Origin of the sequence: Marinobacter nauticus, assembly GCF_003634635.1 — a bacterium.
GTDB classification, from domain to species: domain Bacteria; phylum Pseudomonadota; class Gammaproteobacteria; order Pseudomonadales; family Oleiphilaceae; genus Marinobacter; species Marinobacter nauticus.
In genome coordinates, this window is record NZ_RBJB01000003.1 from 854,994 (window position 1) to 902,630 (window position 47,637).

A 47,637-nucleotide genomic window follows, 5' to 3' on the forward strand; every position below is an offset into this window, starting at 1 on the left:
CGCAACAACCGGTCCCCCTCGTCCCGGCCATAGGCCAGGTTATAATCTGCAAAATAGGTCAGCTGCAGCATGATCAGAACGCCAGGCGCCGACTTCTCTTCCGATTCCACTTCCACCTTCATGCGTTGGTCAAAGGCGCTGCGGCTCGCCAGCCCCGTCACCGGATCTTCATTGTTCACGCGCCGCAAGTGCTGGATAAGCTTGCCCTGCCCCTCAAACAACTGGCCCAGGTCATCCGCCATCTGGTTCATAGCCTCTGTCACCCGGTTCAGCTCCCGGGTGGAGCGAATACTCACTCGCTTCCGGAAATCCCGCTGGCCAAGGGCCCGGGCCTGGGCCTCGACCTCTTTCAGGGGCCTCAAAGTCCTCCGGAGTAACAGAAACAGCCCCAGCAAGCCGCCAGTGGCGATCACCAGGGCCGACAACAGCAGCCCCAGAGAAATATGCCAGAGGTCGTCGTAGGCCCTCCCGGGATGACTCACCACCCGTACCTTGCCCAACCGGCTCCAGCCTCTGACCACCTCCGCTTCCGCCACCGGCAAGGGCAGTGCCGCCAGGGAAACAAACCACTCTGGCGCGCGGTTAGCCTGCAGCGGCATGCGCCGACCGGCAATCATCTCGCCATCGTGCCCAAGATATTCAACAGCCAGGTAACGACCACTGTCGAATACCGCATCAATCAGTGACGCCGAGGCCACCGGATCAGAACCGTCAATGGCATTGGACAGCGAAAGCCCGGTAGCGGTGGCACCATCGCGGGCATGAGCGGACAGTTGATCGGCAACATAGCCCCGGAAATAGCCATAGCTGGTCACGAACGCAACCACCAGCGTGAGCGTCAGCAGAGTGCCGGCGAATAGCAACAGCAAGGTCTGCAAGGTAATTTCCCCTCGCTGCCTGCGGTTATAAAAGTTGTCGAGCATCCCTGCCATCACATCGGGGCTCCATCAGAGAAACGAGTATCAGGTTACCTGTGATCCGGGCCGCAGAGTTGACAAACATTTACATAGCGCAACCTACGCCCACAACATTAAACACTATAGACTCTACACAAGGACCATAAAGCCTCTGTATAACTCATAAATGGCAAAAATTCGCGCAGACGGATATCGCGATCAACAATTGGACAGACAGGCCGGAGCACCATGAACGACGAAAGCCAGAAAGAGAAACTCAGGCAGCATTTCGCCCGCCGTGTCACCACCCAGGCCCGGGTGGTGCTTGATACCTGGCAGAAAATCCGCGACGACCGCAGTCAGGCGCCAGCCCACCGGGACGATCTGACTGCCGCAGCCGACAAACTCGTTCGTTATGCCCGGCGTTTCGAGATGGACAGCCACGCGGCTGCCGGCGAGTTGATCCTGTCCCTGTTGACGGACTGGCATCAGGACACCCCCCTGGACGATGCCAAAGCCAAGGCACTGGAAGATGCCACCGAGAATCTGCGCCTGTCCACCCAGCGGCGCACCGACCAGGACACCTCCAGCGCCCCCCAGCAGTATCGTCGCACGCCAGTTTATATTGCCCTGTCGAACGAAGAGATGGCCTCACGACTGATCCGGCAACTGGAATTTTTCGGTTTTCGCGCTTCCGCCTTTAGTGCATCAGCAGACCTGATTGAGGCCTGTGCGCTCAGCAAACCGGAAACTATCCTGATGGATGTAAGCTTCGGCGGCAGAGATAATGACGGCATTGCGACCGTGGAACAGTTACAGGAGCAACACGACACTCCGATCCCCATCATTTTCGTCAGCGACGAGGACGGCAGCATCGAAACCCGGCTGCGCGCCTCGCGCTGCGGCGGGGAGGAGTTCTTCTACCCGGCGGTGGACCCCGGCCAACTGATAGAAAAGATCGAAACCTATACCCACGGCAACACTGTCGAGCCCTACAAGGTGCTGGTCCTGGACGATTCCCGGGCCCAGGCCAAATACATGGAAACGGTATTGAAAAAGGCGGGAATGACCGCTCACATCATCACCGACCCGATGCAAATCATTCATGCCCTGGAGGAGTTCTCGCCGGAAATCATCATCCTGGACATGTACATGCCCGGCTGCACCGGCATGGAGATTGCCCGTGTCATCCGCCAGCAGGATCGTTTCCACAGTGTTCCCATCATTTACCTGTCGGCGGAAGAGGACGTCAGCAAACAGCTGCACGCCATGAGCCTGGGTGGTGACGACTTCCTGACCAAGCCCATCGATCCCAAGCACCTGATTGCGACCCTGCACAACCGGGGTCGGCGAGCCCGCTCACTGCTGGCACTGATGATCCGCGACAGCCTGACCGGCCTGTTCAATCACACCCACACCCTGCATCTGCTGGAGCAGGAAATCGTGCGTGCGCGCCAGAAAGATCAGCCCATGTGCTTTGCCATGATCGATATCGACTTCTTCAAGAAGGTAAACGACACCTTTGGCCACCCGATTGGCGACCGGATTCTGCGCAGCCTGTCCATGTTCCTAAAGCAACGTCTGCGCAAGACCGATCATATTGGCCGCTACGGTGGAGAAGAGTTCGCCATCATCCTGCCGAACACCCGCCCGGGCGATGCCCGCAATGTCCTCAACGAAATTCGTGAGCGCTTCTCCGAGCTGACCCAGCAGGCCGGCGACCGGGAATTCAATGTCACCTTCAGTTGCGGTATTGCCGACTGGCAGGGTGAAACCGCCCAGGCCCTGTGCGAGCGTGCAGACCGCGCCCTGTATACGTCCAAGGAGCACGGCCGCAACTGCGTGACCCTGGCCGAGACCTGACCTTCCGGGCCGGGCAATCGCCCGGCCCATGAAACCAATGTCGAATACCGACATTCACCGCCATGATCAACAATGATTGTCATCAACGAAATGTCATCGCGTGACAGCAGGTTGCTGTGTAACCTTTTCAGAGCAATGGACAACCGGCAGGATTGTCAAAAAGTGTTGATCTGGGGATAACAAGCACGCACCATTGGGGTAACGTGCCGTCATCTTCGGCGATCCTGTTAAAAAACCATCAAGGCAGACAGAACCATGTCGACCATTCTTGTGCTCCACGGCCCGAACCTGAATATGCTCGGAACCCGAGAGCCCGAGGTCTATGGCCACGAGACCCTGGCCGATATAGACGACCGCTTGCGCAGCAAGGCGGCTGAGAAAGGCCATCATCTGTTACACCTGCAGTCAAACGCGGAATATGAATTGATAGAAAGAGTGCACGAAGCCAGGGCTGAAGGGGTGGATTTCATCATCATCAATCCCGCCGCCTTCACCCACACCAGCGTGGCCCTTCGGGATGCCATGCTGGCGTCGGGCATTCCCTTTATTGAAGTGCATCTTTCAAACGTGCATGCGCGGGAACCTTTCCGCCATCACTCTTATTTTTCAGATATCGCCGAAGGCGTTATCTGCGGGCTGGGCAGCCAGGGCTACGATCTCGCCCTGAAGGCGGCCCTGCAACGAATTCACCGATAGAACACAGAAACGGGACTGGAACAGTTATGGATATTCGCAAAATCAAGAAACTCATTGAGCTCCTTGAGGAATCAGACGTCGAAGAACTGGAGATCCAGGAAGGCGACGATTCGGTTCGCATTTCCCGCCGTCGCGAGCCCGCCGCCGGTGGACATTACGTCAGCCATTACGCGGCACCAGCCCCCCAGGCCGCTGCCCCGGCTCCGGCACCCGCGGCTGATGCCGCCCCGGCTGCGGAATCCTCGGCTCCGGCAGCCCCCTCTGGCCACGCCGTGAAATCCCCGATGGTTGGCACCTTCTACCGTGCGCCGTCCCCCACCGCCAGCTCCTTTGTTGAAGTGGGCCAGAAAGTAAACGTGGGTGACGTGATCTGTATCGTTGAAGCCATGAAGATGATGAACCAGATCGAAGCCGACAAGGCCGGTACCGTTACCGAAATCCTGGTCGAAAATGGCCAGCCGGTTGAGTTTGACCAGCCCCTGGTCGTCATTTCCTGAATTCGGTGATTGCTAACCATGGCCATGTTAGAAAAAGTTCTGATCGCAAACCGCGGTGAAATCGCCCTGCGTATTCTCCGCGCGTGCAAGGAGCTGGGCATCAAAACCGTTGCGGTACACTCCCAGGTAGACCGCGACCTGATGCACGTTCGCCTTGCCGACGAATCTGTCTGCATTGGCCCAAACAGTGCCACAGACAGCTACCTCAATATCCCGACCATCATCAGCGCCGCTGAAGTGACCGATTCGGTGGGTATCCACCCCGGTTACGGTTTCCTGGCCGAGAATGCCGACTTCGCTGAGCAGGTCGAGAAAAGCGGTTTCCGCTTTATCGGCCCCCGTGCAGAGACCATCCGCCTGATGGGTAACAAGGTGTCCGCCATCGAAGCCATGAAAAAGGCCGGCGTACCCACAGTTCCCGGCTCCGACGGCCCGCTGACGGACGACGACGAACGCACCCTCAAGCTGGCGAAGCAGATTGGCTACCCGGTGATGATCAAGGCGGCCTCTGGTGGTGGTGGCCGAGGCATGCAGGTGGTGCACTCTGAAGCCGCCCTGCTGAAAGCAGTACAGATCACCCAGAGCGAAGCCAAGAATGCCTTCGGCGATCCCACCGTGTATCTGGAGAAGTTCCTGGAAACCCCACGCCACGTGGAAGTCCAGGTTCTGGCCGACATGCACGGCAACGTCATCCATCTGGGTGACCGGGACTGCTCTATGCAGCGCCGCAACCAGAAGGTCATTGAAGAAGCGCCGGCGCCAAACATCAACCAGGAATCCCGCGAGCGAACGCTCAAGGCCTGCGTGGATGCCTGCAAGGAAATCGGCTACGTCGGCGCCGGCACCTTCGAATTCCTGTATCAGGACGGCGAGTTCTACTTCATTGAAATGAACACGCGGGTACAGGTTGAGCATCCGGTCTCTGAGATGGTCACTGGCGTGGACATTGTGCGCGAGCAGCTGCGTATTGCCAGCGGTCTGCCACTGCAATACAGCCAGGACCAGATCCACATTTCCGGCCATGCCATTGAATGCCGGATCAACGCCGAAGACCCGAAAACCTTCGTGCCCAGCCCTGGCAAGATCAGTCATTTCCACGCTCCTGGCGGCAACGGCATCCGCGTGGATTCCCACCTTTACAGCGGCTACACCGTACCGCCGTATTACGATTCCCTGGTGGCCAAACTGATTACCTGGGGCGACGACCGGGAGATCGCCCGCCGGCGCATGAAGAATGCGCTGGACGAAATGCTGGTCGAGGGCATCAAGACCAACCAACCCCTGCATCGAAAACTGGTACGCGATGGTGGCTTTAAACAGGTAGACTTCACCATCCACTACCTTGAGAAACTGATGCGGGATTAACCATGCCCTGGATACAACTCCAGATTCCAGCTGATCCGGACACTGCGGATCAGCTGGAAGATCTGTTAATGGAAATGGGCGCCGATGCCGTTTCCATGGAAGACGCCGCCGACCAGCCGCTGTACGAGCCCGACCCGGGCACCACCCCCCTCTGGAGCCAGACCACCGTCACTGGCCTGTTCCAGTCTGATCGCAATATCGAACAGTTACTGGCGGAGATTCGCGACGCCTGGCACCAGCAGACCCAACAGTCTTTGGCCGACATTGACGTTACCCTGGTGGAAGACAAGGACTGGGAGCGGGCCTGGATGGACGACTTCCACCCGCTGCAGTTCGGTGAACGCCTGTGGATTGTGCCCAGCTGGCACGAGGCGCCAGATCCGGACGCCGCCAACCTGTTGCTCGACCCCGGCCTGGCTTTCGGCACCGGCACCCACCCGACCACCGCGCTGTGCCTGGAATGGCTTGACGGCCAGGATGTCGCGGGCAAGCAAGTGACCGACTACGGTTGTGGCTCCGGCATTCTGGGCCTGGCCGCCCTGTTACTGGGGGCAGAACATGTCGTTGGCGTGGATACCGATCCCCAAGCCCTGGAAGCCAGCCGTGACAACGCCCGCCGGAATGGCGTTGAAGATAACCGCCTGGATTTGTACCTGCCCGGCAACGATCCGGACACCCGAGCCGATATCATGTTGGCCAATATCCTTGCCCAGCCGCTGATCGGCCTGGCACCGAGACTGGCCGAACTGACCAGGCCCGGCGGGGATCTGGTACTGTCCGGCATCCTGTTCAATCAGGCCCGTGACGTGATGGAAGCCTATGAGCCCTGGTTCATCATGGACGAACCGGAACAGAAGGAAGACTGGATACGCCTCACAGGACGGCGCAAGGACGGATGACGACACAGGCGTTTATGTCTAAACTGCCTCCATCGTAGTGATCGACCAGAGATCGAGCTTTCAGGAACGAAGCATGACCCAGAGCAGCCTGCAGACCCAATGCCCCAACTGTGAGACCCGTTTCCGGGTAACAGACGAACAGCTGAGCGTCGCCAGGGGCAAGGTACGCTGCGGGAACTGCATGAAGATTTTCAATGCGGTCGAACACCAGGTGGTCTCTGGCAAAGATAATGCCGGGGCCCGCCCGTCGCCCTCATCATCTGGCTCTGAAACCGGAGCACCCAGGCCCGGCCGGTTCGACGATGAAGAGGAACTGATCTTTGCGGACAACCCCGAGGAAGATGCCACCGAAGGCCGCTATGCCGGCAGCAAACTGACGTTCTCAGATGATGAGCTCAGCGACAGCTTCCGCAATTTCGACGAGCCCGAGGAATCCGGCTTCAGCGACGACGGCCTGACGCCGGAAAACCAGAATATCGACGAGAGCTGGGCCGAAGCCATGCTCAACGACGACGAGCCCGCGAAGCCATCGGCTCAGCCAGAATCAGCGAAGCCTCAGCGCCCTGCCCCGGCGCAGCCCGAACCGGAACAGGCATCGCCTCAGACGTCCCCTGCTGCCGAAACACGGCCGGAGCCGCTTCGCCGTGAGGACAGCGAGTCCGATGAAACAACCCTACCCGCCAAGGAGACCTCTTCAGCGGAGCCGTCCACGGAACCGGATATCACGGACCTCAGCCTGGCGGATGACGATCGCGTGGGCGACCCGATTGTCAGCCGTACCCGCAAGCAAGCGGCGCCAGACACCCTCTACCATGACCTGCGACGGGATCCTGTATCCGTCGGTAACGGCGGAGGCCGGCTCAGAACCGTATTCTGGGCACTGGCGGTGCTGTCCCTGTTGGGCGTACTGATTGCCCAGGTTACCTGGTACCAGTTTGACCGGCTTTCTGCCATCCCCCAGCTCCGACCGTTCTACGAGAAGGGCTGCGAGATTGCCGGATGCGAACTCAAACCCCTGGTGAATGTCGAGGCTATCCAGAGCCGTAAACTGGTGGTGCGTACCGACCCGGAGAACCGGGATCAACTCATTGTCGATGCCGTGATTCTCAACCGCGCCGGCTTTGAGCAGCCGTTCCCGGCGATAGCTCTGACCTTCTCCAACCTCAATGGCGATGTGGTGGCCCAAAGCACCTTTACGCCAGAAGAGTACCTGGCCGGTGAGGCCGCAGAACTTGCCAGCATGCCGGTAGAGACGCCGGTGCGGATCGCCATCCGGATACGCGACCCCGGACGGGATGCCGTCAACTACAACCTGAGCTTTCGTCCCTGGGCGCCTTGATGCGAATCAATAGCCTTCGGGTCGACAGTTGACAGCGCAAAAGTCAACCAGAAAGCGCGAAAAATAATCAATTTTTTAACGCTTTCGCCCCTTCAATCAGCTTGCCCCCGGCGGTATCATTACCGCCCTTCGGAGACCGGAGCGGTCAGAAATTGAACAACCGCTCCAGCCGAATTTTGCTTAACCCGCTGTGACACGGACTCAGATCATGCTACCAACGGCAAAAATCGGGCCGTACACCCTGCCCAACCCGCTGATTGTTGCACCCATGGCCGGTGTAACCGATCGCCCTTTCCGGCTTTTATGCCGACGAATGGGGGCCGGGCTGGCGGTATCGGAAATGGTCATAGCGGACAGCAAGCTCTGGCATACGCGTAAATCCCGGACTCGCCTGAATCACGAAGGCGAACCGGAACCCAGATCGGTCCAGATCGCCGGCGGCGACCCCGAGATGCTGGCCGATGCAGCCCGGCAAAACGCTGAATTCGGTGCTCAGATCATCGACATCAACATGGGGTGTCCGGCCAAGAAAGTCTGCAACAAGGCCGCCGGTTCGGCCCTGATGAAAGACGAGAAGCTGGTGCGGGAAATTCTGGAAGCCGTGGTGAAGGCGGTGGATGTGCCGGTGACCCTGAAAATGCGAACCGGCTGGGACAGAGACAACCGCAATGCTCCAGTCATCGCCAGGATGGCGGAAGATGCCGGCATTCAGGCTCTGGCCGTACACGGCCGTACCCGCGCAGACAAGTACAACGGCGACGCGGAGTACGACACCATCGCAGAGGTCAAGGCCAGCGTTGGCATACCGGTGTTCGCCAACGGCGACATTACCACGCCGGAGAAGGCCCGGCAGGTACTCAGCCATACCGGTGCCGACGGCTTGCTGATTGGCCGGGGTGCCCAGGGCCGGCCCTGGATTTTCCGGGAGATTCTTCATTATCTGGAAACCGGAGAACACCTGCCCCAACCGCCCATGGATGAAGTAGAGCGCATTCTGGCCGGGCACCTGGAAGAACTGCACCGTTTCTACGGCGAATTGATGGGCGTGCGTATCGCCAGAAAACACGTGGGCTGGTATCTGCAGTCCCATGATGACAGCAAACAGTTCCGACAACGCTTCAACGCCATCGATGATGCGCTGGAGCAGAAAGACAGCATCGCACAGTATTTTGCAGGCTTACGAAATGGAGAGGTATTCGCAGCATGACCGCTGAGACTTTGGCAAATCAATCCCTAAGCACCCCGGCCAACGATGATCTGCATCAGTTGCACACGGTAAACCACAGCGGCAACAGCGTCACCTTGCGTGACAGCGTAGAAGTAGCCCTAAAGAACTACTTTGAGCAACTCGATGGCGCGCCGGTTACCGACGTGTACCAACTGGTACTGTCAGAAGTGGAAGCCCCGCTGCTGGAGCAGGTGATGAAATACACCCGCAACAACCAGACCAAGGCCTCCACCATGCTCGGGCTGAATCGCGGCACCCTGCGCAAGAAACTCAAGCAATACGGTCTGCTATAATCAGACCTGACCCCACAAGGGCCTCCCGGATGCGTTCGCGAGGCCCTTGTTATTTGCACCCAGGCTTACAATCCGGCTTATCTGACCAGCGAAGAAAGTGACCCATGGCAAACCAGGCAAACACCCCCGTCCGTCGCGCCCTGATCAGCGTGAGTGATAAAACCGGCATCGTCGATTTCGGCCGTGCCCTCACCGAACGCGGCGTCGAGCTGCTCTCCACCGGCGGAACCTTCCGCCTGCTCAAGGAAAACAACGTACCGGTCACCGAAGTGTCCGATTACACCGGTTTCCCGGAAATGATGGATGGCCGGGTCAAAACCCTGCACCCGAAAATCCACGGCGGCATTCTGGGCCGGCGTGGCACCGACGATGCCATCATGGCCGAGCACGGAATCAATCCCATCGACATGGTGGTGGTGAACCTGTACCCGTTCGAGGACACCGTGGCCAACCCGGACTGCGACCTGGCCACAGCCATTGAAAACATCGACATTGGCGGCCCCACCATGGTTCGTGCCGCCGCCAAGAACCACAACGATGTTGCCATTGTCGTGAACGCCTCCGACTACAACCGCGTTCTGAAAGAACTGGCGGACAACGACGGCGAGCTGACCTACAGCACCCGCTTCGACCTGGCCGTGAAGGCCTTCGAGCACACCGCCGGCTACGACGGTGCTATTGCCAACTATCTGGGCGGGCGTACCCCGGATAACGACAACGCCGACTTCCCCCGCACCTTCAATGCCCAGTTCGTGAAAGTTCAGGATATGCGCTATGGGGAAAACCCGCATCAGCGCGCTGCCTTCTACGCCGAGCGCCACCCGAAGGAAGCCTGTGTCGCCACCGCCAAACAGCTTCAGGGCAAGGAACTGAGCTACAACAACGTAGCCGACACCGATGCGGCGCTGGAGTGCGTCAAACCCTTCGCCGACCCGGCCTGCGTCATCGTCAAGCACGCCAATCCCTGTGGCGTGGCCATCGGTGCCGACATACTGCAGGCCTACGACCTGGCCTTTGCCACCGACCCGACGTCGGCCTTTGGCGGCATCATCGCCTTCAACCGTGAACTGGATGCGGCGACCGCCAAGGCCATTGTGGATCGCCAGTTCGTGGAAGTGATTATCGCCCCGAGCGTTGCGCCGGAAGCGGTCGAGATTGTTGCCGCCAAGAAGAACGTACGCCTGCTGGCCTGCGGCGAATTCGACGGTGAACGCGCCCAGACCATGGACTACAAGCGCGTCACCGGCGGCCTGCTGGTGCAGGATCGCGACCTGGGCATGGTGGCCATGGAAGACGTGAAAGTGGTTACCGAGCGCCAGCCCACCGAACAGGAACTGAACGACCTGCTGTTCGCCTGGGAAGTGGCCAAGTACGTTAAATCCAACGCTATTGTCTATGCCAAAGCCGGCCGCACCATCGGCGTCGGCGCCGGCCAGATGAGCCGCGTCTACAGCGCCAAGATTGCAGGCATCAAAGCCGCCGACGAAAACCTGGAAGTGAAGGGTTCCGTCATGGCGTCGGATGCATTCTTCCCGTTCCGTGACGGCATCGACGCCGCGGCCGAAGCCGGCATTACCGCCGTGATTCAGCCCGGCGGCTCCATGCGCGACCAGGAAGTGATCGATGCCGCCAACGAGCATGGCATTGCCATGGTCTTCACCGGCATGCGCCATTTCCGTCACTGATCGAAGAACTCAGGAGTAACACATGAACATTCTGGTTATTGGCAGTGGCGGACGTGAGCACGCCCTGGCGTGGAAAGCCGCCCAGTCACCGCATGCGGATAAAGTGTTTGTCGCACCGGGTAACGCCGGCACCGCCCGGGAACCGAATCTGGAAAACGTCGACCTGGACGTGATGGACCTGGACGGCCTGGCCAACTTCGCCGAGCAGAACAACGTCGGCCTGACCATCGTTGGCCCGGAAGCCCCGCTGGTGGCCGGCGTGGTGGACAAATTTGAAGCCCGCGGCCTGCGCATCTTCGGTCCCAGCGCTGGCGCCGCCCAGCTGGAAGGCTCCAAGGCCTTCACCAAGGACTTCCTGGCCCGCCAGAAGATTCCCACCGCCGACTACGCCAATTTCACCGATGTCGACGAGGCCCTCGCCTACGTGCGTGAAAAAGGCGCACCCATCGTGGTCAAAGCCGACGGCCTGGCCGCCGGTAAAGGTGTAATCGTCGCCATGACCCTGGCAGAAGCCGAAGATGCCATCCGCGACATGCTCGCAGGCAACGCCTTTGGCGATGCCGGCAGCCGCGTGGTGGTGGAAGAGTTTCTGGACGGCGAAGAAGCCTCCTTCATCGTGATGGTCGACGGCAAGAACGTACTGGCCATGGCCACGTCCCAGGACCACAAGCGCGTAGGCGACGGCGACACCGGCCCCAACACCGGTGGCATGGGAGCTTATTCTCCCGCCCCGGTGGTCACTGCCGATGTGCACCAGCGGATCATGGACGAGGTGATCTATCCCACGGTCAACGGCATGGCGGCGGAAGGCCATCCGTACAAGGGTTTCCTGTACGCCGGCCTGATGATCGATACCAGCGGTGCACCCAAGGTCATTGAGTTCAACTGCCGCTTTGGCGATCCGGAAACCCAGCCGATCATGCTGCGCATGAAGTCCGACCTGGTGGAACTGTGCCAGGCCGCCGTGGATGGCAAGCTGGACGCGTGCGATTCCGAGTGGGATGAACGCGCCTCTGTCGGCATCGTACTCGCTGCCGGTGGCTATCCCGCCAGCTACGACAAGGGCGATGTCATCTCCGGCCTGCCGGACGGTGAAACAGAAGGTGAGAAGGTCTTCCACGCCGGCACCAAACTCAACGGCGACGACGTAGTCACTGCCGGGGGCCGCGTGCTCTGCGCTACCGCTCTGGGTAACACCGTCACCGAAGCCCAGCAACGGGCCTATGAGCTGGCAAAGAAAATCAGCTGGAACGGCATGTTCTACCGCAACGACATTGCCTACCGGGCCATTGCCCGGGAGCAGAGCTGAGGCTCCGGCTCGTCGAGTAACAGCGTCAGCCCGGTCATTGACCGGGCTTTTTTATGGGTTAGTGTTGGCATTCAATAATAGTCATAACGAAAAGGAGTTCCCTGTGCGCCGTACTCACCTGAAGCTGTTCCTGCTGCTGATCGTTACCCTGCTGGTCAGCGCCTGCTCCCGCCAGAGCATCTACGAAAACGCCATAGACTGGGAACGCTCAAGCGCCGGCCTGAAGGCCGCACAGGTCACCGTTGGCGATCTGGACATTGCCTATCTTCGCAGTGAAGAACCGGTCGATGGCGACACTCTGGTTCTGATCCACGGCTTCGGCGCCAACAAGGATAACTGGACCCGTCTGGCCAAAGAGTTCCAGGGTGAGTTCAACATCTATGCCCTCGATCTGCCAGGCCATGGCGACAGCAGTAAACCCCTGGACATCGGCTACCGTTTTGAGGATCAGGTAGATTACGTCCACCAGATACTGAAGGAACTCGGGGTGGAACGCTTCCACATGATGGGCAACTCCATGGGCGGTGCCATCACTGCCCTCTACGCTGCCACCCATCCAGAACAGGTTCACACAGCCGTACTGTTCGACCCCGCCGGTATCTTCGAATATGAAAGTGAGCTGGTGGACCTGGTCATGGATGGCGACAACCCGCTCATCCCGAAACGGGAAGGCGATTTCGACCGCCTGCTGGACTTCGCTCTGGAAAAACGCCCTTTCGTGCCCTGGCCGATCTTTGACGTGATGGAAGAAAAGGCCATCGCCAACCGGGAAGTCAACGAAGTCATTTTCCGGGCCATCCGAGACACCGGCTTCGAGCCGGATTTCCGCAACGCCATCACCAACATCCAGGCGCCGGTTCTGGTGGTCTGGGGCAAACTCGACCGGGTAATTGACTATCGCAATGCCGATGTCTTTGTTGAGGCTATCCCGAACGCGCGCAAGGCCATTCTCGATGATATCGGCCACGCGCCGATGGTGGAGGCGCCGGAGGAATCGGCAGCCCTGTTCCGGGACTTTCTTGCCGACCGGCAGCCCTGAAACCAATCGCCACTACAGCTAGGCCCGAAAAAAAGGTAGGCTTCAGAGCTTTGGATTCCGTCGTCAGAAGATTCGCCCATGCCTGAAGCCATCTGGATAAGTTTTGCCTTTGTTATCGGCCTTCTCGTCAAGGGAATCGGTTTGCCTCCGCTGGTTGGCTATCTGGCCGCCGGCTTTGTGCTCAGCGGCCTCAGCGCAACTACCAGCATCACTGCAGAGCCCACCGATGTACTGGCCCACATTGCTCATCTTGGCGTTTTGCTGCTCTTGTTTACAGTCGGCCTGAAGCTGAAGCTACGCTCCATTGTCAGCCCGGAAGTCATCGGCGGCAGTCTGCTCCACTTTGCGATTACCTGTGTGGTTTTTGCCCCCGGCCTCTACCTGCTTTTTGACCTGGACTGGACAACGGCCCTGATGCTGGCGATCGCCCTGTCCTTTTCCAGCACCGTACTGGCCGCCAAGGTACTGGAAAGCAAACGGGAACTCAGAGCCTTCCACGGCCGGGTCGCTATTGGCATATTGATCATGCAGGATCTGATTGCACTGGTGGTGATGAGTCTCGCGGCCGGCAAAACACCCTCAGAATGGGCCGTCATTGTCTTCGGCCTTCCGTTGCTCCGGCCGCTGCTCTACAGGCTGCTGGATGCCAGCGGGCACGACGAACTGCTGGTACTGCTCGGGCTTCTGCTGGCCCTGGTGGTTGGTGGCCTTGGGTTTGAGGCCGTGGGTCTGAGTTCGGAATTGGGTGCATTGGTGTTCGGTGCCATGCTGGCCAACCATCCCCGTTCCCAGGAACTGGCCAAGTCCCTTTGGAGCGTGAAAGAAATCTTCCTGGTCGGTTTTTTCCTGCAGATCGGCATTGACGGCCTGCCAGACCAGCAGGCTCTGATCTTTGCGGCAGTAGCAGCCTTGCTCTTGCCACTCAAAGGCATCCTGTTCTACTTCCTGCTGCTGGCTTTCCGCCTGCGGGCTCGCAGTAGCTTCCTCACCTCGCTGTCACTCACAAACTACAGTGAATTCGGGCTCATTGTCGCCAGTGTTGCCCTGCCAGAATGGCTGGTTCCGCTGGCGATATCGGTTTCCCTGTCGTTTGTATTTTCGGCGCCGCTCAACCGGTTTTCCCACAGTATTTACGAGCATGTTGCCCACAAGCTGGTTCGTTTCGAGAGTCAGAAACGTCATCCTGATGAGCAACCTATCTCGCTGGGTACTACACGGGTTCTGGTGATGGGCATGGGGCGAACAGGCACTGCGGCTTACGATTGGCTTGCGCCCCATGAAACGCGAATCATGGGGATCGACTCAGACCCTGCCAAAACCGAGAAACACCAGAAAGATGGGCGCAATGTCGTCTTTGCAGACGCCGAAGACACCACCTTTTGGGAAGGTCTGCACATGCCGGAACTCAACTCGGTGGTACTGGCAATGAGTGACATCGAAGGCAAGCTTATCGCCGCGCGGATGCTGCGCAAGCTCGGCTTCGAGGGCTATATCGTGGCGCACACCATGTATGCCGATGAAGCCGTAAAAATTCGCGAAGCCGGCGCCAATGATGCCTACCTCACGATGAGTGAGACCGGCGTGGCCCTGGCAAGTCACCTTATGGACAAATCAGGAATTCAGGCGGCGCAGGTGCGGAACCCGGTGTAAACATCACTGCGAAACGGCAGATACGCCTGCCGGTAGGTGCCACGGATCAGGTTGGATGAGGTGGCACAGCTGCCGCCCTTGGTGACTTTGTGCGTGGCAAACTGCAGGGTCGACATGAACGGGTACATATCCACCTTGAAGCCGTCATAGGGCAGGAACTCGTTGCTGGTCCATTCCCACACCGAACCCACCATCTGCCGGCAGCCAAACAGGCTATCGCCGGCCGGGTAATCCGACACCGGGTTGCGAGCCATGGTCCGGGCATCCATATCCGCCCGCACAGCATCCGGTGACTCATTACCCCACGGAAAACGCCTGAACGGCTCACCGGGTTTATTGCCCAGCGCCGCCACTTCCCATTCATACTCGGTCGGCAACCGCCGCCCGGCCCAGGTACAGAAGGCTTCCGCCTCCCAGTAGCTGACATGGTTAACCGGGGCGTCTGGCTGCAACGGCAGCCAGCGATCAAACACCCGCTCCTGCCACTGTCGGTCATGCCAGCGCCAATACAGCGGATGCCGGGGCAACCGCATCATTGGCTCGTTTACCCCATGGTCCAGACTGACGTCCTGCTCGGTCTCCAGCCACTTGCGGCCGCCGAACGACCAGAGTTCGGGACGCCTGTAACCATTATCGTCTACAAACGCCTGGAATTCCCGGTTGCTCACCAGCGTGCGACTGATGGCAAACGCCGGCAGCTCGACCTCAAAACGGGGCTTCTCGGCATCAAAGGCAAAGTCTTCGGTCGCGTACTGTTGCGACTCACCGGGCATGCCAATAACCCAGCGACCGGCCGGGATCTGAGCATCACCGCTGATCGACTCGCCCGGAGCAGGCCGATCACCTTTGTAATCCAAAGGCGCCGGGTAGCCGACTGTCTGCCGACACCAGATGAGCGACTCGATGTGCATGTTCTGGTGGTAGATGGCGTAGCGGTACAGGTACAGCTCCCGGTCGGTGAGCCCCCGGGACTGAATCCGCTCCGCGACCCGGTCGTAGATGGTATTGAAATACTGAAGCGTGGCCTCCCGGCCGGGAAACAGATCACGGCGCCAGCGATCCTTGTGATCGACATGGAATGAATCCCAAAGGTCATCCATGGAGGGATCGCAGCTCGGTGTTCCGTCCAACAGGTTGAAGACAAAGACCTCGTAGAAAAACGCTGAGTGGCCCATTTCCCAGAGTGGCGGATTCACACCCGGATGATACGGGACCTCGAGTTTGTCTTCCGGTAACGACACAATCAGGCTCTCGGTGCGGACGCGAGCCTGTTCCAGTTCATCCAGAAGCTCTTTTTTGTTCATGGTTAGACCTTATCTCTCTCAGCCTGAAACCTCGGTGCAGGAGCAAGTTCCGAGAGGCTTTCCAAAAAGCGCTCCTGCCGGCACATCCATGTGTCGCTTATGTTCCGCCATCCATGGCTCCACAAATTTTTGGAAAGCCTCTCGGAACTTGTTCTTCATACGCCTTAGATAGACGAGAGTATCAAACAAAAAACCGCCGCCGGTAGTCACCGACGACGGTTATCTCTTTATTACGACGATAGCCTGCCCCGATTCAGCTCACTCGCAAGTGGCAAGCAGGGCGCAAAAACTGCGATCAGGCGGCTTTGCGTTTGCGCCGCCAGTCCGCCAGGTCTTCGATCAGCTTGTAGAACAAGGGCACGAAGAACAGGGCCAGGGTACTGGCCACCAGCATGCCGCCAACCACCACAGTACCGATTTCCTGCCGGCTCACGGCACCCGCGCCGGTACTGAATGCCAGCGGCAGGGAACCCACGATGAACGTCAGCGCGGTCATCATGATCGCCCGGAAGCGCTGGCGGGCTGCGGTGCTGGCGGCCTCGAACGAACTCATGCCCGTTTGCCGGTTCTGGGCGGCGAACTCAACGATCAGAATCGCGTTTTTCGCCGCCAGGCCAATCAGCACCAGCAACCCTACCTGGAAGTAGATGTCGTTGGGGAAGCCACGCAACAGCGAGGCCAGTGCCGCCCCGAATACCCCGAAGGGCACCGCGGTAGCCACTGCCACCGGCAGACCCCAGCGCTCGTATTGGGCGGCGAGGATCAGAAACACCAGTAGCAGCCCCATGCCAAAGGCGAGCGTGCCGGAGTCCGCAGAGTCCTGCAGCTGATAGGCTTCACCGGTCCAACCCAGCAACGTGTTTCGGTCAAACTGCTGATTGGCAACTTCCTGCAGCGCGGTCAGGGCTTCGCCCGTGGTGTGGCCCGGCGTCGGGTCCGCAAGCAGTTTGGCCGCGGGGTAGACGTTAAAGCGGTTCAGGATGTCCGGTCCGCTCACCCGCTCCAGCTCCACGAGTGAGCTCAGGGGAATCATCTCTCCGTAGGAGGAACGCACAAACACCTTGCGCAGGTCATCCGGGTGGCTTCGGAATTCGCCTTCAGACTGCAGTGTCACCTGCCAGTTTCGCCCCTGCAGGGTAAAGTCGTTTACATACAGGCCGCCAAACGTGCTCTGCATGGTGGTGAAAATCTGATCCACCGGCACACCTGCCGCCTGGGCCTTTTCCCGGTCAACAATCGCCTGATAGCGGGGAATACCGGTATCCAGGGTCACCCGGACGTTGGTCAGTTCCGGGCGCTGGTTGGCAGCCTGAGTGAACCGGTCCGCCATCGCCTTGATCTCGGCTGGTGTGCGGCCACCACGGGCCTGGATGTAACCTTCCACACCGCCGGTGGTCGACAGCCCCTGGATCGGTGGCGGGGTAAAGGCAATGACAAAGGCTTCGGGCATACCAAACCCGATACCCATAATCTTGTTGGCAATGTCGGCCGCGCCCTGGCCTTCGCCTTCTCGCTCAGCCCAGTCCTCCAGCGTTACGAACGCGACACCGCTGTTGGTGCGCAAGGCACTGGAAATAATGTCAAAACCGGCAAAGGCGACCACGTCTTTCACCTCAGGCAGCTGCAGCATGTTCTGCGCCAGCTCGTCCCGGGTGCCTTCGGTGCGGCTGAGGGAAGAGGTGGCCGGTAATGAATAAGCCGTCAGCACAAAGCCCTGGTCCTCCTGGGGGACCAGCCCGGACGGCATCTTGTTGAGCAGGAAAACGGTGCCACCGATCATGGCTGCGAACAGCAGTACGCCGATCACGGCGTGGCGCAGTAGCCAGTCCACAACCGCCGAAAAACCGTTGGTGACCTTGTCGAAACCGGCATCGAACCAGCGGAATACGGTGAGCTGTTTGCCTTCATGGCCGAGCAACAGGGCGCACATGGCAGGCGTCAGCGTCAGGGCGACGACACCGGAGATCACCACAGATACCGCAATGGTGATAGCAAACTGCCGATAGAGTTCACCACTGAGCCCACCTAGGAACGCAACCGGTGCAAACACCGCCACCAGCACCAGCGTGGACGCCACCACGGCCCCGGATACCTGGCTAACCGTCGTCACGGCGGCATTGTAAGGCGACATGCCCTCTTCCTTGATCAGCCGTTCTGCGTTTTCCATGATGATAATGGCGTTATCCACCACTACACCGATGGCCAGTATCAAGCCAAACAGGGTCAGCAGGTTGACCGAGAACCCCATGGCCTGCATGCCGGCAAAGGTGCCCACCAGGGACACCGGAATGGCGATCAACGGAATCAGCGTGGCGTTGAAATGCTGCAGGAACAGGAAGGTCACCACAACCACCAGCAGCACCGCCACGATGAAGGTGGAGATCACCTCCTGAATGGAGATATCAATGAAGCGGGTGGTGTCGTAGGGTACATTGTATTCGAGGCCTTCCGGGAAACGGTCGGCAATTTCCTTCATGGCTTCGTTCACCGCTTCCGCAGCATCCAGCGCATTGGCGCCCGGCTGCAGATACACACCCATCGGCACCGTGGCTCCGCCGTTATAGATGGCGGCGAAATCATAGTTCTGTGCGCCCAGCTCTATCCGTGCCACATCTTTCAGGCGCAACGACGCGCCCTGATCATCACTGCGAAGAATCACTTCGCCAAATTCTTCCGGGCTGGTGAGCCGGCCCGGAGCGGACACGCTGAAGGTGAACGCCTGGCCTTCCGGCGCCGGCTCTGCCCCGATCCGGCCAGCGGCAAACTGGGCATTCTGGGCCCGCAACGCTCCGGCCACATCCGCCGGTGTCAGCTCGAACTGGGCCAGTTTGTCCGGGCGCAGCCAGACACGCATGGAGTAATCCTGGGCGCCAAACAGCGAGGCGTCCCCGATGCCGGGCAGGCGCACCAGCTCATCCAGCACGTTCAGCAGTGCGTAGTTGGAAATCTCCACCACATCCATGGAGTTGTCCGGTGAGGACAGGGTAATCACCTGCAGGATTGAGGTGGAACGGGATTCCACCTTCAGACCCTGGTCCCGGACGGTCTGAGGCAACCGGGCCAAAGCCTGCTGCACACGGTTGTTGACGTTGATCGTAGCCTGGTCCGGATCGGTGCCGATTTCAAACGACACCGTCACTCGAAAACTGCCGGAGTCAGTGGCACTGGATTCCATGTAGATCATGTCGTCCACGCCGTTGATTTCCTGCTCAAGCGGCGCCACCACCGAATCGGAAATCACATCGGCACTGGCTCCCGGGAAGCGGCCGTCCACCACCACCTGAGGCGGCACCACGTTGGGGTACTGTTCTACCGGCAAACCCAGCAGGGCCAGCGCTCCACCAAGGGTAATGATGATCGAGATAACCGAGGCGAAGATCGGCCGGTCGATGAATGTTCGCAGCATCAGTTGGCCTCCTCCGGGCTATCCGGATTGGTGACGTTAACGGCGGCGCCATCACGGAGGTTCACCAGACCACTGACAATATAACGATCGCCCGCATCCAGGCCGCTCAGGAGGATCTGCCGGCCATCACTCACCGGCCCAAGCTCCACCTCCCGGATCCGGGCTTTGCTGTCGTCATCAACCACATAGACCACAGGGCCATTCTGCCCCTGGGTTACCGCCCTCTCAGGCACGGTTATCACATCGTCAAAACTCTGCAGTTCCACCCGCACCCGGACAAACTGCCCCGGTACAATCACTTGCTCCGGATTCGGGAACACAGCTCGGGCGGACACCGTGCCGGTGCGGGGGTCGAGGGTAGAAGCGGTAAAGTCGATGCGTCCATCCAGGTCGTATTCGCTGCCGTCCGCCAGAACCAGGCGCGCCGAGACATTCTGTTCCTGATCTGCCCGTACCATGCCCTCACGGGCAGCACGGCGAATGTTGGCGTCGTTTTCCGGAAGCGCAAAGCGAACGTGAACGGGGTCGAGCTGAACAATGGTGGTCAGCAGGGTGCCGGTATCGATCAGGCTACCCTCCGGAAAATCCTCCAGACTGGTCACGCCGCTGATTGGCGCCGTGACATCGGTGTAGCCGAGATCCAGTTCAGCCTGGGCCACGCCGGCATTGGCCACCGCCAGGTTGGCCCGGGCCAGTTCCAGTGCAGACTGGGCTGAATCCCGCTCCCGTTCACTGACGGCGTTACGCTCAAACAAGGAGGAAATACGTTTCCATTCCCGCTCCGCTTGCTGAACATCCGCCTCGGCAACATGGCGCTGGGCCCGGGCTCTCTGCAATGCCGCCGCTGCAGGCTTGCGATCTATGCGGAACAAGGCATCACCTTCCCGCACCATCTGCCCTTCTTCGTATAGCCGCTGTTCCAGAATGCCACTGATGCGAGCCCGGACTTCCACCTCCCGGGCACCCCGGGCACGGCCGGCGTAATCCTGCCTCACCGTGACATCGGCCAGCGTCGCCTGTTGCACCACAACCGCCGCCGGAGGCATGCCGCCCGCGCCGGCCTGCTGGCCCTCACCATCCTGACCGCTGCACCCCGTTAGCATCAGCAGTGTCGACAAACCAGCAAAAAGCAGTCCCTTGCGGGCGTTAGGGCGATGAGACATTTCAACGGGCATGGCGCGCTCTCCTGAACACCGAAACAGATCGTGTCATCAATTATGTAAATGTGTCCGGGCCAGCCAGCCCGGAGTGGCAATCGGTAAGATCAGGCAAGATACATTCATCCATGTATGTATGTAAACTGTCTTCAGGTATACTTACGTAGTTCCCACAAGCGGTTCATACCCTGACGGGCCGGGACAAAGCCGGCGCAACACACCACCGGAAGACTTCATCATGGCGAGAAAGACAAAAGCCGAGGCGGAAGCCACCCGCGAATCCCTGCTCGATGCCGCCGAGAGCATGTTCATGGAGAAAGGCGTTGCCCGGGCATCGCTGGAAGAAATTGCCCGTACCGCCGGTGTAACCCGGGGCGCGGTCTACTGGCACTTCCGCAACAAGCAGGACATCCTGGATGCCATGCTGGAGCGGGTTCGCGCGCCCCTCGGCGAAATGCTCGATGAAGCCGCCATCAGCCAGGACAGCCTGACCAACCTGAAGCATCTCTGCGTTATCGCTCTCAGCAAGCTGGCCGAAGACGAACAGTACTTCCGGGTGTACTACATCCTCTTCCACCGCAACGAATCTGATCAGGCGCTGAACAAACACCGGGAGCTTGCGGAAGAGGGAATTGCCTTTGTGACCGACATTTTCCGCAGTCCTGAAAACGCGAAAAAACTGCGTCCGGGCCTGAGCCCGGAACTGGCGGGCTATCTGGTGCATACCCAGATGCTGGGACTATTTTTCGACTGGCTGGCCAAACCTGAGCGCCTTCCGCTGGCCGAGGTTGCACCGATACTGGTGGAAACCGTTTTCAGTGGTCTGCTGGGTGAGCCGGAAGCCTGAGCTCCAGTCAGCCCCATACCCAGAGAATAACCGGCACCGCCGTGGCGGTGACCACCACAGACAGTGGCAACCCCAGGCGCCAATAATCGCCGAACCGGTAACCCGCGGGTTCCATGACCAGCGCATTGGATTGATGCCCTATCGGGGTCAGAAACGCGCAGGATGCGCCAATGGCGACGGCCATCAGCGTTGCGTCCGAAGACAGCCCCAATTGACCAGCAACGCCCAGGGCAATAGGTGCGACCAGAATGGCCGCCGCGGCATTGTTCACCACATTGGATAACAACATGGTGCCAATCAGAATAATCGACAGCACCAGCCAGGGCGCCTGTCCCTCACCGATGGCCAGAATCTGACGGGCGATAAGATCGGCGCCGCCGGTGGTCTCCAGGGCCTGCCCCACCGGAATCATCGCCGCCAGCAATACCACCACCGACCAGTCGATGGCCTTGTAGGCATCACTGGCTTCCAGCAGTCCGGCCAGCACCATGGCGACCGCACACGCCACCAGCGCAACGGGAGGCGTCACCCAGCCGGCGACAATAACGAGGATGGCAACGGCAAACAGCCCACCGGCCAGTCCGAGGCGTTTCTCCCGGCCAAACGCCAGCCCCCGCTCAGCCAGCGGCAGACAGCCCAGCGTCCTCAGATTAGCCGGAAGCGTCTCCTCGAAGCCCTGCACCAGCAGGATATCACCGGAACGAAAACGGATATCCGCCAGCCGCTGTTTGAGACGGTGGCCCTGCCGGGCGACGGCCACGACGTTGACACTGTAGCGCTCCCGAAGATTCAGACGGTTTGCGGTACGGCCGACCAGCTGTGAACCGGGAGTCACAACCGCCTCGATCAAGCGGGCATCGCCAGCAACCAGCTCATCCTCCGCCTGTTGCCGACGCCCTTTGCCTCCGGTGCCATCCTTCTCTACTTCCTCGTTCGGCGCGCCCGAAGCCAACGTCAGACCGGTGATCTCCAGAAACTCGCCCAGACTCTCAGTATCGGCTTCCACCAGCAGGACATCATTTTCACGCAGAATGGTAAAGGTTGAGGGTGCCGGCGTTGTTTTGTCATCGCGGATCAACGACAAGACCACCAGATTGTTCTGGCTGTCTCCGGCCGTCAGCAGGTTGTGCAGGGTGCTACCGGCATAGTCAGAACCTTCGGTCAGTTTCAGCTCCGTCAGGTAATCGCCCACGCTGAACAGTTTCTCGCCGGCGGCCGGGTCCTCCCGTTTCGGTGTCAGGCGCCAGCCGATCAATCCAATAAAGACGATACCCGCCAGGGTAATTGCCAGCCCCACGGGCGCAAAGTCAAATAGCCCGAAGGTGCCCGCCTCTCGATAGCTGGCGATGATGATGTTAGGCGGGGTACCGATCAGCGTAATGGTGCCGCCCAGTAGCGACCCGAACGCCAGAGGCATGAGCAACAGTGAAGGCGACCGCCCGGCTTCCCGGGACATCCAGATGGCGACCGGCATCAGAAGCGCCAGTGCCCCCACATTGTTGATAAATGCCGAACACACGGCCACCACGAGGGTCAGGGTCAGCACCTGAAGCACGGCATTGTTCCCTGCCCGGGCCAGCAGCCGCGCCACCTCGTCTACCACACCACCGTTAACCAGCCCCTGACTGATAACCAGCACCGCCGCCACCGTAATCACGGCCGGGTGCCCGAAACCGGCGAATACACTGTCAACCGGCACCAGTCCCGCAATGGCAACCGCCAGCAGCGCCAGCATGGCGACAACATCAAACCGCAACCGGTTCCAGATAAACGCTGCCAGGGTGACAAGCAGAACGGAAAATACAATCCATTGATCCGCTACCATGCCCCTCGACTCCCTCCATAACCGTCAATAAGTTTTACAGATCGAGCCCGCGCCAGCTCGGGAACCATTAGCAAGCATCTGTATTAACGGGATTACCCGATTCTGGTGCAAAACCTGCTATCGATCAGCTGAGACATTACCTGCATGGAAGCCCAGGCAGGTCACAGGGTCGTGGTCGACTATAGCAGTTCCCGCAGCAGTCCCCTCTCGTTTTCGAATACAGCGTTGTCGGTTGTTCAGTCCCTTTGCCGGAGCAAAGCTATGGAACAGAAACGACCGCTTGTCTGGTTGTCAGCGGCCCCTGATGCTGAAAACACACAGCTGCCCAACCTTCCTGGCTGGCAGATGACCGTCATCAATAGTCAGCATGCCCCCGTGCTCCCAATGCCCGACTACCTGGGCAAACCCGTTGGGGTCTGTGTTCTCGCCGACCAGCCCCCCCCCACCCTGGAAAACACCAAAGGTTGGCTGGAAATGCTACCGGTAACCACCTGGTTGGCGGTGGTCGGGCGACAGCAACTGAACAACGCAATGGTGTGCCGCCTGATCCGCGACTACTGCCAGGATTACCACACTCTTCCACTGGATCATCAACGACTGATCAATAACCTTGGCCATATGTGGGGCATGCACGCCCTGAGCGCGAACCTGACTGGCCCGGAACTGCTCAGTTACCAGGACTATGTACTGGATGGTCCGTCACCGGCTATTCGTCAGGCCCGCAGCCTGTTGCGACGCTTCGCCGCAACTCAGGAACCCGTCATCGTCTACGGGGAAAACGGCACCGGCAAGGAGGCAGCAGCCCGGTTTATCCATGAACACTCGCCGCGCCACCATGGCCCCATAGCGGTCATCAACTGCGCCGCGCTACCCGAGCCCCTGACCCAGAGCGAACTGTTCGGCCATGAGCGCGGTGCCTTCACGCACGCACTGAAATCCAGAAAAGGCCGTATCGAAGCCGCCAACGGCGGCTCCCTGGTGCTATTGGGTGCCGATGAGCTTGGCCTTATGCAGCAATCTGCCATCCTGCGCTTCCTGGAGGAAGGCACAATCGAACCCGTGGGCTCGAATCATGCCGTGCAAGTCGATGTGCGGGTGATCGCCACCTGTAATACCCAACTGGACCAGAAAGTCGCAGAGGGCAGCTTCAGAAGCGACGTGTTCTATCGGCTTGGCAACCTCACGGTAACCCTGCCACCGCTCAGAGAACGTCTGGAAGACCTGCCATATCTGGCCCAACGGGCCCTGGGCACATCGGAGGGAGAACACTACCGGCTTGGCAACGCCACCTTGCTGGCCACGGCCGCACATTCCTGGCCGGGTAATCTGCGGGAACTGCAGAACCGGCTTCGGCAAGCCGTCCTGCTTGCCCGGCAATTAAGCATCCAGCCCGAAGACCTGGGCTTGCCCCCGGTCAAATTACCCACACACATCGATCAGTTCAGCCTGGAGGCATACAGAGCCCGGGCGGACCAGGAGGCCATCGCGACCAGCCTCGCCCTGACGCATCACAACGTCTCGGCGGCCGCGAGGCTTCTGAATATTTCCCGAGTCTCGTTTTACCGACTGCTGGAAAAACACCAGCTGCAACCACCATCGAACCACGGCCTTTCCAAGAAACGCGATCATGGAGATCTGTCATGAAACGTCTGGCCCTGTTCAGCTTCAGCCTATGCCTCACCCCGCTCGCCCTGGCCGCCCCCCCTGCCCCGGATGAACGCACCACCGGCACCGCCGAGCAGCGGGAAGCAGCAGCCCAGGACAGCGCAACTACCATTGCCTCCATTACCGCAGACCGGGGTATCGTCACCCGGCCCGGGCGATTTACCATCGAGCCATCGTTTTCCCATGCCCATAGCAACGCCACCCGCGTGGCGGTTGAGGGGTACACAGTCATTCCAGCCCTGCTGGTGGGGTTGATCAACATCTCCGAGATCCAGCGCGATATCTTCGTCAGCGCATTATCCCTGAAATATGGTTTCACCAGCCGGCTGGAAGGCAGCCTGAGGGTGCCCTACCTGAGCATCCGGGAGGACCTTCGGGAACGGGAAGTGTTTCAGGGAACGCCGGTCGATACCGTCCGGGAATCGTCCGGTGATGGCATCGGTGATGCCGAGTTATCGATACGTTACCAGCTCAACGATGGCCTCGATGGCTGGCCCTACCTGATCGGTACTTTCCGGACCAGGGCACCCACCGGCGAAGGCCCCTACGATGTCGACCAGCGAATCATTACCGACAGCAGCGGCAACCCCATCGGGGTAGAGCTGGCCAACCGCCCCACCGGTTCAGGCTTCTGGGCAGTGGAACCGGGACTTTCCTTTATCTACCCTAGCGACCCGGCAGTTCTGTTCGGAAACCTGAGTTACGCCTGGACTATCAAGGAAGAGCAGGGCTTTGAAAACGGTGGCACCGTCGACCCCGGCGACGTGGTGAGATTCGGCTTCGGAATGGGCTTTGCGTTTAATGAACGCACTTCGTTCAGCCTGGGCTATGATCACTCGGTCATTCGCAAAACCACCTTTGAACATGGCAACGACCTGTTCTCGTCCAACTTCGACCGAATTCAGGTGGGTTCACTGTCTTTTGGGCTGTCGCACCGGCTATCGCCCTCAACCACCATGAGCCTCACAGTGGCGGTGGGTGTAACCGACAATGCTCCAAACAGCGAGATCACCCTCAAGCTGCCGATCAATCTCTGAGGCTGATCACGGCAGCATGGGCAGACTGAAATCCCGAGGCAACCGATAGGCGCCACCGAGGTTGTTCAGTTCAATATTCAATTGGCGGATGTTCTGGATGGTGGTTCCGTTCAGGCTGTTCTGGATAACCGTCATCCAGCCACCCGAGCCGGCCACTGCGGTATCAAGCGCCAGTTTTCCTGCTCCGCTCTCCCAAGCTCCCTGAATGGATGCCAACTGGGTGCTGAGTCTGTCTGCGGCCATGGGATCATTCAAATTCGGAATGGTCAGGCGGTTCACCACCAGAGTCTGACCGTTCACGGCCAGTACCTGCTCAAGGCCGATGGAGATCTCCAGATTGTTCATCACAAAGCCGCCCCGGAGCTGATCCAGCTCGGCATCCGCCAGGCTGGTGACCGGTAACCGCAGCTCAGCATGAACCGGCCCGGCTAGCAGACTCAGAGTAATCAGAACAGCCCATCCTTTAACCATGGTCTTACCACTCCTGTGTACTGGGCCAGTATGGCAGGGTATGTCCCAATGCCGGCGAGCCAAGCCCCTTGAATAGAGGTGCCCGGGCCAGGCCCGGCCAGTCGTCCCGATCCAGAAAACTGGCTCGCCCCATATCCAGATGGCTGCGTATCACGAAGGCGGAGCCATCCCAATGCTCCTGGAATTCTGCCCAACTGTAGGCTTTAAGTCCCCGGGCCGGATCGCCCACCAGCACTTCCTGATCACTGATGCCCTTGATCACCACAAAATGCCGATAACCTCCCAGCGTTACCAGAGCAATTACCGGAACGCGAACCTGATCCCGAAGGCCGGCTAGCGGCATGCGGAATCCATCTGCCAGATAACCTTCGGACTCCAGATAACGCTTCATATCCAACATGGAGAAGCCCTGCTGACGCACTTTGTCCTGATCCGCCAGAGTCCACATGCCTTGAAATACTTCCTGCTCACTGACCTCATCGCCGTAGTGAAAAGACAACAACGATGCCAGTGCCGCCGAGCCACAGCTGAAATCGTATTCCTGCTGGAACACAGCCGAAAATCGCTGATTCTGAAAACTGGTGACAGACACCGGAACATCCCCGGCAGGCCCGGGGACCAGCACGGTTCCGGCGTGACCCGCGGTTGACAACATTCCGGCCATCACACCGACCAGACAACACCTGAAAAGCGACCGGCGGGAAAGGCCGCCACGCCTGGGCGCTACGGGAGTTGCCGACCGCACCTGACGGCTGCGTTCCTGACGGTTCCCGATGCGATTGGTAGCCATGGCGGCCGCCCCTCCTCAATGGTTGATGAGAATATTGATTTGCGTGCTGTCCTGAATGACCACCTGGTTGCCGGTGTTCTGGATGACGGTGGCAATGCCGCTCATGTTGCCGAAAGCCTGATCACTGATACGGTTGTCTCCCGTCTTGACCGGGCCAGACAACACATTGCCAGAGACCAGAGCGTTCTGTTCTGACTCATTGAGTTGCCACTGGAGCGGAATTCCCTGTCGCCCGCTGGCAGCCTCCAACTGATCAGCACTCATTGGTTCCGCATCAGGCCAATCCCCGGCCCAGCTTGCGGACGCCACAGACACCAGCGCAGCCATCAGCATCCTGTTGATGAATCTGGCCATGACACATCTCCCGACAAAACCGGGCTGCCCTGGCCGGGCAGCCCGACCTGTCTCAGTTGCTGCCACCACCGGTACTCAGGTTGGACATTACGCTTACATTGGCCTGGGTTACGCTGCCAACGCCAGCATTCTGGGCAAATGCCCCGACGCCGGTGAAGTTGGCGGAGCCACCACTGATCTCGTTACCAGTGCGGGTATCCACATAGGAACCTTCACCGTTGGCGCTGCCATAAGTGACATTGGTGCCAGAGACCGAGCCGTTAAGCTCTGCATCGTTCATGAACACTTCCAACGACAGATTCAGCGTGGTGGCGCTGTTGTCTGAGTTGTCACTGCTATCGCTGTTGTAGGAATCGGTAGCGTTGGTGGAGTTGTCAGAACTGTCACTGTTGCCACTGTCCGCGATCTTGAACGAATCGTTCACGTTGGTGCTGTTGTCTGAATTATCGGAGTTGTCAGAGTTATCTGAGTTGTCCGAATTGTCGGAGTTATCCGAGTTATCCGATGCATCGGTGTTGCCACTATCGGCAATCTTGAAGGCATCGTTCACGTTGGTGCTGTTATCGGAATTGTCAGAGTTATCTGAGTTGTCCGAATTATCGGAGTTATCCGAGTTGTCTGACATGTCATTGCCACTATCAGCAACCTTGAACGAATCGCTGACGGTGGTGCTGTTGTCAGAGTTATCCGAGTTATCGGAGTTGTCAGACGCATCGGTATTGCCACTGTCGGCAATCTTGAAGGCATCGTTGACACTGGTGCTGTTGTCCGAATTATCGGAATTATCGGAGTTGTCAGACGCATCGGTATTGCCGCTGTCGGCAATCTTGAAGGCGTCATTCAGGTTGGTGCTGCTGTCCGAATTGTCTGAATTATCCGAGTTGTTCGAATTATCGGAGTTATTGGAGTTGTCCGAATTATTCGAGTTATCAGACATGTCGTTTCCACTGTCGGCGATCTTGAAAGAGTCCGCCACATCGGTACTGTTGTCTGAATTGTTGGAGTTATCGGAGCTGTCCGAGTTATCGGAGTTGTTGGTGGAGTTGTCGTTGCCAGAGTCCGCGTTACCGGAATAGTTGGTATTGGCAGCGGAGTTGTCGTTGGCATTGTTGTTGGGGTCACCGTCCCCACCCTGGTCAGCCAGTGCAAATCCGGAGATACCCATGCTCATGGCGATGGCAGCGGCTAGCAGATTCTTCTTGGTATTCATGATGTCATGTCCTTTTGATGGTATTGGCTTAAAGGGGTCCAACCCATCCCGCCAGCATTCGGGTAAGCCAAGGTCCAGACCCGCCGAAGACAAGAGCGATTCCCGTGCCAGAAGCCAAATAAATTACTCAGGACATTGAAAAATAAAGAGAAATAAAAATCTCAAGAACACCAGAAAACAACTGTGAACTGACGAACTGTTGCGCTGGTGAAACAGCAAACGGTGGCTACATATCAGCCATTTCGCTTTTGTCCCCCAATATCAGCAACCTGGAAAAATCCGCCAGTGTTAAAAAACAAAACCCCGCAGGGCGATAGCCATGCGGGGTTTCTGGTAGCTGGCAGGCACCTGCGGGTGCCTGCCGAACAACCTGAACCGGTCGATTAACCGAACTGGTTCATGGTGTTGTCTTTACCACCGGCTTTCAGAGCCGCTTCACCAGCGAAGAACTCTTTGTGGTCATCACCGATGTTGGAACCGGCCATGTCCTGGTGCTTCACGGTAGCGATGCCCTGACGGATTTCCTGACGCTGTACGCCAGCAACGTAGGCCAGCATGCCTTCGTCACCGAAGTAGCCTTTGGCCAGGTTGTCGGTAGACAGAGCCGCAGTGTGGTACGTCGGCAGAGTGATCAGGTGATGGAACACACCAGCTTCACGGGACGCATCACGCTGGAAGTTACGGCACCACTCGTCAGCCAGCTGACCCAGCTCAGTGTTGTCGTACTCGGCGCTCATCAGCTTGGCGCGGTCGTAGGCAGATACGTCTTTGCCTTCTTCCTGCATGGCATCGAATACCTGCTGACGGAAGTTCAGGGTCCAGTTGAAGGACGGGCTGTTGTTGTAAACCAGCTTGGCGTCGGGTACCACTTCCTTGATGCGGTTAACCATGCCAGCGATCTGGCCAACGTGCGGCTTCTCGGTTTCGATCCACAGCATGTCTGCGCCGTTCTGCAGGCTGGTGATACAGTCAAGAACAACACGGTCTTCGCCAGAACCCGGCTTGAAGCAGAACAGGCCAGAGGCCAGACGCTTCGGCTTCAGCAGCTTGCCGTTGGACTTGATCACAACGTCGCCGTTCTCGATCTGGGAAGCGTCTTCGATGTACTCGCCGTCCAGGAAGCTGTTGTACTGGTCGCCCAGGTCACCCGGTTCGTTGGTTACAGCGATCTGCTTGGTCAGGCCAGCACCCAGGGAGTCAGTACGGGCAACGATCACACCGTCGTCCACACCCAGTTCCAGGAACGCCAGACGAACCGCGTTGATCTTGGACAGGAAGTCGGCGTGGGGAACGGTTACTTTACCGTCCTGGTGGCCACACTGCTTCTCGTCAGAAACCTGGTTCTCGATCTGGATACAGCAAGCACCAGCTTCGATCATCTGCTTGGCCAGCAGGTAGGTGGCTTCAGCGTTACCGAAACCAGCGTCGATGTCCGCAATGATGGGCACAACGTGGGTTTCGTGGTTGTCGATCTGCTTGATCAGCTCTTCGGCCTTGGCAGTATCGCCAGCGTTTTCAGCTTCTTCCAGGGCGCGGAACAGGTGGTTCAGTTCCCAGGCATCGGCCTGACGCAGGAAGGTGTACAGTTCTTCGATCAGACCAGAAACAGCAGTCTTCTCGTGCATGGACTGGTCAGGCAGCGGGCCGAACTCGGAACGCAGGGCAGCAACCATCCAGCCAGACAGGTACAGGTAACGACGCTTGGTGGTACCGAAGTGCTTCTTGATGGAGATCATCTTCTGCTGGCCGATGAAACCGTGCCAGCAACCCAGAGACTGGGTGTACTTGGAAGAATCGGCATCGTAAGCAGCCATGTCTTCACGCATGATCTTGGCGGTGTACTTGGCGATGTCCAGACCAGTCTTGAACTTGTTCTGGGCGCGCATGCGGGCCGCGTGCTTCGGGTTGATGGCGTTCCAGGTCGGGTTCTGCTTCAGAATGGAAGCGATTTGGTCGACGTCTTGTGCGTAAGGCATGGTCTCTATCCTTTCTACGTTTGTGTTCAAAAGGTTCGGAACACTGCTGCCAGCAGCCTCCGGAGCCAGCCACCGGCCGGGACAACCGGGCTGGTGGTGACGTTGGGCGTAACTTTAGTGCTTTCGAATTTATAATTGAAATTTATATGGTGTATTTTCGGCATTTTTTAAATGAATACACATAATCCCTGCCGACAGGCTGAAGGCCTATTATTGAGGCGGGTCATTTCGGACAGACTACAGCGTGCTATGATTCAGGCACTTGACCCAGATCAGCAACCTCCCTCACCCACGGGCTACAGGGGCATTCTGTGTTCTACGTCCGCGCCTTCAATCATTCACTCCTGCACGCACTGAAGAACCTGCTTCCCATTGTGATCGTGGTGGCGTTCTTTCAGATCGCCATTCTCCAGCAGGTGCCAGAGAACCTGTTCAGCATGGTTGCCGGCCTGTTTGTGGTTGCCATCGGTGTTGCCCTGTTTCTGCAAGGGCTCGAGCTTAGCATCTTCCCGCTCGGAAAGAGCCTGTCGAATCAGTTTGCCCGGCGCGGTTCCCTGGTCATTCTCCTGGCCTTCGGCTTTGCCATGGGCTTCTCTGCGGTAATTGCCGAGCCAGCCCTGATTGCCGTGGCCGAGCAGGCACAAACCATCAGCGGGGGGCGAATCGACAGCCTGACACTCCGGGTACTGGTAGCACTATCCGTGGGTTGCGTGGTGGCCCTCGGCGTTTTCCGGACCATTTTCGGCTACCCGATACACTGGTTCATGATTGTCGGCTACATCATCGTGGTGATCGTCACCTGGTTTGCACCCGAAGAAATCGTCGGTCTGGCCTACGATTCCGGCGGTGTCACCACCAATGTTGTGACCGTGCCGCTGATTGCCGCGTTGGGCATAGGTCTGGCTGCGTCGATCCGAGGCCGGAACCCGCTGATTGACGGTTTCGGACTGGTCGCACTGGCGGTGATGGTACCGATGGTTACCGTGCAGGTTTACGGCATGTTGGTGTACTCAGGTTCTGCCGAAGCCGAGGGTGTCCCGCTCTCACCAGATGTCGGAGAAACCAAGCCTTCCGGCGTGGTCGGCGCACTGCTGGACCTCGTCACCATGATTCGGGATGTTCTGCCCATCATCATTACGGTGCTCTTCTTTCAGTATCTGGTACTGCGCCGCAAACTTCCCAATCCACGCAAGGTCATCTTTGGTTTTACCTTGGTGATTCTGGGGCTTTATGCCTTTGTGATCGGTCTCAAGATGGGGTTGTTTCCGATTGGTACCAGCATGGCCGAACAACTGACGGCCAGAGACAACTATCTTTACGTGTACCTCTTTGCACTGATGATAGGCTTTGCCACGACCATGGCGGAACCGGCGCTGATCGCCATCGGCAGACAGGCGGAAGAAGCCGCCGGGGGAACCCTGAACGGCAATGTCATTCGCATACTGGTGGCGGTCGGGGTAGCCGTCGGCATCACTATCGGCGTTCACCGGATCATCACCGGCGACTCCATTCACTACTACATCATGGGCGGCTATATTCTGGTCGTCGGCCTGACCCTGATTGCGCCCCGCTACATCATCGCGCTGGCCTATGATCTGGGCGGGGTCACCACGTCGGAAGTAACCGTCCCTCTGGTTACCGCCCTGGGCATTGGCCTGGCCAGCAGTATCGACGGACGCAGCATTCTCATCGACGGCTTCGGGCTGATTGCCTTTGCTTCAATCTTTCCTATCGTAACGGTGATGGCCTACGCCATCGTATCCCAGTATCTTGCAGAACCACGTAAGGAGACACCATGAAATTCTCGGCACTGGTGGCCATCGTTCCTGAAGACCTGGAGCAAGAGTGTATTGATTCTGCCCGGGATTGCGGTGCCGGAGGAATCACTGTGATGTCCGGCCGGGGCATCAGCAATACCGCGAAAAAAACGTTCTTCGGCCTCACCTATGACGGCAGCCAGAGCGTGTTACTGATGGTGCTGGAGAAAGGGTTGTCGCTGGACGTACTGAAAGCCATCCAGAAAGCCATCATGCCGGATGGCAAGGATTCCCAAGGCATGATCTTTACAGTACCACTGGAACATCTCGGCGGTATCGACATGGCCCAGGTGGAAAGATTTGAACAATACCTGAAAGACTCTCTGTAACCGGAGCACGATAATGAAACTGGTCAAAGACGTGATGGTGACGGACATCATACGAATCTCCGCCTTCGCCAAGATACGCGAAGCGTTGTCCCTGATGAAACGGCACAATGTTAAATCCCTGGTGGTCGACCGCCAGAGCGAGCACGATGCCTGGGGGCTGATTACCTATACCAATATTGTCAAAACCATCATCGCGGAGGACGGGGACATTGACCTGCTGAACGTATTTGATGCCTGTGCCAAACCGGTGATCAGCATTGGTGAAAGCCTGAACGCCAGGCACGCCGCCAGCCTCATGATTCGATACCGGGTCAAACGACTGTTGGTGGTAGAGAATAATGAACTGCGAGGTTTACTCGTCATGGATGACTTGATGACAGCGTTACTTGACAATATAGACTGAGAGCAGAATGCAGGCTGCTTTCAGGAGTTACACATTAACAACTGACAATCGACGTGGCGCGCAGACAAACTGACTACTCAAATCGCAGCATTGCGACAAGCGAACCCAAGGAGTCGAAGCGTGTTGGCGCGCTGCACAAAAAACAGCACCAGCATCGTATCAAAAACAGCGGTCTTGGCGACTCTCTGTTTTTTCCTGGCCGTTACGGGGCTTTTTTCGCTCTATTCCAGTGCCTCAAGCGGGCTCCACACCCGTATCGATTTTGAGGAAAACGAGAGGGCGTGGCATCGAATGGTGTCAGGCGATAATGCCGCAAAACTAAAGCGCTGGCATGGGGTGCTTGAACAGGTAAGATCGTTTGATAATCCTGAAAAGCTTAGACATATCAATTCCTTTGTCCACGATGCACTGTCTTACCAGCTGGACAGGGCACTCTGGGGAAAGGAAGACTATTGGGCAACCCCTCTTGAAACCCTGTCCAGGGGCCGCGGCGACTGCGAGGATTATGTCATCATTCAATATATAAGCCTGCTCAACGCCGGCGTAAGCGATGACAAGCTTCGCCTTATCTATGTCCGCGCCCGAATTGGCGGGCCCTCCAGCCCCATCACCCAGCCTCACATGGTGCTTGGTTACTATCCGGAGCCCGGCGCCGAACCGCTTTTGCTGGACAGTCTGGTTGAAGACATCCTGCCTGCCAGCGAACGAACCGACCTTACCCCGGTCTTCAGCTTCAACAGTAGCGAACTCTGGGCGGCTAGTGGAGCCTCCGCGGGCAGTGCTACCGCTCGCCTGTCCCCATGGCGCAATGTACTAGAGAGAATCAAGAGCGAAGGAGTGAGCTTCAATGTCCCTCGTTAAACAGTTATGGCTGGGCACCAGTTTGCTGATTCTGACAGCTTTCCTGGCAAGCCTGGCAGCGAGTCTGGTCTCCGCGCAAAGTTACTACCAAGAGCAGTTGATGCTGAAAAACATCGATAGCGCCAACTCACTGGCACTGACCATGTCGCACTCTGAAAAAGAGCAGGCATTGATGGCGTCCTTCCTCGATGCACAGTTTTCAACAGGGCATTATCAACGCATCGAGTTGTCGCAAACAGACGGCCAGTCACTGTCTTTCACTGCTTCGCCCGCTGATCATCAGGCGCCCAGCTGGTTTCGTGTGATGTTTCCCCTGGACATTCCGCCCGGTGTAGCCACGGTTTCCGATGGCTGGGTGAACTTTGGGACGCTGTATGTCGAGAGCGCCAGAACATACGCCCAGACATCGCTATGGGTGACAGCCCAGCGCCTGTTCATTTGGCTGTGCCTCGTAGCCGTGATTGCTGGACTGATTGGCAGCTGGCTGGTGCGACGCATCAGCAGCCCATTGAACGATGTGGTGAAACAGGCTGAAGCGATTGGAGAAAAACGCTTCATCGTGTCCGAGGAACCCAACACTACGGAGTTCCGGCGCGTTGTCAGCGCCATGAACAAGCTCTCGAGGCGTGTCGAAACGATTCTGGAGTCTGAGGCAAAAGCGCTGGCAGACATGCGTGAACGGGCGCTGAATGATCCGGTCACTGGCGTTGCCAATCGGGAGTTTTTCATCAGTCAGTTAAACAGTCTGATCGATGACCCGGAGTCTGACACCAGGCACACGCTGGTTCTTCTTCGGATACCCGGATTGGCAGAACTCAACGCGCAGCTCGGACGAGATCAGGTCAATGAAGCACTCCAGATTATGTGCGGTAATGTGCTGAAAGCGCTGAGCAATAGCGATCTCTTGTTTCAGGATGCCTTCATGGGCCGCCTGAATGGGTCTGACTTTGGGCTCTTGGTCACTGGATTCCAGGATGCATCACACATTCTTCCGACCCTTGAACAGATGCTTACCGGCCCAGTCATGCGCCGGGCGAGGCTGTCAGTCTCAACATTCGACTCGACAGCGACGCACGCAGCCGTACTGATGCATGCGGACCATCTGCTCGCAACCGCCGAGCAAACCAACCAGCGAGCCGTTGTTGATGAGGACAACCCTGAGGACATTCCATTCCGCAATGCCGCCGAATGGCGCACCGCACTCAATCAGGCGCTGGAGGAGCGAGCCATCGACGTCGCCTTCCACCCCTTGATTGATCGTTCTGGTAACATCATTCAGGTCGAGGCGAAGGTGCGGCTCAAACTACTGGATCAATGGCGCCCGGCTGGCTTTTTTCTTCCCTGGGGGCGGCGGCTTGGCCTTTTACCTCACGTTGACACAGCCATGGTCCAGTATCTTCTTGAAACGTTCACGGAGCAGGGCGAACTCCCGGTTGTCGTTCATATCGCCAGAGAAACCTTACTGGATGAGACTTTGCGGCGCACCATCGTCAATCTCCTGAGCCAGCGCCACGAGCCCAGACGATCCTTCCGGCTTGAGCTGCCCGAGGAGGTCCTCGCCGAGGGAGAGCTGCTGCTTGGCCGCTTCGTCGAAGAAATACAGACACAAGGTTGCCAGGTGGGAATCAGCGGAATTGGCAAAAACCTGGAAAGCATTGCCAAGGTCCACGAGCTGGGTCTCGACTACCTGAAAACAGATCCTGTTTATGCCCAGCGGCTTGAAGACGACCCAGCCACTCAGCAATATCTCCAGCGTTTGACCGGACTGGCTCACTCCATAGGGCTGAGTATCTACCTGGCGGGCGCAAAGACAGACGGATGCGTCCAGGCTGCCTGGAATGTGGGATTAGACGGGGTCACCGGGCCGGGCGTGAAGTCAGGCAATTAATCAAAATCGAACAGATCGTCTCCGCTGTTATCAATCAAATTGAGGTGATCGTCCTGCCCCCGCATGGACTTTCGTTCCATCAGCTTGGCTTGGGCTTCCGAGGGCAAATCGGTAAAGCGTATGACACCTTTCATCGCCAACAGGTCCACCAGGTCCTCAATGACCCGAATGAGGGAAGAATCCGACGCCCTGAAGCGGACGTCGGCATCGACGTCAGCGCGGCTGTAAAGAAAGGCTTCGACAGAGGGATCGTCGTCTGGAGCCTCAACGAAACCGGCTAAAGGCTCCTCACTGACAGCAACAACTCGGCCGGACTGGTTACGCCTGATGAACATTGTCTTGCTTCCTGTTGGCAAGCTGGCCATTCACATAAAGCATCAACTGCATACGGTCCTTAACGGCCAGCTTCTTGAATATGGCCCCCATATGTTCCTTGACAGTGCGTTCGGTAATGCCGAGGTCTGAGGCAATCTGCCGGTTACTCAACCCCTTGGACGCACTTAACGCAACTTCAGTTTCTCGGCTGGTCAGCGACTGCAAATCGCCTTTTGGCTCATGCCCCTGATCCGACTCGACGGCACGTGCAACCGACTGCAACAGTGAACTCAGGAGATTCTCCGGAAACCACAAACCGCCTGCCAGAATCGTCTTGGCGACCTGGCGGAAGACCTTATCGTTTGATAACGCTGGCAGATAAGCCCGCGCTCCGCACGCCAGACTTCGGTTCATTTCAGCGGCTTCGGGTAGCCGCGCGAGCACAGCCACACGAATACCAGCCTCGGAAAACATGCGCACACATTCTTGCCAGCCCGGCACATCGGAACTTATCCAGGCCACCGAGGCTTTCGGCATCGACACATGCTGCCCATCAACCATTTGCTGGGGCACCCCAGGCAATACCCGCTCCCAGTGGCCCAGAGGGCGAAAAGCACGACCATACAGCAGAATAGAGGACTCTGTTTTCATCGCTCGCTCAGTGCCAGAGAAGTAGCGCGCACCACGGGCTTGAGCAGGTACTCAAGCACTGTTTTCTGCCCGGTCAGGATGTCTACCTGTGCCGTCATTCCGGGGATAATGGCAAATTGCTCCGAAAATCCCTGAGTTTCAGTGCGCAGTCTTGTCAGATAATAGGTGTTGTTGTCTTCATCGGTGATCGTGTCTGCACTGATGTGCTCAACCGTTGCCCTCAGCCCGCCAAAAACCGCAAAATCATAGGCGGTAAACTTGACGATGGCTTCCTGGCCCTTCTGGATAAAAGCAATGTCTTTGGGCGACACTCTCGCCTCGACCAGCAATTCATCGTTCAGCGGGACGATTTCTACCACGTCCTGGCCTGGCGAGACCACACCACCCACCGTTTTCACAAACAAGCGCTGAACGGTGCCGTCAACCGGTGCAACAATTCGGGTTTTGCTGACGCGATCCTGTAATCCATCCAGTGTCTCGAGAGTCGCCGCCAGCTCGCTGACTGAGTCCGACAACTGCTCACGCCAGCGATTGGTCATAACCAGCCCGGTTTCCCGTATCTTCGATTCTGCTTCCAGAATAGCCGACCGCGAACGCGTGATCGCAGCCTCAGCCTGAGCAAGCTCACCCCGCGCATTCGAGATTTCTCTCTCCAGCTTGATCAAGTCGACTTCTGAAACCGCTCCCGAGGCCAGCAAGGGTCGCTTAAGTTCAAGTTCCCTGGACGCCAGTTTCAGCACTTCCTGGAATTGCCGGCGGGCCGACTGAGCCTCCTCAAGATCGGCCTGACGCTGTTGCAACTGTTGGCGATGAATCGCCTCCTGCTCCTGCATTTCGCGGCGACTGTTTTCAAACAAGGAGCGCTGGACCGTGACAAGTTGTGGAGAACGCTCAATAAACTCAGGCGGGAACGTGAGCTCCTTGCCCTGAACGAGAGCCTCTAGCCGGAATATATCGGCGGTCAAGGATAATTCCCTCGCTTTCTGCTCGGCAAAGTCAGAATCGAAGCGGGTCGATTCAATGCTAACCAGCAATTGCCCTTTCTTGACCAGTTCGCCTTCCTGCACAGACAGAACCTCAACGACGCCTCCATCCAGAGACTGCACCACCTGCAGTTGCGTCGAGGGAATCACCCGGCCATCCCCTCGAGCGACCTCATCAATCGGTGCCAAGCCGGCCCAGACCAGCAACGCAATCACAGTCAGAAAGATCATCCACAACAGCGCTCTCGGCCGGATCGGCTCCTGCTGAATGCGGGCCCACTCACTGTCTACTTCCCACCCACGCTGATCCGGGACGCGCAGCCAACGCCCTGCCAGCTTCTCAAGCCAACGTTCCGGACGCTTGCCAACACGCTCAGCGCCCTTGCCAATCCGGTGAAAGCTCTTCTCGGCCAATGACGAGGACGGCTCATTGTTCTCGCTCACGAGGCCCCCCTTATCTTACCCTGACGCAATGCCTCGACGACCGTTGCTTTTGGTCCATCCGCGACAATCCGGCCGCCATCCAGCACAATAATCCGGTCCGCCAGTTCCAGCAACGAGGTTCGATGCGTGACCATCAACAGCGTCTTGTTCTCCGCCGCTTTGGCCAGACTGCGCTTGAAGTGTTCTTCGCTACTGTGATCCAGAGAGCCCGTGGGCTCGTCCAGCAGCAGAATGGCGGGATCACCCACCATCGCCCGCGCGATGGCTAACGCCTGACGCTGCCCGCCAGACAGTCGCTGGCCACGCTCACCAACCTGCAGATCAAACCCATCTGGCTGTGCATCGACGAACGACTTCAAACCGCTGAGTTCTGTTACCCGAAGCAGTTCCTCATCGGACACCGGCCGGGAAAGCGTGATGTTGTCTCTGAGACTCCCGAAAAAGAGCTCTACATCTTGCGGCACATAGCCAATATTGTTTCGAAGTTCCGCCGGGTCTAACTGACGAACATCCACATTATCCAGCGACAAGGTACCTGCGGAGGGGTGGTGTAGTCCAAGCAACAGGCGTTGCAGCGTACTTTTGCCCGAGCCGTTTCGCCCCAGAACCGCCACCCGCTCACCTGGGTTCAGTTTCATTGAAACGCCGGTGAGCGCGGCCTGCCCGGCGTCCGGATAACTGAAATGCACATCCCGAAGTTCCACCCGACCACTCAAGCGAGGGCGCGAGACCCAGTCCTTTCCGGCTTCACGCTCCTGTGGCAAAGCCATGATATCGTCGAGGGTTCGGAGCGCTGTCGCTGCCTGGTGATACTGAGCCAGCAAACCGGCAGCCTGACTGACCGGCGCCATGGCACGCGAAGACAACAGATAAGCAGCGATCAGGCCACCCTGGGTCAACTCACCGTTGATGATCAGATATACCCCGAGGATGATGATTGAAACCGCAACCAGGTGCTGAACCCACTGCGCACCATTCTGAAGACTGGCAGAGATGAATTTCAGGCGAGCTCCAACGTTGCTGATATATAGCGATGTGCGCTCATAGGCTTCCTGTATCCGGCTTTCAACGCCGAAACTCTTGACCGATTCCAGGTTCGCGAGACCCTCTACCAGAGTCGCATTCCGCTGGGAACTCGCCGACATGCTCTCTTCGGACAAGTCCCGTAAACGGCGCTGCGCGATGGCGGCATAAATTACAAGGCCGAGCGCCCCCACCAGCACTGGAATGCCAAGGGGCCAACTGATTAGCACAATCACCACCAGGAACAGAAGCATAAACGGCAGGTCGACCAATCCCACCACGGTCATGGAACTGACAAACGAGCGTACAGATTCAAACGACTGAACATTTGCGGCAAATGCGCCCGCAGATTGTGGACGATGTGCCAGGCTGAGTCCCAACACCCGTTCCATAATCGTCGCGGACAGTTTCGCATCCGCGCGACTGGCGGCCAGATCAATGAACCATCCGCGCATCAGGCGAAGAACCAGATCTGCACAAAGGGCGATCAGAAGCCCCACCGCCAGGACCCACAACGTATGCGTGGCATGGTTGGGCACCACGCGGTCGTACACGTTCATGACAAACAAAGGCATGGCAACCGCGAAGACATTGATCAACAGCGCGGCGATACAGATATCACGATACAGCTTGCGATTCTCGCCAATGACACTCCAGAACCAGTGCCCGCCCTGCGCCGCCCGTGTTCTGGTTGCGCGCTGATCAAAGTGAAATCTCGGGCGACAATAGATCACTGTCCCTGAGTAGAGTTCGGATAACTGTGCAGAGGTAATCTCCGTTTCTGACTCGGGCAGCTCGGGAAAAACGACCGATGCCAAGCCTCCCTCCGCATCAAGCGAGTGAACGACACACGCACGTTCATTATTCAACAACAACACTGCAGGCAGCAGCGCGGTATTGATTGATGACAATGACTGTTGACAGACCTGGCTGCTAAAACCCAGTCGCCGAGCGCCTCGACCAAACAGCGAGGGCGTCAGTCGGCCCTGGTCAAGGGGTAATCCGGAAACAATGGATTCTCCGGACGCCTGGCGTCCATGTAATTTGCAAAGAACGCGCAGGCACGTTAGCAAGTCATCCTGCCGGTGATCTATTGCAGAAGTTTCCACGCCTCTCCTTATCTATGCCGAAATGGAGATATCAGTTTCCTGCAACCTCTTGCGCCTGCAGAACACGAATATCGACCCTGCGGTTGGCGCTCACTGCCGCCTCGGAAGGCTGGGAAAACCGGGGCTGATAAAATCCCTGACCTGTGAGCTTTAGTCGAGTTCTTTCAATAGCATAGTCGTTAACCAATGTCTCTGCGACCGCTTCCGCCCGGCGCATCGAGAGTTCCCGATTATAAACCGGCGCCCCCGTTCTGGAAGCATGGCCAACGATCTCCGCTTGCGCATCCGGATTAGACACGAGGTACTGTCCGAGATCCCTCAGGTAAGCCTCACTGGCAGACGAAATGTCGGCAGAATCATTGGCGAACTCAATCACCATTGTTTTTACCACCTCAGGGGGTTCGGCAATGGTACAGCCGCGAATATCCACCTTGCTGCCTGCCGGCGTTCCGGGACACTGATCTTTATAGTTCTTCACCCCATCACCATCGGAATCGAGCAACAACCGGACCGACTGGTCCACTTCAACGGCCGGGCACATGGCGTCTGTAAACGGGAGCGGAGAGGCGCCAAGGTCGTCCAGGGAGGGAAGACCGTTTCGAACCAGCCCCAGAGACACAACCAATTGCCCCATCTCGGCCTGAACGCGCGCCACTGCCAGTTTCTGATCGTAGATTGCATTCACATAGGCACGGCTGGCATCGAAGTATTCGTTCTCCGCATCCAACACATCCAGCAAGGTGCGTTCACCAATATCAAACTGATCTTTGTAAGCTGTCCGCACCCGCGCTGACGAGAGGCGGTGGTTGTTGAGAATCGGAATCTGGCTCTCCAGATTGCGCACATCGTTGAAGGCAATCTGAACTTCCTGGCGAATATCAACGCAGGCTTTGTCACGAAGATCCTTGGCTACATTGACCCTGTCGTAGGCACTGCGCACCCTGGCCCGGTCGGCGCCACCGCGATACAGATTCATACTCAACTCAAGACCAACCCGGCCATCGGTCTCGGAATCGTCGAAGCCCAGATCGTCATACGAGCGATGACCATAGCTGGCCACCAGGTCCAGCTTTGGATGAAAGCCTGAACGACTTTCCTCAACGCTGGCCTCTGCCGCCCGGATCTGCCGATGCGCGGCACGGAAGGACGGATTCGCTTCATAAGCAATACCCAGGGCCTCCTGTGCAGTCGCTGGTACAAGCTCAACCCCGATCATGACCTCATCCGGCTGACTGGGTGCTTTTTCTCCTATGATTCTGAGATAACGAGCCCGAACGTCGTGCAAATTACTGGCTACCGTGAACAGATTGGCTTCGGCCAGTGATAAACGTCCATTGATCTGCTCGAGGTCTGCTGCTCTCGCAACGCCCGCCTCGGCACTTGAGCTTACCTGTTCATACACATCCTGGTGTGTCTGCAGATTATTCCTGGCCAACTCCAGAAGCTCTTGCTGACGGCTGACGTCAAGATACGCTCGCAGGGCTTCAAGGCTGGTGTCTTCAATCTGGGCGAGCAGCTCAAAATAACTGACCAGTTGTTCCTCTTCAAAGCGCTGAACGGCACTTCGGGTCTGAAAGCCATCGTAGAGCATCTGGGTCAGGGTCAAACGACCGTCGTAGCCATCAAACTCACTGACTTCGCCATAATTGCGATGTTCCCAGCCATAACGGGCCGTCGCGTCCAGAGAGGGCTTATAATCCCCTTTTGCGGCCGATTTGTCGTGGCCGGCAACCAGAAACTGGTGCCAGCTCGCCTGAACTTCCGGATTGTGCTCAATAGCATTTCTGACCGCCTCCAGCACACTACCCTCTGCAACAGGTTGGCTGCCATAGGTCTGCGCAGCGGTGATCGCCGGCGCAGTCATACAAGCCAAGATCGCAAACGCAACAGCCCGGCACTCCAAGACCTTTCTTACCATTAAAAGCTCCAAAATCATCACACGAATCATGGCACCACGTTGTTCACTGCTGACCAACGCTCAAGTTACGAGGCTACCCGCATTATCGCCCACCCGGCCCGAAAAAACCGGCCGTCAATTGTACAGAAATCACGCAAAAAAAGATGAATTTTACAACTGTTTACAATCAAACACAGGGAATCTACCCAACCTGTACCTGAGTCCAGTAGGCGACGATTGGCAGACAGTCTACTGTAAACGACACTACGAAGTTTCTTAAATTCACTTGCTTGTTCGATTTTGCAATATAGAGGAACGCCATGAGCATCACGATCGCGATCGTTGTTAACGTTACCGGAAACGCTTGGGCAGAAGCTCCCGACGGGAGCCACCGCCTGCTGCAACCGGGCGACGCACTGATGCTTGGCGAGCGCCTGATTACAGCTGATGACGGGCGGGTCACGCTGGACTTTGGCTATAACAACGAAGCCACCGTCGATAGCGGTGTCTCCATACTGGCCAGCGCGGAATTAGCCAATAATTTTGTCCCGGCAGCGACCGACAATTCACTGGAAGACAGCAGCGTTGAACAGGCTCTGGCCGCCATCGAAGATGCTCTGGGCTCGAGCCTTGATGATATAGAAGCTCCCGCAGCCGGTATTGACGGTGGCAGTGCGGGCGGCAGCAGCTCTGTTCGCCTCGCAAGGATCGTCGAGAATATTAATGGCGCCGATATCAGCTTGAACCTGCAGTCCCTTGATAGCGAGACGCCCCTAATTAATGACGGTGGTGTTACGACCGGGTCCACCGCCGAGGCCCAACCATTGCCGGGCAGTATCGCCATTGACAACGTTTCTCCAGTGACTGGCGACAGCAATAACCTGATCGTAAACGGCAACAGCAGCAATCTGTTGGCCGGCAACAGCATCATCGTTACCGTGACTGATCAAAACGGGAATTCCGTTTCACAAACAGTCACGGCAGGGCCGGATGGCAAATTTACTTCGGTAATCTCCCAGTTTCCGAATATGGTCGACGGCCCGATTACCGTCGGGGTATCGGCGCAAGGATCGGATGGCAATCTGGTGTCTGCCACAACAGAAGGCTCCCTGGATCTGATCGCCGGCAGCGTATCTGTTACATCAACGATCACGGATCACAGTAGCCAGACCCTGGGCCTGGATGGCACGACCACGGATATTGCACCAGGCAGCGCCGTGACCATTGTGGTTACCGATAGCAATAACAACAGCCTTACAACCACAGCGACGGTGGGGGATGACGGCTCGTTCTCACTCACGGGCGTCGATATATCAGGCCTGGTGGATGGCGATCTGGCCATTACCGTTACCGGCGAAGATCGCAACGGTAATGCCGTTACCGACTCGGCCAGCGGTTCTTTCGACGCGACTGCTGGTGCTCTGACTGTCTCTCTTGACACCGTGGATAACACGGCGCAAACCGCGAACCTGTCTGGTACCACCACGGACGTTGCGCCGAATGAGCAAGTTGCGATTACCATTACCGACTCTGCTGGCAATATCGTGAACGCCATCGCCACCGTCGGTGCGGATGGCTCCTACAGCCTGACCGGTGTCGACATCTCCAGCCTGGTCGATGGCAGCCTGACCGTGGAGGCCTCGGCTCAGGACCGTAATGGCAACGCCTTGACTGACTCGGCCAACGGTGCCCTCGATGCCACCGCCGGTGATCTGACGGTCTCTGTCGGCACCATCGATAACACGGCGCAAACCGTGAACCTGTCCGGCACCACCACGGACGTCGCGCCGAATGGGCAAGTTGCGATTACCATGACCGATTCGGCTGGCAATATCGTGAACGCCACCGCCACCGTCGGCGCCGATGGTTCCTACAGTCTGACCGGCGTCGACATTTCCAGTCTGGTCGACGGTGACCTGACCGTGGAGGCGTCCGCGCAGGACCGTAACGGCAATGCTGTGAGTGACTCGGCCAACGGCACCTTCGATGCCACCGCCGGTGATTTGACCGTCTCTGTCGACACTGTTGATAGCACAGCTCAAACCGCGAACCTGTCCGGCACCACCACCGACGTGGCCCTGAACAGCCAGGTTGACCTAACCGTCACCGACTCCGCCGGCAATGTCGTCACTGCCACCACGACTGTCGGCGCCGATGGTTCCTACAGTCTGACCGGCGTGGACATCTCCAGCCTGGTCGATGGCAACTTGACCGTGGAAGCCACGGCTCAGGACCGTAACGGCAACGCTGTCTCCGACTCGGCGGCAGGCTCACTTGATGCGACTACCGGTGCTCTGACCGTCTCTCTTGACACCGTGGATAACGCAGCGCAAACCGTCGACCTGTCCGGCACCACGGCCGATGTGGCGCCAAACAGCCAGGTTAACGTGACCATCACGGATTCCACTGGCATTGTCGTTAACGCGACCACCACCGTCGGTGCGGATGGCTCCTACAGTCTGACCGGCGTCGACATCTCCAGCCTGGTCGATGGCGACCTGACCGTGGAGGCCTCGGCGCAGGGCCGTAATGGCAACGCCTTGACTGACTCGGCCAACGGTGCCCTTGATGCGACCGGCGGTGCTCTGACCGTCTCCGTGGACACCATCGACAACACGGCGCAAACCGTGAACCTGTCCGGCACCACCACGGACGTCGCGCCGAATGAACAGGTCAGCATCACCGTCACCGACTCCGCCGGCAATGTCGTCACTGCCACCACCACCGTGGGTGCCGATGGTTCCTACACTCTGACCGGCGTCGACATTTCCAGCCTGGTCGATGGCGCCCTGACCGTGGAAGCCTCGGCTCAGGATCGCAATGGCAATGCCGTGAATGATTCGGCCAACGGTGCCTTTGATGCGACCGGCGGTGCTCTGACGGTCTCTGTCGACACCATCGACAACACAGCGCAAACCATGAACTTGTCCGGTGCTACCACGGACGTGGCGCCAAATGAGCAAATTGCGATTACCATCACCGACTCTGCCGGTAATGCCGTCACTGCCACCACCACCGTGGGAACCGATGGCTCTTACACTCTGACCGGCGTCGACATTTCCAGTCTGGTCGACGGCAACCTGTCCGTGGACGCTTCCGCGCAGGATCGCAATGGCAATACTGTGAGTGACTCGGCTACTGGCAGCTTTGATGCCACTGCTGGCGATCTCGCCGTGACCATTAGCAACGTCGATAATGGTGCCCAGACTATCGATCTGTCCGGCACCACGACCGATGTGGCGCCAAACAGCCAGGTTAACGTGACCATCACGGATTCCGCTGGCAATCTCGTTAACACCACCACGACTCTAGGCGCCGATGGCTCCTACACTCTGACCGGCGTCGACATTTCCAGCTTGGTCGACGGCGACCTGACCGTGGAAGCGTCCGCGCAGGATCGCAATGGCAATGCTGTGAATGATTCGGCCAACGGCACCTTCGATGCCACCGCCGGTGCTCTGACCGTCTCTCTCGACACCGTGGATAACGCAGGGCAAACCGCGAACCTGTCCGGCACCACCAAGGACGTGGCGCCGAATGAGGAAGTCAGCATCACTGTCACCGACTCCGCTGGCAATGTCGTTAATACCACCGCCACCGTGGGCGCCGATGGCTCCTATTCCCTGACCGGCGTAGACATCTCCAGCCTGGTCGACGGCGACCTGACCGTGGAGGCCTCGGCCCAGGATCGCAACGGCAATGCCGTCTCCGATTCGGCTACCGACAGCGTCGATGCCACCGCCGGTGCTCTGACCGTCTCCGTGGACACCATCGATAACACGGCGCAAACCGCGAACCTGTCCGGCACGACCTCGGACGTGGCGCCGAATGAGCAAGTTGCAATTACCATTACCGATTCGGCTGGGAATATCGTGAACGCGGCCGCCACCGTCAGTGCTGACGGCTCCTACACCCTGAACGGCGTGGACATCTCCAGCCTGGTCGACGGCAACCTGACCGTGGAAGCCTCGGCTCAGGATCGCAATGGCAATGCCGTGAATGATTCGGCCAACGGTGCCCTTGATGCGACCGACGGTGCTCTCACCGTGGCCGTCGCCAATATCGACAACACAACTCAGGCGATTGATCTGTCCGGCACCACCACGGACGTCGCGCCGAATGAGCAAGTTGCGATTACCATCACCGACTCTGCCGGTAATGCCGTCAATGCCACCGCCACCGTGGGTGCCGATGGTTCCTACACCCTGACTGGCGTCGACATTTCCAGCCTGGTCGACGGCAACCTGACCGTCGAAGCCACGGCCCAGGATCGCAATGGCAATGCCGTGAGTGATTCGGCCAACGGCAGCTTAAATGCCATTGCTGGCGATCTCACCGTTACCTTGGACACCGTCGATAACGCGGCGCAAACCGTGAACCTGTCCGGCACTACCACGGACGTGGCGCCGAATGAGCAAGTTGCGATTACCATTACCGATTCGGCTGGCAATATCGTGAACGCCACCGCCACCGTCGGCGCCGATGGCTCCTATAGCCTGACCGGCGTCGACATTTCCAGCTTGGTCGACGGCGATCTGACCGTCGAAGCGGCCGCGCAGGATCGCAATGGCAATGCTGTGAGTGACTCGGCCAACGGCACCTTCGATGCCACCGCCGGTGATTTGACCGTCTCTGTCGACACTGTTGATAGCACAGCTCAAACCGCGAACCTGTCCGGCACCACCACCGACGTGGCCCTGAACAGCCAGGTTGACCTAACCGTCACCGACTCCGCCGGCAATGTCGTCACTGCCACCACGACTGTCGGCGCCGATGGTTCCTACAGTCTGACCGGCGTGGACATCTCCAGCCTGGTCGATGGCAACTTGACCGTGGAAGCCACGGCTCAGGACCGTAACGGCAACGCTGTCTCCGACTCGGCGGCAGGCTCACTTGATGCGACTACCGGTGCTCTGACCGTCTCTCTTGACACCGTGGATAACGCAGCGCAAACCGTCGACCTGTCCGGCACCACGGCCGATGTGGCGCCAAACAGCCAGGTTAACGTGACCATCACGGATTCCACTGGCATTGTCGTTAACGCGACCACCACCGTCGGTGCGGATGGCTCCTACAGTCTGACCGGCGTCGACATCTCCAGCCTGGTCGATGGCAG

Annotated in this window: 36 protein-coding genes (1 of these 36 cut by a window edge); 21 read left to right on the forward strand and 15 right to left on the reverse strand. The window is 58.2% G+C overall.

What is annotated here, in order from left to right:
* Nucleotides 1-932 carry the start of a bifunctional diguanylate cyclase/phosphodiesterase gene (locus tag C7436_RS10005; protein WP_121207726.1) on the reverse strand. Its footprint begins 1,060 nt before the window's first position, so 932 of the gene's 1,992 nt are visible here — the first part of the coding sequence; it begins with the start codon at nucleotides 930-932; its stop codon lies beyond the left edge, outside the window.
* A 213-nt stretch (nucleotides 933-1,145) separates the two neighbouring features.
* Between C7436_RS10005 and C7436_RS10010 the strand changes: the two genes are divergently transcribed.
* From C7436_RS10010 to C7436_RS10065, 12 genes are all read left to right on the forward strand, one after another.
* Entirely contained in the window at nucleotides 1,146-2,759 is a 1,614-nt protein-coding gene (locus tag C7436_RS10010; protein ID WP_023009589.1) for a diguanylate cyclase, read from the forward strand.
* A gap of 255 nt (nucleotides 2,760-3,014) precedes the next feature.
* On the forward strand, nucleotides 3,015-3,455 hold the full coding sequence (aroQ, locus tag C7436_RS10015; RefSeq protein WP_011786855.1) for a type II 3-dehydroquinate dehydratase: 441 nt from the start codon (nucleotides 3,015-3,017) through the stop codon (nucleotides 3,453-3,455).
* A 26-nt stretch (nucleotides 3,456-3,481) separates the two neighbouring features.
* A complete protein-coding gene (gene accB, locus C7436_RS10020) occupies nucleotides 3,482-3,952 on the forward strand; it encodes an acetyl-CoA carboxylase biotin carboxyl carrier protein (RefSeq protein WP_121207727.1) in 471 nt (156 codons plus the stop codon).
* A gap of 24 nt (nucleotides 3,953-3,976) precedes the next feature.
* Nucleotides 3,977-5,317, forward strand: a complete 1,341-nt coding sequence (gene accC / locus C7436_RS10025) for an acetyl-CoA carboxylase biotin carboxylase subunit (RefSeq protein WP_227499547.1) — start codon at nucleotides 3,977-3,979, stop codon at nucleotides 5,315-5,317.
* 2 nt (nucleotides 5,318-5,319) lie between these two features.
* Nucleotides 5,320-6,216, forward strand: coding sequence for a 50S ribosomal protein L11 methyltransferase (gene prmA / locus C7436_RS10030; protein WP_022993098.1), 897 nt, complete (start codon nucleotides 5,320-5,322; stop codon nucleotides 6,214-6,216).
* Nucleotides 6,217-6,289: 73 nt separating this feature from the next.
* Nucleotides 6,290-7,555 (forward strand): DUF3426 domain-containing protein, encoded by a 1,266-nt coding sequence (locus tag C7436_RS10035; RefSeq protein ID WP_121207728.1) that lies wholly within the window; start codon nucleotides 6,290-6,292, stop codon nucleotides 7,553-7,555.
* Nucleotides 7,556-7,763: 208 nt separating this feature from the next.
* The gene (dusB, locus tag C7436_RS10040) at nucleotides 7,764-8,762 is read left to right on the forward strand and encodes a tRNA dihydrouridine synthase DusB (RefSeq protein ID WP_011786860.1); all 999 of its coding nucleotides are present in this window, start codon (nucleotides 7,764-7,766) and stop codon (nucleotides 8,760-8,762) included.
* On the forward strand, nucleotides 8,759-9,076 hold the full coding sequence (gene fis, locus C7436_RS10045) for a DNA-binding transcriptional regulator Fis (RefSeq protein ID WP_011786861.1): 318 nt from the start codon (nucleotides 8,759-8,761) through the stop codon (nucleotides 9,074-9,076). Before dusB ends, fis begins: the two co-directional genes overlap by 4 nt.
* Nucleotides 9,077-9,180: 104 nt before the next feature.
* Entirely contained in the window at nucleotides 9,181-10,761 is a 1,581-nt protein-coding gene (gene purH, locus C7436_RS10050; protein ID WP_014422717.1) for a bifunctional phosphoribosylaminoimidazolecarboxamide formyltransferase/IMP cyclohydrolase, read from the forward strand.
* Between the two features lie 22 nt (nucleotides 10,762-10,783).
* Nucleotides 10,784-12,070: a phosphoribosylamine--glycine ligase gene (gene purD, locus C7436_RS10055; RefSeq protein ID WP_022993100.1), complete on the forward strand. Its 1,287-nt coding sequence runs from the start codon at nucleotides 10,784-10,786 to the stop codon at nucleotides 12,068-12,070.
* 103 nt (nucleotides 12,071-12,173) lie between these two features.
* Nucleotides 12,174-13,109 (forward strand): alpha/beta fold hydrolase, encoded by a 936-nt coding sequence (locus C7436_RS10060; RefSeq protein WP_022993101.1) that lies wholly within the window; start codon nucleotides 12,174-12,176, stop codon nucleotides 13,107-13,109.
* Nucleotides 13,110-13,187: 78 nt separating this feature from the next.
* Nucleotides 13,188-14,759, forward strand: a complete 1,572-nt coding sequence (locus C7436_RS10065; protein WP_023009582.1) for a cation:proton antiporter family protein — start codon at nucleotides 13,188-13,190, stop codon at nucleotides 14,757-14,759.
* Here C7436_RS10065 and senA read toward each other — a convergent pair.
* The 3 genes from senA to C7436_RS10080 all read right to left on the reverse strand — a co-directional run bounded on the left by senA (nucleotide 14,729) and on the right by C7436_RS10080 (nucleotide 20,644).
* A complete protein-coding gene (gene senA, locus C7436_RS10070) occupies nucleotides 14,729-16,063 on the reverse strand; it encodes a selenoneine synthase SenA (protein ID WP_121207729.1) in 1,335 nt (444 codons plus the stop codon). The two genes, C7436_RS10065 and senA, sit on opposite strands and share 31 nt — an antisense overlap.
* Nucleotides 16,064-16,358: 295 nt before the next feature.
* Nucleotides 16,359-19,469: an efflux RND transporter permease subunit gene (locus tag C7436_RS10075; RefSeq protein WP_121207730.1), complete on the reverse strand. Its 3,111-nt coding sequence runs from the start codon at nucleotides 19,467-19,469 to the stop codon at nucleotides 16,359-16,361.
* Nucleotides 19,469-20,644 carry an efflux RND transporter periplasmic adaptor subunit gene (locus C7436_RS10080; RefSeq protein ID WP_121207731.1) on the reverse strand — a complete coding sequence of 392 codons (1,176 nt, stop codon included), beginning with the start codon at nucleotides 20,642-20,644 and terminating at the stop codon, nucleotides 19,469-19,471. The genes C7436_RS10075 and C7436_RS10080 overlap by 1 nt, the downstream gene beginning before the upstream one ends.
* 220 nt (nucleotides 20,645-20,864) lie before the next feature.
* Between C7436_RS10080 and C7436_RS10085 the strand changes: the two genes are divergently transcribed.
* Nucleotides 20,865-21,473 carry a TetR family transcriptional regulator gene (locus C7436_RS10085; protein ID WP_014422725.1) on the forward strand — a complete coding sequence of 203 codons (609 nt, stop codon included), beginning with the start codon at nucleotides 20,865-20,867 and terminating at the stop codon, nucleotides 21,471-21,473.
* 7 nt (nucleotides 21,474-21,480) lie between these two features.
* Here C7436_RS10085 and C7436_RS10090 read toward each other — a convergent pair whose 3' ends face one another.
* Nucleotides 21,481-23,298, reverse strand: a complete 1,818-nt coding sequence (locus tag C7436_RS10090; protein ID WP_121207732.1) for an SLC13 family permease — start codon at nucleotides 23,296-23,298, stop codon at nucleotides 21,481-21,483.
* Between the two features lie 261 nt (nucleotides 23,299-23,559).
* Here C7436_RS10090 and C7436_RS10095 point away from each other — a divergent pair, with 261 nt between their 5' ends.
* The gene (locus C7436_RS10095; RefSeq protein ID WP_121207733.1) at nucleotides 23,560-24,942 is read left to right on the forward strand and encodes a sigma-54 dependent transcriptional regulator; all 1,383 of its coding nucleotides are present in this window, start codon (nucleotides 23,560-23,562) and stop codon (nucleotides 24,940-24,942) included.
* On the forward strand, nucleotides 24,939-26,000 hold the full coding sequence (locus C7436_RS10100; protein WP_121207734.1) for a transporter: 1,062 nt from the start codon (nucleotides 24,939-24,941) through the stop codon (nucleotides 25,998-26,000). The genes C7436_RS10095 and C7436_RS10100 overlap by 4 nt, the downstream gene beginning before the upstream one ends.
* 6 nt (nucleotides 26,001-26,006) lie before the next feature.
* Here C7436_RS10100 and C7436_RS10105 read toward each other — a convergent pair whose 3' ends face one another.
* The 5 genes from C7436_RS10105 to C7436_RS10125 form a co-directional block, all read right to left on the reverse strand.
* Complete coding sequence (locus tag C7436_RS10105; protein WP_121207735.1) at nucleotides 26,007-26,471, reverse strand: hypothetical protein; 465 nt, start codon at nucleotides 26,469-26,471, stop codon at nucleotides 26,007-26,009.
* Between the two features lie 4 nt (nucleotides 26,472-26,475).
* Nucleotides 26,476-27,126: a C39 family peptidase gene (locus tag C7436_RS10110; RefSeq protein ID WP_228198092.1), complete on the reverse strand. Its 651-nt coding sequence runs from the start codon at nucleotides 27,124-27,126 to the stop codon at nucleotides 26,476-26,478.
* 150 nt (nucleotides 27,127-27,276) lie between these two features.
* Entirely contained in the window at nucleotides 27,277-27,615 is a 339-nt protein-coding gene (locus C7436_RS10115; RefSeq protein WP_011786875.1) for a hypothetical protein, read from the reverse strand.
* A gap of 52 nt (nucleotides 27,616-27,667) precedes the next feature.
* Nucleotides 27,668-28,825, reverse strand: coding sequence for a hypothetical protein (locus C7436_RS10120; protein ID WP_121207736.1), 1,158 nt, complete (start codon nucleotides 28,823-28,825; stop codon nucleotides 27,668-27,670).
* Between the two features lie 383 nt (nucleotides 28,826-29,208).
* Nucleotides 29,209-30,801: an isocitrate lyase gene (locus C7436_RS10125; RefSeq protein ID WP_121207737.1), complete on the reverse strand. Its 1,593-nt coding sequence runs from the start codon at nucleotides 30,799-30,801 to the stop codon at nucleotides 29,209-29,211.
* A gap of 311 nt (nucleotides 30,802-31,112) precedes the next feature.
* Here C7436_RS10125 and C7436_RS10130 point away from each other — a divergent pair, with 311 nt between their 5' ends.
* From C7436_RS10130 to C7436_RS10150, 5 genes are all read left to right on the forward strand, one after another.
* On the forward strand, nucleotides 31,113-32,600 hold the full coding sequence (locus C7436_RS10130; RefSeq protein WP_121207738.1) for a DUF1538 domain-containing protein: 1,488 nt from the start codon (nucleotides 31,113-31,115) through the stop codon (nucleotides 32,598-32,600).
* Nucleotides 32,597-32,947: a P-II family nitrogen regulator gene (locus C7436_RS10135; protein ID WP_014422735.1), complete on the forward strand. Its 351-nt coding sequence runs from the start codon at nucleotides 32,597-32,599 to the stop codon at nucleotides 32,945-32,947. Before C7436_RS10130 ends, C7436_RS10135 begins: the two co-directional genes overlap by 4 nt.
* 13 nt (nucleotides 32,948-32,960) lie before the next feature.
* The gene (locus C7436_RS10140) at nucleotides 32,961-33,350 is read left to right on the forward strand and encodes a CBS domain-containing protein (protein WP_121207739.1); all 390 of its coding nucleotides are present in this window, start codon (nucleotides 32,961-32,963) and stop codon (nucleotides 33,348-33,350) included.
* 291 nt (nucleotides 33,351-33,641) lie between these two features.
* On the forward strand, nucleotides 33,642-34,211 hold the full coding sequence (locus C7436_RS10145) for a transglutaminase-like cysteine peptidase (protein WP_228198093.1): 570 nt from the start codon (nucleotides 33,642-33,644) through the stop codon (nucleotides 34,209-34,211).
* Nucleotides 34,198-36,099: an EAL domain-containing protein gene (locus C7436_RS10150; RefSeq protein ID WP_014422739.1), complete on the forward strand. Its 1,902-nt coding sequence runs from the start codon at nucleotides 34,198-34,200 to the stop codon at nucleotides 36,097-36,099. The genes C7436_RS10145 and C7436_RS10150 overlap by 14 nt, the downstream gene beginning before the upstream one ends.
* On the opposite strand, the gene C7436_RS10155 is transcribed toward C7436_RS10150, so the two are convergent.
* The 5 genes from C7436_RS10155 to C7436_RS10175 are packed head-to-tail and all read right to left on the reverse strand — an operon-like array spanning nucleotide 36,096 to nucleotide 42,542.
* Nucleotides 36,096-36,434, reverse strand: a complete 339-nt coding sequence (locus C7436_RS10155) for a hypothetical protein (protein WP_014422740.1) — start codon at nucleotides 36,432-36,434, stop codon at nucleotides 36,096-36,098. The two genes, C7436_RS10150 and C7436_RS10155, sit on opposite strands and share 4 nt — an antisense overlap.
* On the reverse strand, nucleotides 36,418-37,065 hold the full coding sequence (locus C7436_RS10160) for a helix-turn-helix transcriptional regulator (protein WP_014422741.1): 648 nt from the start codon (nucleotides 37,063-37,065) through the stop codon (nucleotides 36,418-36,420). The genes C7436_RS10155 and C7436_RS10160 overlap by 17 nt, the downstream gene beginning before the upstream one ends.
* Complete coding sequence (locus C7436_RS10165; RefSeq protein ID WP_014422742.1) at nucleotides 37,062-38,492, reverse strand: HlyD family type I secretion periplasmic adaptor subunit; 1,431 nt, start codon at nucleotides 38,490-38,492, stop codon at nucleotides 37,062-37,064. Before C7436_RS10165 ends, C7436_RS10160 begins: the two co-directional genes overlap by 4 nt.
* The gene (locus C7436_RS10170; RefSeq protein WP_014422743.1) at nucleotides 38,489-40,624 is read right to left on the reverse strand and encodes a type I secretion system permease/ATPase; all 2,136 of its coding nucleotides are present in this window, start codon (nucleotides 40,622-40,624) and stop codon (nucleotides 38,489-38,491) included. The genes C7436_RS10165 and C7436_RS10170 overlap by 4 nt, the downstream gene beginning before the upstream one ends.
* 31 nt (nucleotides 40,625-40,655) lie before the next feature.
* Complete coding sequence (locus C7436_RS10175) at nucleotides 40,656-42,542, reverse strand: TolC family outer membrane protein (protein ID WP_228198094.1); 1,887 nt, start codon at nucleotides 42,540-42,542, stop codon at nucleotides 40,656-40,658.
* 299 nt (nucleotides 42,543-42,841) lie between these two features.
* Between C7436_RS10175 and C7436_RS18755 the strand changes: the two genes are divergently transcribed.
* The coding region (locus C7436_RS18755; protein ID WP_228198095.1) for a hypothetical protein at nucleotides 42,842-47,637 on the forward strand (4,796 nt) is incomplete at its 3' end.

Bases quoted from the DNA above. Each gene is read 5' to 3' on its own strand.
- C7436_RS10105 (WP_121207735.1), bottom strand. From the start codon at position 26,471: ATGGTTAAAGGATGGGCTGTTCTGATTACTCTGAGTCTGCTAGCCGGG.
- C7436_RS10150 (WP_014422739.1), top strand. From the start codon at position 34,198: ATGTCCCTCGTTAAACAGTTATGGCTGGGCACCAGTTTGCTGATTCTG.
- C7436_RS10120 (WP_121207736.1), bottom strand. From the start codon at position 28,825: ATGAATACCAAGAAGAATCTGCTAGCCGCTGCCATCGCCATGAGCATG.
- C7436_RS10145 (WP_228198093.1), top strand. From the start codon at position 33,642: ATGGTGTCAGGCGATAATGCCGCAAAACTAAAGCGCTGGCATGGGGTG.
- C7436_RS10080 (WP_121207731.1), bottom strand. From the start codon at position 20,644: ATGCCCGTTGAAATGTCTCATCGCCCTAACGCCCGCAAGGGACTGCTT.
- C7436_RS10100 (WP_121207734.1), top strand. From the start codon at position 24,939: ATGAAACGTCTGGCCCTGTTCAGCTTCAGCCTATGCCTCACCCCGCTC.
- senA (WP_121207729.1), bottom strand. From the start codon at position 16,063: ATGAACAAAAAAGAGCTTCTGGATGAACTGGAACAGGCTCGCGTCCGC.
- C7436_RS10090 (WP_121207732.1), bottom strand. From the start codon at position 23,298: ATGGTAGCGGATCAATGGATTGTATTTTCCGTTCTGCTTGTCACCCTG.
- C7436_RS10135 (WP_014422735.1), top strand. From the start codon at position 32,597: ATGAAATTCTCGGCACTGGTGGCCATCGTTCCTGAAGACCTGGAGCAA.
- C7436_RS10065 (WP_023009582.1), top strand. From the start codon at position 13,188: ATGCCTGAAGCCATCTGGATAAGTTTTGCCTTTGTTATCGGCCTTCTC.
- C7436_RS10035 (WP_121207728.1), top strand. From the start codon at position 6,290: ATGACCCAGAGCAGCCTGCAGACCCAATGCCCCAACTGTGAGACCCGT.
- fis (WP_011786861.1), top strand. From the start codon at position 8,759: ATGACCGCTGAGACTTTGGCAAATCAATCCCTAAGCACCCCGGCCAAC.
- C7436_RS10160 (WP_014422741.1), bottom strand. From the start codon at position 37,065: ATGAAAACAGAGTCCTCTATTCTGCTGTATGGTCGTGCTTTTCGCCCT.
- C7436_RS10085 (WP_014422725.1), top strand. From the start codon at position 20,865: ATGGCGAGAAAGACAAAAGCCGAGGCGGAAGCCACCCGCGAATCCCTG.
- accB (WP_121207727.1), top strand. From the start codon at position 3,482: ATGGATATTCGCAAAATCAAGAAACTCATTGAGCTCCTTGAGGAATCA.
- C7436_RS10110 (WP_228198092.1), bottom strand. From the start codon at position 27,126: ATGTTGTCAACCGCGGGTCACGCCGGAACCGTGCTGGTCCCCGGGCCT.
- C7436_RS10095 (WP_121207733.1), top strand. From the start codon at position 23,560: ATGGAACAGAAACGACCGCTTGTCTGGTTGTCAGCGGCCCCTGATGCT.
- C7436_RS10140 (WP_121207739.1), top strand. From the start codon at position 32,961: ATGAAACTGGTCAAAGACGTGATGGTGACGGACATCATACGAATCTCC.
- C7436_RS10075 (WP_121207730.1), bottom strand. From the start codon at position 19,469: ATGCTGCGAACATTCATCGACCGGCCGATCTTCGCCTCGGTTATCTCG.
- aroQ (WP_011786855.1), top strand. From the start codon at position 3,015: ATGTCGACCATTCTTGTGCTCCACGGCCCGAACCTGAATATGCTCGGA.
- C7436_RS10155 (WP_014422740.1), bottom strand. From the start codon at position 36,434: ATGTTCATCAGGCGTAACCAGTCCGGCCGAGTTGTTGCTGTCAGTGAG.
- C7436_RS10010 (WP_023009589.1), top strand. From the start codon at position 1,146: ATGAACGACGAAAGCCAGAAAGAGAAACTCAGGCAGCATTTCGCCCGC.
- accC (WP_227499547.1), top strand. From the start codon at position 3,977: ATGTTAGAAAAAGTTCTGATCGCAAACCGCGGTGAAATCGCCCTGCGT.
- purH (WP_014422717.1), top strand. From the start codon at position 9,181: ATGGCAAACCAGGCAAACACCCCCGTCCGTCGCGCCCTGATCAGCGTG.
- prmA (WP_022993098.1), top strand. From the start codon at position 5,320: ATGCCCTGGATACAACTCCAGATTCCAGCTGATCCGGACACTGCGGAT.
- purD (WP_022993100.1), top strand. From the start codon at position 10,784: ATGAACATTCTGGTTATTGGCAGTGGCGGACGTGAGCACGCCCTGGCG.
- C7436_RS10125 (WP_121207737.1), bottom strand. From the start codon at position 30,801: ATGCCTTACGCACAAGACGTCGACCAAATCGCTTCCATTCTGAAGCAG.
- C7436_RS10115 (WP_011786875.1), bottom strand. From the start codon at position 27,615: ATGGCCAGATTCATCAACAGGATGCTGATGGCTGCGCTGGTGTCTGTG.
- dusB (WP_011786860.1), top strand. From the start codon at position 7,764: ATGCTACCAACGGCAAAAATCGGGCCGTACACCCTGCCCAACCCGCTG.
- C7436_RS10175 (WP_228198094.1), bottom strand. From the start codon at position 42,542: ATGGTAAGAAAGGTCTTGGAGTGCCGGGCTGTTGCGTTTGCGATCTTG.